The organism is Marivirga sp., assembly GCF_051117495.1.
Lineage (GTDB): Bacteria > Bacteroidota > Bacteroidia > Cytophagales > Cyclobacteriaceae > Marivirga.
Genome location: NZ_JBNPEF010000004.1, coordinates 517,145 through 563,257 on the forward strand (window position 1 = coordinate 517,145; position 46,113 = coordinate 563,257).

The 46,113-nt window shown below is 33.7% G+C and carries 47 protein-coding genes and 1 pseudogene (1 of these 48 running past the window's edge); 23 read left to right on the forward strand and 25 right to left on the reverse strand.

The window, feature by feature from the left end:
• A protein-coding gene (locus tag ACFE0M_RS03360) for a ribonucleoside-diphosphate reductase small subunit (protein WP_434544326.1) crosses the window boundary here: on the reverse strand, positions 1–179 show its start. The gene continues 817 nt to the left of window position 1, outside the view; the window shows 179 of its 996 coding nt (coding positions 1–179); the start codon lies at positions 177–179; its stop codon lies beyond the left edge, outside the window.
• A gap of 369 nt (positions 180–548) precedes the next feature.
• The gene (locus ACFE0M_RS03365; RefSeq protein ID WP_434544327.1) at positions 549–1,055 is read right to left on the reverse strand and encodes a hypothetical protein; all 507 of its coding nucleotides are present in this window, start codon (positions 1,053–1,055) and stop codon (positions 549–551) included.
• A gap of 290 nt (positions 1,056–1,345) precedes the next feature.
• Here ACFE0M_RS03365 and rplU point away from each other — a divergent pair, with 290 nt between their 5' ends.
• The 3 genes from rplU (at position 1,346) to ACFE0M_RS03380 (ending at position 4,370) form a co-directional block, all read left to right on the forward strand.
• Complete coding sequence (gene rplU / locus ACFE0M_RS03370; protein WP_085518802.1) at positions 1,346–1,657, forward strand: 50S ribosomal protein L21; 312 nt, start codon at positions 1,346–1,348, stop codon at positions 1,655–1,657.
• An 8-nt stretch (positions 1,658–1,665) separates the two neighbouring features.
• A complete protein-coding gene (gene rpmA, locus ACFE0M_RS03375) occupies positions 1,666–1,923 on the forward strand; it encodes a 50S ribosomal protein L27 (protein WP_434544328.1) in 258 nt (85 codons plus the stop codon).
• A 299-nt stretch (positions 1,924–2,222) separates the two neighbouring features.
• Positions 2,223–4,370: an ATP-binding protein gene (locus tag ACFE0M_RS03380; protein ID WP_434544329.1), complete on the forward strand. Its 2,148-nt coding sequence runs from the start codon at positions 2,223–2,225 to the stop codon at positions 4,368–4,370.
• Between the two features lie 5 nt (positions 4,371–4,375).
• Here ACFE0M_RS03380 and ACFE0M_RS03385 read toward each other — a convergent pair whose 3' ends face one another.
• The 7 genes from ACFE0M_RS03385 to ACFE0M_RS03415 all read right to left on the reverse strand — a co-directional run bounded on the left by ACFE0M_RS03385 (position 4,376) and on the right by ACFE0M_RS03415 (position 10,842).
• Positions 4,376–7,048 carry a DUF5686 and carboxypeptidase regulatory-like domain-containing protein gene (locus ACFE0M_RS03385; protein WP_434544330.1) on the reverse strand — a complete coding sequence of 891 codons (2,673 nt, stop codon included), beginning with the start codon at positions 7,046–7,048 and terminating at the stop codon, positions 4,376–4,378.
• 69 nt (positions 7,049–7,117) lie between these two features.
• Entirely contained in the window at positions 7,118–7,696 is a 579-nt protein-coding gene (nadD, locus tag ACFE0M_RS03390; RefSeq protein ID WP_434544331.1) for a nicotinate (nicotinamide) nucleotide adenylyltransferase, read from the reverse strand.
• 196 nt (positions 7,697–7,892) lie between these two features.
• Entirely contained in the window at positions 7,893–8,300 is a 408-nt protein-coding gene (locus tag ACFE0M_RS03395; RefSeq protein ID WP_434544332.1) for an endonuclease domain-containing protein, read from the reverse strand.
• A 34-nt stretch (positions 8,301–8,334) separates the two neighbouring features.
• The gene (gene gmk, locus ACFE0M_RS03400) at positions 8,335–8,913 is read right to left on the reverse strand and encodes a guanylate kinase (protein WP_434544333.1); all 579 of its coding nucleotides are present in this window, start codon (positions 8,911–8,913) and stop codon (positions 8,335–8,337) included.
• Positions 8,910–9,170 carry an anti-sigma factor family protein gene (locus ACFE0M_RS03405; protein WP_434544334.1) on the reverse strand — a complete coding sequence of 87 codons (261 nt, stop codon included), beginning with the start codon at positions 9,168–9,170 and terminating at the stop codon, positions 8,910–8,912. The genes gmk and ACFE0M_RS03405 overlap by 4 nt, the downstream gene beginning before the upstream one ends.
• A 73-nt stretch (positions 9,171–9,243) precedes the next feature.
• Positions 9,244–9,816, reverse strand: a complete 573-nt coding sequence (locus tag ACFE0M_RS03410) for a sigma-70 family RNA polymerase sigma factor (protein ID WP_434544335.1) — start codon at positions 9,814–9,816, stop codon at positions 9,244–9,246.
• 84 nt (positions 9,817–9,900) lie between these two features.
• Positions 9,901–10,842: a glycosyltransferase family 2 protein gene (locus ACFE0M_RS03415; RefSeq protein WP_434544336.1), complete on the reverse strand. Its 942-nt coding sequence runs from the start codon at positions 10,840–10,842 to the stop codon at positions 9,901–9,903.
• 226 nt (positions 10,843–11,068) lie between these two features.
• Between ACFE0M_RS03415 and ACFE0M_RS03420 the strand changes: the two genes are divergently transcribed.
• Genes ACFE0M_RS03420 through ACFE0M_RS03435 form a run of 4 tightly spaced genes read left to right on the forward strand, consistent with a single transcriptional unit; the run spans position 11,069 to position 14,551 of the window.
• Positions 11,069–11,884, forward strand: coding sequence for a hypothetical protein (locus ACFE0M_RS03420; RefSeq protein WP_434544337.1), 816 nt, complete (start codon positions 11,069–11,071; stop codon positions 11,882–11,884).
• The gene (locus ACFE0M_RS03425; RefSeq protein ID WP_434544338.1) at positions 11,881–12,645 is read left to right on the forward strand and encodes a glycosyltransferase family 2 protein; all 765 of its coding nucleotides are present in this window, start codon (positions 11,881–11,883) and stop codon (positions 12,643–12,645) included. Before ACFE0M_RS03420 ends, ACFE0M_RS03425 begins: the two co-directional genes overlap by 4 nt.
• Entirely contained in the window at positions 12,642–13,739 is a 1,098-nt protein-coding gene (locus ACFE0M_RS03430) for a glycosyltransferase (protein ID WP_434544339.1), read from the forward strand. Before ACFE0M_RS03425 ends, ACFE0M_RS03430 begins: the two co-directional genes overlap by 4 nt.
• The gene (locus tag ACFE0M_RS03435) at positions 13,736–14,551 is read left to right on the forward strand and encodes a glycosyltransferase (RefSeq protein WP_434544340.1); all 816 of its coding nucleotides are present in this window, start codon (positions 13,736–13,738) and stop codon (positions 14,549–14,551) included. The genes ACFE0M_RS03430 and ACFE0M_RS03435 overlap by 4 nt, the downstream gene beginning before the upstream one ends.
• A gap of 169 nt (positions 14,552–14,720) precedes the next feature.
• Here ACFE0M_RS03435 and ACFE0M_RS03440 read toward each other — a convergent pair whose 3' ends face one another.
• The 9 genes from ACFE0M_RS03440 to ACFE0M_RS03480 all read right to left on the reverse strand — a co-directional run bounded on the left by ACFE0M_RS03440 (position 14,721) and on the right by ACFE0M_RS03480 (position 26,746).
• Positions 14,721–15,221 carry a glycosyltransferase domain-containing protein gene (locus tag ACFE0M_RS03440; protein WP_434544341.1) on the reverse strand — a complete coding sequence of 167 codons (501 nt, stop codon included), beginning with the start codon at positions 15,219–15,221 and terminating at the stop codon, positions 14,721–14,723.
• A 209-nt stretch (positions 15,222–15,430) separates the two neighbouring features.
• The gene (locus tag ACFE0M_RS03445; protein WP_434544342.1) at positions 15,431–17,437 is read right to left on the reverse strand and encodes an OmpA family protein; all 2,007 of its coding nucleotides are present in this window, start codon (positions 17,435–17,437) and stop codon (positions 15,431–15,433) included.
• A gap of 9 nt (positions 17,438–17,446) precedes the next feature.
• Complete coding sequence (locus tag ACFE0M_RS03450; RefSeq protein ID WP_434544343.1) at positions 17,447–18,133, reverse strand: OmpA family protein; 687 nt, start codon at positions 18,131–18,133, stop codon at positions 17,447–17,449.
• Positions 18,134–18,228: 95 nt separating this feature from the next.
• Positions 18,229–20,517, reverse strand: a complete 2,289-nt coding sequence (locus tag ACFE0M_RS03455) for a patatin-like phospholipase family protein (RefSeq protein ID WP_434544344.1) — start codon at positions 20,515–20,517, stop codon at positions 18,229–18,231.
• A gap of 61 nt (positions 20,518–20,578) precedes the next feature.
• Positions 20,579–21,880: a peptidoglycan DD-metalloendopeptidase family protein gene (locus ACFE0M_RS03460; protein WP_434544345.1), complete on the reverse strand. Its 1,302-nt coding sequence runs from the start codon at positions 21,878–21,880 to the stop codon at positions 20,579–20,581.
• A 184-nt stretch (positions 21,881–22,064) separates the two neighbouring features.
• Entirely contained in the window at positions 22,065–24,140 is a 2,076-nt protein-coding gene (locus ACFE0M_RS03465; protein ID WP_434544346.1) for a hypothetical protein, read from the reverse strand.
• Between the two features lie 66 nt (positions 24,141–24,206).
• Positions 24,207–24,914 (reverse strand): 2-phosphosulfolactate phosphatase, encoded by a 708-nt coding sequence (locus ACFE0M_RS03470; RefSeq protein WP_434544347.1) that lies wholly within the window; start codon positions 24,912–24,914, stop codon positions 24,207–24,209.
• Positions 24,915–25,082: 168 nt separating this feature from the next.
• Positions 25,083–26,267 (reverse strand): mechanosensitive ion channel, encoded by a 1,185-nt coding sequence (locus ACFE0M_RS03475; protein ID WP_434544348.1) that lies wholly within the window; start codon positions 26,265–26,267, stop codon positions 25,083–25,085.
• A gap of 35 nt (positions 26,268–26,302) precedes the next feature.
• A complete protein-coding gene (locus ACFE0M_RS03480; protein WP_434544349.1) occupies positions 26,303–26,746 on the reverse strand; it encodes a 3D domain-containing protein in 444 nt (147 codons plus the stop codon).
• 207 nt (positions 26,747–26,953) lie between these two features.
• On the opposite strand from ACFE0M_RS03480, the gene ACFE0M_RS03485 reads away from it, so the two are divergent.
• The 6 genes and pseudogenes from ACFE0M_RS03485 (at position 26,954) to ACFE0M_RS03510 (ending at position 31,154) form a co-directional block, all read left to right on the forward strand.
• On the forward strand, positions 26,954–28,081 hold the full coding sequence (locus ACFE0M_RS03485) for an ABC transporter substrate-binding protein (protein WP_434544350.1): 1,128 nt from the start codon (positions 26,954–26,956) through the stop codon (positions 28,079–28,081).
• Complete coding sequence (locus ACFE0M_RS03490) at positions 28,078–29,100, forward strand: iron chelate uptake ABC transporter family permease subunit (protein ID WP_434544351.1); 1,023 nt, start codon at positions 28,078–28,080, stop codon at positions 29,098–29,100. Before ACFE0M_RS03485 ends, ACFE0M_RS03490 begins: the two co-directional genes overlap by 4 nt.
• A complete protein-coding gene (locus ACFE0M_RS03495) occupies positions 29,093–29,854 on the forward strand; it encodes an ABC transporter ATP-binding protein (RefSeq protein WP_434544352.1) in 762 nt (253 codons plus the stop codon). Before ACFE0M_RS03490 ends, ACFE0M_RS03495 begins: the two co-directional genes overlap by 8 nt.
• A gap of 123 nt (positions 29,855–29,977) precedes the next feature.
• Entirely contained in the window at positions 29,978–30,193 is a 216-nt protein-coding gene (locus tag ACFE0M_RS03500) for a hypothetical protein (RefSeq protein ID WP_434544353.1), read from the forward strand.
• Positions 30,183–30,596 (forward strand): annotated as a pseudogene (locus tag ACFE0M_RS03505) (putative toxin-antitoxin system toxin component, PIN family). Before ACFE0M_RS03500 ends, ACFE0M_RS03505 begins: the two are co-directional and overlap by 11 nt.
• Positions 30,597–30,758: 162 nt before the next feature.
• Complete coding sequence (locus ACFE0M_RS03510; RefSeq protein WP_434544354.1) at positions 30,759–31,154, forward strand: hypothetical protein; 396 nt, start codon at positions 30,759–30,761, stop codon at positions 31,152–31,154.
• Here the strand turns inward: ACFE0M_RS03510 and ACFE0M_RS03515 are convergent.
• Both ACFE0M_RS03515 and ACFE0M_RS03520 read right to left on the reverse strand, forming a co-directional pair.
• The gene (locus ACFE0M_RS03515) at positions 31,151–31,579 is read right to left on the reverse strand and encodes a Fur family transcriptional regulator (RefSeq protein WP_434544355.1); all 429 of its coding nucleotides are present in this window, start codon (positions 31,577–31,579) and stop codon (positions 31,151–31,153) included. The genes ACFE0M_RS03510 and ACFE0M_RS03515 overlap by 4 nt on opposite strands.
• A gap of 80 nt (positions 31,580–31,659) precedes the next feature.
• The gene (locus ACFE0M_RS03520; RefSeq protein WP_434544356.1) at positions 31,660–33,444 is read right to left on the reverse strand and encodes an ABC transporter ATP-binding protein; all 1,785 of its coding nucleotides are present in this window, start codon (positions 33,442–33,444) and stop codon (positions 31,660–31,662) included.
• 382 nt (positions 33,445–33,826) lie between these two features.
• Here ACFE0M_RS03520 and ACFE0M_RS03525 point away from each other — a divergent pair, with 382 nt between their 5' ends.
• From ACFE0M_RS03525 to coaE, 7 genes are all read left to right on the forward strand, one after another.
• A complete protein-coding gene (locus ACFE0M_RS03525; RefSeq protein ID WP_434544357.1) occupies positions 33,827–34,930 on the forward strand; it encodes a Glu/Leu/Phe/Val family dehydrogenase in 1,104 nt (367 codons plus the stop codon).
• Between the two features lie 114 nt (positions 34,931–35,044).
• Positions 35,045–36,193, forward strand: coding sequence for a transcription antitermination factor NusB (nusB, locus tag ACFE0M_RS03530; RefSeq protein ID WP_434544358.1), 1,149 nt, complete (start codon positions 35,045–35,047; stop codon positions 36,191–36,193).
• 96 nt (positions 36,194–36,289) lie between these two features.
• On the forward strand, positions 36,290–36,598 hold the full coding sequence (locus tag ACFE0M_RS03535) for a YtxH domain-containing protein (protein ID WP_434544359.1): 309 nt from the start codon (positions 36,290–36,292) through the stop codon (positions 36,596–36,598).
• Between the two features lie 27 nt (positions 36,599–36,625).
• On the forward strand, positions 36,626–37,192 hold the full coding sequence (locus ACFE0M_RS03540; protein ID WP_434544360.1) for a DUF1573 domain-containing protein: 567 nt from the start codon (positions 36,626–36,628) through the stop codon (positions 37,190–37,192).
• A 3-nt stretch (positions 37,193–37,195) separates the two neighbouring features.
• Positions 37,196–37,513 (forward strand): preprotein translocase subunit YajC, encoded by a 318-nt coding sequence (yajC, locus tag ACFE0M_RS03545; RefSeq protein WP_325120151.1) that lies wholly within the window; start codon positions 37,196–37,198, stop codon positions 37,511–37,513.
• A 4-nt stretch (positions 37,514–37,517) separates the two neighbouring features.
• A complete protein-coding gene (locus ACFE0M_RS03550; RefSeq protein ID WP_434544361.1) occupies positions 37,518–38,495 on the forward strand; it encodes a hypothetical protein in 978 nt (325 codons plus the stop codon).
• Positions 38,492–39,079, forward strand: coding sequence for a dephospho-CoA kinase (coaE, locus tag ACFE0M_RS03555; protein ID WP_434544362.1), 588 nt, complete (start codon positions 38,492–38,494; stop codon positions 39,077–39,079). Before ACFE0M_RS03550 ends, coaE begins: the two co-directional genes overlap by 4 nt.
• Before the next feature lie 65 nt (positions 39,080–39,144).
• Here coaE and ACFE0M_RS03560 read toward each other — a convergent pair whose 3' ends face one another.
• From ACFE0M_RS03560 to ACFE0M_RS03570, 3 genes are all read right to left on the reverse strand, one after another.
• A complete protein-coding gene (locus ACFE0M_RS03560; RefSeq protein ID WP_434544363.1) occupies positions 39,145–39,438 on the reverse strand; it encodes a type II toxin-antitoxin system RelE/ParE family toxin in 294 nt (97 codons plus the stop codon).
• Positions 39,435–39,668 carry a hypothetical protein gene (locus ACFE0M_RS03565; protein WP_434544364.1) on the reverse strand — a complete coding sequence of 78 codons (234 nt, stop codon included), beginning with the start codon at positions 39,666–39,668 and terminating at the stop codon, positions 39,435–39,437. Before ACFE0M_RS03565 ends, ACFE0M_RS03560 begins: the two co-directional genes overlap by 4 nt.
• A gap of 109 nt (positions 39,669–39,777) precedes the next feature.
• Positions 39,778–40,101 (reverse strand): hypothetical protein, encoded by a 324-nt coding sequence (locus ACFE0M_RS03570; protein ID WP_434544365.1) that lies wholly within the window; start codon positions 40,099–40,101, stop codon positions 39,778–39,780.
• Between the two features lie 320 nt (positions 40,102–40,421).
• Between ACFE0M_RS03570 and acs the strand changes: the two genes are divergently transcribed.
• The 3 genes from acs (at position 40,422) to ACFE0M_RS03585 (ending at position 45,751) form a co-directional block, all read left to right on the forward strand.
• Positions 40,422–42,317, forward strand: a complete 1,896-nt coding sequence (gene acs / locus ACFE0M_RS03575) for an acetate--CoA ligase (protein ID WP_434544366.1) — start codon at positions 40,422–40,424, stop codon at positions 42,315–42,317.
• 120 nt (positions 42,318–42,437) lie between these two features.
• Positions 42,438–44,696 (forward strand): tetratricopeptide repeat protein, encoded by a 2,259-nt coding sequence (locus tag ACFE0M_RS03580; protein WP_434544367.1) that lies wholly within the window; start codon positions 42,438–42,440, stop codon positions 44,694–44,696.
• Positions 44,696–45,751 (forward strand): potassium channel family protein, encoded by a 1,056-nt coding sequence (locus ACFE0M_RS03585; protein WP_434544368.1) that lies wholly within the window; start codon positions 44,696–44,698, stop codon positions 45,749–45,751. Before ACFE0M_RS03580 ends, ACFE0M_RS03585 begins: the two co-directional genes overlap by 1 nt.
• Before the next feature lie 8 nt (positions 45,752–45,759).
• Here the strand turns inward: ACFE0M_RS03585 and ACFE0M_RS03590 are convergent, their stop codons facing one another.
• Both ACFE0M_RS03590 and ACFE0M_RS03595 read right to left on the reverse strand, forming a co-directional pair.
• Entirely contained in the window at positions 45,760–45,963 is a 204-nt protein-coding gene (locus ACFE0M_RS03590; RefSeq protein WP_434544369.1) for a hypothetical protein, read from the reverse strand.
• Positions 45,964–46,017: 54 nt separating this feature from the next.
• Entirely contained in the window at positions 46,018–46,113 is a 96-nt protein-coding gene (locus ACFE0M_RS03595; RefSeq protein ID WP_434544372.1) for a hypothetical protein, read from the reverse strand.

The following is a 46,113-nucleotide window of genomic DNA, read 5'->3' on the forward strand; positions in this document are numbered from 1 at the left end:
GTCAGATTTTCCCAGTCTTTTTGATCCTGACTCAAATCAATTTCTTCCGCAGTCCAGAAGCTCGCTTCCGCCATTTTATAGAATTCCCATATATCCTTATGTTGTATTGGGAATAATACAAATCGGTCTTTGTTTTCTTTCAGAATCGGTTCGTCTTGGAATGTGCTTACTTCACTCATCTTTGAAATATTTTTTAGTTTTAATAAATCTTTAACAGAAAACAGGGAGGGTAAAAGCTAAAGAATTATTACTCAAGCAGATCAAAAAAATTACGCAGTCAAAAATCTTTTTTCTAATCCCTATTTTCCTGGCTGTGCTTACAAATATTAGGAAGAAAGCTGAAAAATCAAAGGAGAAAAAGTTACTGACAGAAGGTTGTGGATAAGTACATATTTATCTGTTTTTCAATGTTTTAAGTACTTTTATCTCATCAATACTTAGGGGATTTTTCGCTGTATTCGAACATTAAAAAAAGTTGCGAAAGTTTTCCACAAGTACAAGCATATAAACGACCAAAAATATGGAGGTAAAAGAACTTTATTACATACTTAATTATTATACAACAACCTCTCTTTCAAGTCTTCAGGCATAAATTCAATCTGAGGCTCGTGTTGATTTAGAAAAAATGCTACTGGTCCGTAGTAAGTGTTGCCTGTTACCGGATCTTCGAATTTCCTATATACCCCTTTCTTCATTTTATTGGATAATGCTGCTGAAACTGAGCTCCTTACTTTAGATTTGTTCAGGTCAGGCTCTTTTTCCATTATAAAATCAACCACTTCATTGGTTTTGATTAATTTCCGCTTAAAATCAATAAAATAGGCGATTTTCTTGGTCCAAGCCCATTGATCATGGTAGGTATTGGTTTTCTGATGCAATAAGTTCTGCGCTTCATTTTCCTGAAAAAGAGGAAGGTTAACCAAAGCCGCAAGGTGACTGTCAATTTCTTCTATCTCCGATTTGAATTGATTAATTTTCATTTGTAAAGCCTTCTTTTTGTCTCCTAAAGCTTTTACATATAGGTCGGTATATTTCTCAGGAATGTTTACTTTCATAAAGCTGATATTTATTAGACTAACGAACCATACAAAACAAAGCAATTCAAGCGTTTTAAGCAAGCATATCAAGCATTATATTATTCTATGATGAGTTTATTGGCGTTTTTATTACTTGTACCGCTTGCTTTTATCGATAATTCAAGCGAATAAATTAACGCTTATTAAATGTGTAGAACAGAAAAAGGAGAAAATACACTCCATATTAGATAAGCTTTTGCAACTATAAATAAAATCACTATATTTGCATTCCTTTTGGGAAATAGTATTCTTAATAAACAATTATTTCAATGTACGCAATTGTAAACATAGCCGGAAAGCAGTTCAAAGTAACGCAAGACCAATTCGTTTACGCTCCAAAGATGGAGGGTGAGGATGGCGCTTCCGTAGAGTTCGACAAAGTATTGTTAGTTGACAATGACGGAAAAGTCGAAGTAGGTGCACCTTTAGTAAAGGGCGCTAAGGTATCAGGGAAAATCCTTGGTCATGTTAAAGGCGATAAAGTAGTGGTATTCAAAAAGAAAAGAAGAAAAGGCTACAAGAAAAGAAATGGACATCGTCAAGATTTCACAAAAGTTTTAATCGAAAAAATTTCAAAATAATATAAACCATGGCACACAAAAAAGGAGCGGGTAGTTCCAAAAACGGAAGAGAATCGGAAAGTAAACGATTAGGTGTGAAAATTTATGGTGGCCAAGCTGCAATAGCAGGAAATATTTTGGTTCGTCAGCGTGGTACTTCCCATCACCCAGGAAACAATGTGGGTATGGGAAAAGATCATACTTTATTTGCACTTACTGATGGAGTGGTTCAATTTAAAAGAGGTAAAAAAGACAGATCTTATGTTTCTGTTGAGCCTGTAAGTTAAGAGCAAAAGAAAAATTCATATAAAAAGCCTTTCAATCAAATTGAAAGGCTTTTTTTTATCCAATAAATTATAACTTCCTGTAATAACTCTTATATTTTAAAAATAATAGGTGATTATTCAGGATTTACCAACACTATAAGGCCTCCCTCTATCTTTAAATGATACAAGATAAGCAATGTAATAGCCATAATCATATTACATCTAAAACACCCACACTCCCCCTACAGCTGTAAACAATAACTATTAAATCAGCAATTTATTTATTATATTAAACAGACTTCTTAAATAAAGTTATTGAATTGAAAGTCAGACTTTTATATATAGCCCTAGTTTCACTGATTAATATCCAATTATTAAGTGCAAATAAAACTGATAGCCTTAGACAATTATTGTCAAGTGCAGAAGGCAGAGAGAAAATTGATGTTCTCCACTTATTGATATTTGATAATTGGTTAAACCAGCCTGATTCTGCCCAAAAATATGCTGAACAAGCACTTTTTATCTCCAAGAAATTAAATGATCAAGTCAATATTTCAAAATCCTTAAGACTTTTAGGAGGCACATTTAATTATAAAGGAGAATTTGAAAAAGCATTGGAATACAACATCCGAGCACTGGAAATTGCCAATCAAATTAATGATTCCATATTGATGCACAATGCCTTGAATAATATTGGTTTTGTAAATATCAGCTTAGGAAATTATCAGAATGCATTGGAATACTTGATGCGTTCTTATGAAATGAAGAAAAAATTAGGTGTAAAATATGGCTTAGAACATACATTAAATAATATAGGCCTAGTTTATCAACAAGCGCTAATGTTTGACAGTGCTCATAATTATTTCCAAAAGGGATTGAAAGTAGCTCAAGACAATAAAGAATATGATTTGATTATATATTCACAAAATAACATTGGGAATACGCATTTATTGCAACTTGAAATCGATAAAGCTGAAATGTATTTTAAATCCTCCTTAAAATATACCAAAATGCATGAAAATAGAAATTGGCAAGCTGTAACACTTCATGGAATGGGGCAAGTCATGCTTTTTAAGGAGAAATATGATTCAGCACTCTATTACCTAAACAAGTCTTTTGAGATAAGAGAATCTATTAAGGACCAAAAAGGAATGGGTGAAATTTACTTATGGCTAGCGAAATTATCTTTCATGCAAGAAAAGCCCGAGGAGTCTTTATTATTATTGGGGAAAAGTGATTCAATAGCCAACAAAATCAAGGCACAGGATTTGGTTATTAAAATTCACGAATTGGAAGCCATGATTCATCAAAAGTTAGGAAATTTAGAGAAAGCTAATGAATTACTAGCGATGAATGTAAAACTCAAAGATTCTTTATATGTAAATGTACTAGGTAGAAATTTAAGTCTCATTCACTTGAAATTAAAGGAAAATGAAAATATGAGACTTTTACAAGAAAGTGAAATCGCATTAAAAGAAAAAGGATTTCAAAATCTGGTTTACATTTCTCTACTTATTTTGATCACCCCATTTTCTATTTTATTGATTTTAATCTTCCAGAGAAACAAAAAAATAAATAACACACTCAAAAAGCAAAATGATAAAGTTGAGGCTCAAAAAGAGGAGATAGAATCACAAAAAGAATATCTGGAACTCAATTTAAAGGAGTTAGAAAGAGCCAAAAGTGTAATAAGCCAACAAAAGGATGAGCTGGAAATTTTAAATGAACAGTTGGCAGGTACTGTTGATAAAAGGAATATAGAACTTAAAACTGTCAATGAAAGGCTTAAATCCACAAGTTTGGAACTTGATAATTTTATATATAAATCCTCGCATGACATTAAAGGCCCCATAGTCCGGTTAATGGGAATTTGTGATTTAGCCTTACAAGATGTGGAAGATGCAAAAGCATTGAATTATTTCAGTATGTTGGACAAAGCAGCCATGAGGTTGAATGTTATTATTGAAGAATTAAAATTAATTGGCGAACTACATGATAAAACATTGGAAAACAGTCAAATAGATTTTCGAACCATCGTTCAGGAAGCCTTTAACGAAGTAATTTATATTGAAAACATAAAAATATTTGACCTCAAAATCGATATCAAAAATAACTTTTTATTCTATTCCGATGAATCAATTATAAAGCTAATAGTCTTCAATATTTTACAAAACTCCATACAATTCATGAAAAGTGAGAATCTTAAGGATTACAAAATGGAGTTCTCTGTTACCCATCAGCCTCAAAGCATCAGTATGATCTTTAAATTATATGATCTGAAGCTAATTGATGAAGAAAGCAATAAACTGATGAAGGGTTTTTCAAAAGCTCAGAACGAATTTGAAAATATTAGCATTGGGCTTTATACAGTTAAGCAATGCATTCAAAAACTGAACGGGGATTTCAATATCCAACCCGAAAACCATAAACATACAATTTTTGAAATTGAACTGCCTAAATCCATCTAATTCAATCATTCATCATCCTGGACATTAACGGAAATATTACCTCCTAAACTAGTGGAAATACCTACCCTTACTCCCCAACCTTTATATTGCATATTTTCATATTGAGTAGCCACTTCAATACGGAAAAATTTTAGGATGCCATCTAAAGAATAGCCTAATTCAGTATAATTATTACTATCTGGCGTATAAAGATAATTTAGGAATGCACCTTCTTTTAAGCCTAAGAATCGGGTAGCGGGAATTTGTGTAACCAAAAATTTTCTAAATCGATGAAAAATGAAATTTTGTGCATAAAACTGATCGGTGCTGAATCTATAGTAGTCTAGTAATCTAAAGGATTCCACGGGATCATTTTGGGTAATGAATGCTCTATTGCCCGGAAAATGGGCATAATCCATAAAGCCCAGATTCTTATTATTGAGAAAAGCCCCAATATTAGTATTAAAATAGGTTTTACCTTTCGCTCCAAAATCGAATTCGTCCTTATAGCCCACTACCAATCGGTCAAAATCCACATCACTTCCCGCCAGGTTTTTAAAGCCTTTATAGTATTCTAAAGTAAAGCGAGTTGGCCGTTGAGTCACAGGTCTTTTTATGCCATTTCGAATCACGTACTTTACAAAAGGCTTATAATAAAATTTCACATTGGCTGTAAGTGCAGTCTGTCCATCAAAATCATCAATAGGATTTATATTGACAGGAAAATTAGGCGTAAATTCCCGTTTCCAGTCAATTGTTTTAAAATCTGTATTATTATTGAGTCTCTTTCTTTCTTCATATTCCAATTCGGCAGACATTCCCAATTTAGTAGAGAATCTCCTTTCATAATTTAACTTCATGAAATCCTTTTCATAAAGCTTCATGAAATTCTGTTCCCATATAGTAGAAAAGCTTGTATTTAGAAGCGGTATGACGGCAGGGGCATCATTAAACTGATCCACATAACGCCCTATCCTAAAGGATATATCACCTGTTTTGAATTGATATTTGGCCAATACTTTCCCAATGAATTTATTTCGAGCAACTGAATAACGAACAGTCGGTTTTAACAATGCATAGGAGTTCCGATAAAAATAACTTCTATCAACCTCATCCTTTTTTAGAGTGGTATCAAATTTTATGGGAATAAACTTCTTCAGGCCGATACTATAATCAATATTAAAACCTTCTACTGTATTATAATGAATATTTAAAAAGGGATTATAAATTTTAAAGTAAAGTTTACTTGCACTATCTAATCGATAATTTCCTCCTACTAGAATATCAGTAATTTGAAAGGATGATTTTTTAACCGACTTAACAGAATCTTTCGATAAATCTTCTTCTATCAGAGTATTCAAACTGTCAATCTTGGCATAGCCTCTGGTCTCATCTTTAGATAATGGGATAGGGCGTATTTGCGCCCAAAAATTGGAATCTTGATTAAAGGCGGAGGAGTCAACTTTATAATCATAAATACCAATGATATCTTGTTTGGCCAATGAATCTTGTTGTGATTTTTTATAGTCGTTCATGATGTCTGCCAAATCCTCAGATTTCACCACTACTTTTTCTTTCTTTTCGGTCTTGACCAATTCATTTGCCTCCTCTATAATATCCTCTGTCATTTTCCCTTGTTCAGCATCGTCTTTATCCAAAATTTTGATATTTCTTGGCAATGCAGGATTCAATTCAATATTGTATTTACTCATGGAAGCCAAGTATTTTCCTTCAAAGCCTACTCCCATCAACTTGCCATCAACATCAAATTGATGGGTTATAGGCATCCAAGCTAACTCATTAATATTTTGGTAAACTTGTTGTATTCTTACCTGAATTCCCAATTCAATTTGAGCATCCAAATCTACCCTAAATAATGCCCAATCTTCTTCCACTAACTGAATTTCCCCTTCAAATACATTTGGGGCAGGTACTTTTGGGATGACTTTAATTTTATTGATTAAATATTCACCATCCATAAAAGCACCAAGATGTTTAAATCGATAATATCGAAAGGCCTTGGAAGAAAGCGGGGAAATAACGGAGGCAATTTCATCTTGATAAAAACTTCCCGCTATGAAACGCATAGGGTTGGCATTAAAATCTGTCTTTTTGGAAGCATATACAGATATCACTTTTTCAGAAAACTGATTGGGTCTGCGATAACTCACCTCACTCACAGATTCTGTAATTATCATGGTTTCCGTGTCTATCCCTTCTTTTTTTAACATACTAGTCAAATAGAATGGGATATCGGTCACCCTACCTTTTCCTTTCACATAAACTGTGGCGGAGTAAGCATCAATTTGCTGACGGTGATAACTACTTTTTGCGATGGCCTTTCTCATCATCCAATTTGCAGGATCAGTGGCTTTGGCTGTAGTGGTTACTTCATCCAATAACAGACTTTGTTTTGGTAAAATCACATCCAGTCTGATATTTTCATTCTTAACAGTAATATCTTTTCTTACTGTTTCATAACCCACAAACTTAAACTGTAGTGTGTAGTTTCCTTCTTTTAACTGTAATTCGTAATAAGCTTCTTGATTGGTAGATGTGCCTGAGCCCGTTTCTTCCACATAGATGGTAGCAAAAGGCAATATTTCCCCATCATCTCCATAAACGACTCCCCTAACCCCTTGTGCTTTGATTTGAAATATTAATCCTAATAAAAGAAAGGTAGTAAATAGTTTTTTCATATAGTGGGTTCAAATGAAGGTTCAAGATATTAAAGTAAAGATTTATAATAGAAGCTTAAATGAAAAAAATCACATATAAAGCTTTTTGCCTTTTATCCTATCTAAAACCTCTTCGGGCACTAAATATTTCACCGAACGATTATTTTTTATGGATTTTCTGATAAAGGTCGCAGATATATCCATCATCGGTGCTTCCACAAAACGTACATTTTCATGATTTTCCAATGATGATTTTTTAGCATTTGGCCTAGGGTAAACCAACAAGCCGTAATCCCTTAAGATTACATCACTATTTTTCCATTTTGGGAAACTCTTCAAATTATCTTCCCCAATAATTAATCTAAAATGATGATTGGGGTTTTGATCGGTCAGATAGGCTAAGGTATCGCAAGTATAACTTGGTTTGGGCATATTGAATTCAATATCCGTTACCTTCATATGAAAATTATCGGCAATAGCCGATTGTACCAGATCATAACGATCAAATTCATGAGCTAAGGAATTCTGTTTTTTGAATGGACTTTGCGGAGACACTACAAACCAAACTTCATCTACATCCGGCTCCTCCAACATGGTATTGGCAATAATCAAATGCCCCACATGAATGGGGTTAAAAGAACCAAAAAATAGGCCTATGTCTTTATTCATTTAGGTTTGATTTAATTTTCAAAATTTCCATAAGAAGCTATGATAAATTACACCTCTATTAACTCAAGTAACACCCCTATAATCCCCTCAAGGGGATAGTCTCACAGATTTAAATTTGCATATATTACATTTTAATATTTCTCCACCACCAAATAAAATATTTGCAGTGATTTTTAATCAAGCATATCCTTTTTGATCATTGCGACTCCCCCCTTGAGGGGGGCGAAGGGGGGTGTCCCAATTCGTTAATATAATCCAAAATTGAATTTATGACATATTCTATGCTGTGCTTAACATCCAAATCATCAAACCTTAAAAAATTTACCCCGAAACTCTCAAGCCTTTTCTGTCTTTCAAAATCAAGTTGAATTGCCTCTTCGTAATCATGTGAAGAACCATCTATTTCAATTGCTAACATTAATTCATGACAATAGAAATCCACAATATAACAATCCATCGGAACCTGCCTATGAAACTGATAACCCAATCTCCTACCTTTAATTTGCTCCCACAGCAATATTTCGGACAAAGTGCTATTTTTTCTTAATCTTCTAGCCAAATCCTTAAGATATGGTTGATAGGGTATGATTTTATTTTTGGTCAAAACAATACGAATTTTACTTAAAATATACAGCTATTTAAGATTTTTCAATAAAATCAGCCACCATGTCCTCTGCTTTTTTGAGGGATGTCTCCAAATCCTCGTTGACTAAGGTAACATCAAACTCTTTTTCAAAAGTCATTTCAAATTTGGCTTTATAGAGTCTTTGGGATAAACTGGATGAAGACTCAGAATTTCGGTTTTTCAATCTTTCTTCTAATACCTCAAGTGATGGGACTTTCACAAAAACAGCCAAGGCATCATCACCAAAGTACTTTTTAAGTTTGAGTCCTCCTTTGACGTCCACATCGAAAATAACCGCTTTACCAGCATCCCAAATTCTTTGGACTTCTTCTTTTAGCGTACCATAAAAATTGCCTTCATAAACCTCCTCCCACTCCACAAACTCATCTTTATCAATACGCTTTTTGAATTCTTCCACGGTCAGGAAATAATAATCAACCCCATCTACTTCAGTTCTTCCTCTTTTATCTCGCGTGCAGGCAGAAATAGAGAATCCTAGCTCGGGATGTTTATCTAATAAATGTTGTACGATAGTAGTTTTACCAGCCCCTGATGGAGCCGAAAAGATAATGGCTTTACCGTTTTTTTTCATTTTAAGGAAGCGGTTTCGGAAATTTTACTTTGAATAGAGTTGGCTAAGCCTGTAGGGGAATTATTGGGTTTGATGTGATTTTTGAGACTGTCTTTGATAGTCTTACTTAATAGATATTCTTCTCTGCAATCCTCACATTTTTCTAAATGTTGCATTAATGTTTGATGTTGTTCTGGCGTTGCTTGTCCATCAATTACTAATTGTAATAATTCAGTACACGCTTGTTTTTGCTCAACTTCCATGGTTTGCTTGTTCATTAAAAAATTATGGCGGTTACCCTTTTCTTTGCAAATATGCCTAATGTTTTCTTCTACTAAAAATCTCTTTCAATTATTTTCGTTTATCCTTATAGCCTAAGGAACTAGCATATTGTTTTAATTTCTCTTTTAATAAATTCCTTGCCCTGTGCAATCTACTTCTTACGGTTCCAATGGGAATATCTAAAATTTTGGCCATTTCCTCATAAGTGAAGCCTTCCAAATCACACAAAATAATAACTGTTCTGAAATCTACATCCAATGAATTGAGTGCATTGGTGATTTCATCTCCAATTAAATGCTGAACAGTTTCCACCCTTAGGTCAGTGGTAATATTTTCATTCACAGAATCAGAATTGTAGAAAGTCTCTACTTCTTGGTAATCAACCTTATTAGGCTGTTTACTTTTCTTTCTGTAATTGTTAATAAAACTATTCTTCAAGATTCGAAACAGCCAAGCTTTGGCATTGGTTCCCGTTTCAAAAGAATTGATAAATCTATAGGCTTTCATAAAGGTTTCTTGCACCAAATCTTTGGCATCGTCCTCATCTAAAGTAAGCCTAAAGGCGAAATTATACATCGCATCAATATGAGGCATAAATTCCTCATTGAATACTCTTTTTTTATCTTTGCTTTCGTATGACATGCGCTCTCCCACAGAATAGTTTAATTATTGTATATAACCAAAAAATAGAGAGAAGGTTATGTTTTTCAGCACACAGTTAAGAAGCTATTTTATTAATTTATAATTTTTTGTTGTAAATAATTTCTTCCCTCCTAAAATATTATTCTCCACCCAAGTCAATAATTGCTTTTTCAACTTTTTAGTATTGGAAACGTCATGATCCAGTTTTGTTTTGGTAGTAAAATTTAATTCATCCTGCCAATCCATTGTTTTTATCCAGTCTTGTAGAACTTGAGGATGTGTACCTTTGAACTCTGGAAATCTTAACATGAAGCCATAATCAAAACTTTTTGGCTTTTGAAAATCATTTTCATCCACTTTATTGGAATGAATCTTACTTAAGGAAGCGGATTTTTTGGTCATCAATTTGGGAGGACGAACCCAACCATAATGATAGATATAGGCATCTAATTTTTTCACTCCCAATTTATAAGTGCCTTCTTTCACTCTATAATTAATTCCATCAAAATTCGGAATCCTTCTAAATGATTGTGCCGATTTCCAACTATGAATATCTTTTTTATTTCTGACAATTCTTATCTCCCAAGGATACCATCCATGTTCATGCTGGAAATGATTATAGTCGCCCCAGAAATGAATGTATTTGAACAAAAATCCTTCTACACGTTCATCCTCAAGGTACATTTTGCATTTCTCCACAATTTCAGCATGGTATTTTTCATGCACTAGTTCGTCTGCTTGTAGGTAAAACAGCCAATCACCTGTGCAGGCTTCTTTTGCAATATCGGTTTGATGGGCATTTTCCATGCCTCTTGGATATTTTTCAGTATCCCAAACCGTATCAATTATCTTGATTTTGGGACTCCCCAATGATAAAATCAGTTCCCTGGTATTATCGTCAGGATCACAATCGCCCAATGCCACCACAAATTCATCCACTATGTCCAATATTGAAGCGATAGACTCCTTAATTGGGTAATACAGCTTACCTGCATTCTTTACCATGGTAAAGCCACTAATTTTCATCTAGCTTATATTTTAAATTTTACTTACTTTTTGACATCAGCACAATGATCAAAATCTGTCAGGTTATTGACCGCTATTAATAAAAAACATTACAATCGATAATACTGTAATTTTTTAAAACCTGACAGCTTTCATCTATATTTTAAACTTGCCAAAATAGAATTACTCAATTTCTTAAATTTTAAGTAATTTCGTATTTCACTTTTCTTACAAATCTTGGAAATATATGAATTCCCGTAATCAAGAACTCTATTTTCATGTTGGTCTTGGTAAAACCGCATCTACTTTTTTGCAATCTCGATTTTTCCCAAAATTAAGAGGTATCCACTATACCCCCTCGAACATCTACAGATTTTTTCCAAAAATAGTGAAAAAAGGGCAGTATGACAGATACTTGTTCTCTAGGGAATTTGACAGACAATTTTATACCGAAACCCAGAAAATAGCTGATCTTTCTAAAGACACAAATATAATTATCATTCTAAGAAGGCATGACAACTGGATTGCTTCCCAATACAGGAGGTATGTTAAAAACGGAGGCAAACAAGATTTTAAAGAATTTATAGATTTGGATAATGATAATGGGGCTTGGAAACAAAAGGACTTGTATTTTTATCCTATGCTCGAGTTTATAAAAGAAAGTTTTACTAAAAAGCCTTTGGTTTTATTTCATGAGGATTTAAGGAAAGATCCCGAAGAATTTCTAAATAAAATCGCACATTATTTAAAGGCCGAATTTTCACTCCATGATATTAACCTGAAACCTAAACATTCCGCTTATAGTGATCACCAGTTGAGATTAGTCAAGAAATACAGCCCAATTAATAAAGATCAGGAAACTCATTATGCCAATAGAGTGATAACATTTATCGTTTATCGTTCAAAATGGCTCATAAATCATTTGGTGCTTTATGGTGCTCAATTAATTCCCAGATCTAAATCAGCAACTTTAGTCAATTCAAACCATCAAAAAAAGGTGGCGGAATTTTATCAGGATGATTGGCGAAAATGCATTGAATTTGCTAAAATATATTCGGCATGAAGATAAGTGCTACCATTATAACCTTTAACGAGGAAGAAAATATCAAAAGATGCATAGATTCTGTGCTTGAAGTCGCTGATGAAATCGTGGTGGTGGATAGCTATTCCACTGATCAAACAGAGAAAATATGTAGTTCATTTGATCAGGTCAGATTTATTAAAAATGAATTTAAAGGGCATATTGAACAGAAAAACTTTGCCATTCAGCAAGCAGAGCATGAATGGATACTTTCTTTGGATGCTGACGAATGCTTAAGCGATAATTTGAAAACTGAAATAGAGAATATAAAATCTAAGACGGAAGATAAATTTCAAGCCTATTCAATGCCTCGATTAAACAATTATTGTGGACAATGGATCAGGCATAGTGGTTGGTATCCTGATAGGAAGGTGAGGTTATGGAACAGGAAAATGGGCAAATGGGGAGGTCATAACCCACATGATAGAGTCATTTTGGATAATGGCATTCAATCAGGCAAGCTCAATTCAAATTTATTACACTATACCATTGCTAGCTTAAGCGCACATATTAATCAAGTCAATAAATTTTCTGAAATTGCAGCTCTTCAATTATTTAATTCCAAGAAAAAACCTTCAGCCACTTTCAAAATGATATTTGATCCTCCTTTTATTTTTATCAAAAGATATATTTTACAACTAGGATTTTTGGATGGTTTTTATGGTTTAACCATTGCGGTAATTTCAGCGCAGGCAAAATTTTTAAAATACGCTAAATACAAACAGTTTAAATCTAAAAAATGAATATCCTTCATCTAAGTTCTGAATCAAGTTGGCGGGGAGGGGAGCAACAAATTGCTTACCTAATTGAAGAATTAGATAAAATGGGGATTAAACCGATTGTGGCCTGCAAGCCCGACTCAAGATTCGAAGCGCTTTGTATTGATAAAGGCTGGGAGCATTATACTTTGAAGATGAAAAATTCAACTGATGTAAAATCAGGCATTGGTCTTAAAAAATTATGTAAAAATTTATCAATTGATATTGTACATGCTCATAGTTCTCATTCCCATGGAACGGCCTATTTATCTTATTTATTGGGCAATAAAACACCTGTCGTTTTAACCAGAAGAGTAGATTTTGAATTAAAAAACAACTTTATTTCCAAGCACAAATACACCTTTCCTAAAATTAAAAAAATCGTTTGTGTTTCAGATGCCATAAAAGAAATCGTACTAAAGACCACAAAGCAAAGGGAAAAATGCATGACCATATACAGTGCAATCAATCATAAAAAGTTTGAGCCTTATATTGGAAATGATTTTCTGCGAAAGAAGTATAATATTGCTGATGAGATCACTTTAATCGGGAATACAAGTGCCATTGCTCCCCATAAAGATTATTATACTTTTGTGGATAGTGCCCAATATTATGTGCAGAATTTCGATCAAAAAGTGAAGTTTTTTGTCATTGGAAAGGGTGAATTAGAAAAAGAAATCAAGGATTATGTTAAAAACCGAAAGCTTGAAGAATATTTCATTTTCACAGGCTTTCAAAAAAATATCGAAGAGGTATTACCATCATTGGATATTTTCTTTATTAGTTCAAAAACAGAAGGATTGGGCACCAGTGTTATAGATGCTTTTGCTTCTAAAGTACCGGTGGTAGCTACAAAGGCCGGAGGCATTCCTGAATTGGTAAGGAATCTGGAAACAGGCCTAACCTCCAATATTAAGGATTTCAAAAATTTGGCTGAAGATTTGTTTCAGTTGAAAAAAGATAAAAAATTACAAAAGCAACTTATCAAAAATGCATATACATATTCCTTGCAGTTTAACACAAAATCAATGGCTGAAAAGTATTTGAATTTGTATCAAGAAATAAAATCAGAAAAGTGAAAAAAGCTTCCATCATTATATCCTTTTATAACCGAGTTGATCAATTACAATTGATACTTGCGGCATTAGAAAGACAGACTTTTCCTGATTTTGAAGTGATTATTTCTGATGACGGTTCAAATGAAGAGGCAGTAAATGAATTAGAAGAAATCATAAAGCAGTCTGATCTTAGCATCAAACATGTATGGCACCCTGATAATGGGTTTAATAAAACGAAAATTCTCAATAAATCTATTCTCAAAGCTGATTCAGACTATATAATCTTTATTGATGGAGACTGCGTTCCTGCCATTCATTTTATAGAAGACCATATTAAATACGCGAAAGAAAACAGGGTTGTGGTAGGAAGGCGAGTTGAATTATCAGATCAATTGAGCAAAAAAATATCTGAAAATTATATCCAATCAAGCGCTTTTGAAAACTTATGGCTACAGGCTTTAATCAATAGTTTTGATGGTGATACCCGAAAAGCGGAAGCTGGATTTAGAATTTCAAACAGATGGTTGAATGAAAAATTAGGCTCAAATAAAAAAGGAATTTTAGGTTGTAATTTTTCGCTTTCTAAAGCAATACTAATGAATATCAATGGATTCGATGAGCGCTATATTCATCCTGGTGTTGGTGAAGATACAGAAATAAGGGCTCGTCTTCAAAACGGTGGATACGAAATTTTCAAACCTAAATATGCCTTAATTCAATTTCATTTATGGCATAAGAAACAAAGCCGCGGTGGAGAAAAAGAAAATTTAAAACTACTTCAAGAAACCGTTGACAACCAATACATTAAGACTCCTTACGGGATAAAATCCTGACCAGAGGGCTATTTTTTTATACCAAAAAAATTTTTCAGCCTATATCTAAAATACTTTCCCCTATAGCTTTTCCTGTGTTTACCTAAAAACAAGAAATTCTCATTATCTCTCAAATTATCTGTGATGTAATGTGGTTTAAAATTCAGCTTCCAAGCAGTATAGTTAAAGCTCAATTGGTCTCTCTTGCTTCCTTTTTCCAATTCCAACCACCATTTTCCATTATTTTAACGACTTCAGGATCATGATGCCTTCGAATTAAAACAGCAGAAAAAATCAATCCATTATTTTTCGGGTAGTTTTCTGATTTATAGCGTTCGATTTGAGCTTTCATTATTTCGGGATCATCTCTAAAAAAACCTTTTTTTTTCCCTAACTTTAATAAAGATTCATACTCCTCATAAATACAGTCCCTAGCATCAGAACTTTGATTGTGGTCATAAATCATCATTTTATGTTCTTTCAACCCTGACAAAACAAAATCTGTAATATCTATTTTAGCAAGATAATTACCATCCATAAAAACAGAATATTCATAATCCTGAAGAAATAAATGAGGCAAGATTTTAAATCTTCTACTATTTCTAGGCGTATCCTCGAACTCAGGCTCAACATGAACCACTTTCCATATTTTAGATCTAAAAGGATGATCAGTAAAACAGATGTAATCCACACCGGAAATTTTTCTTTGAGGTATTAAATCATCGTAGGGGCCAAAAATGGCAGTATAAATTACTGAACTTATTTATGATAAACTTTAAATTAGCATTATTATAAATGGTTGAGAACCGCAGTAAGAGCGCCCATGAAAATCGCAATAAAAAAAGCCAAGCATTGCCTGGCTTTCTAAAACTTATATTGGATACTTTAGATAGCTATAGTTTATCTTTCTACTTTAAAGTTGACTCTTCTATTTTTAGCTCTATTTTCTCTAGTATCATTAGGATACGCAGGTTCCGTTTCTCCTTTACCCACATATTCTAAACGATCTTTATTAATTCCATTATCCGTTAAGTAATTAACCACGGATTGAGCTCTTTTCTCGGACAATACCTGATTGTATTCCTCAGGACCAGTACTATCAGTATGGCCGATTATAATCACCTCAATTTTGCTGTTATCTTCCAATACCTCTACCATTCTGTTTAATTCCGAAATACTGCTTGGTAAGAACTTATAACTATCAAATGCAAAGAATACATTATTTAACACGATTTCAGCCTTTTCTTTGATAGGAGCCATTATCATATCATTATTGAAGCTTTTGGATTCTTTTTGATTCGTTAAATCCACATTTTCACTAATTGGCAAATAGCCTTTTACTTTTGCAATGTATTGATATTCCTGACCAGCCGGCAAAGCAATTTTATATTCACCTGTAGTAGGGTCTGTTTGAACTTTCCCTACTTCTTTGCCATCTAATGTTTCATAAGATACAATTGCATCCAACGGTTCCTGAGTTTCGGCATCTACTACCCTTCCTGATATGGTGATTACCGGATTTAATTCATTGAATAATGGCATTGGTAGTCTGTAAATGTCCATATCTCCCAGAGAATCTTCTTTGGTATAATAAGCATAATTACCTTCAGCTGGCATACTAAAGAATAAATCATCTCCATTTGAATTTACTTGAGGACCCATGTTATAAGGTTCGCTCCAATTTTGCCAAGTATCATCCAATCTTTGAGTCATATATATATCACTCTTTCCAAAACCTATATATCCAGAAGAAGAAAAGAATAGCGTTTTGTCATCGGCCGCAAGAAATGGAGAGGTTTCATCCGTGGCAGTATTCACATTAGCTCCCAAGTTCATAGGGGCAGTCCAAGTTCCATCTCTTTTCTCGAAACTAACATACAAATCTCTGTCGCCATAAGAATCATCTCTCTTTAAGGACATGATCAATGTTTTCCTACTATTCGCTAGATAAAAATTAGCTTTTTCAGACATATTATAAAAATCATCTATTTTCAGACTTTCAGGTTTTGACCAGCTTTCTCCTTCTTTAGATGAAACAGATACACCTGAAAACATTTTACCTTTCTTTTCATCGTATTCGTTTCCGATAAGTAACACTAAAGTATTGCCATCAGGTGTAATGGAGCTTACCCAGTTGGGTCCATCACTATTCAATGGTTCTCCTAAATTTTTAGCTTCTTTCCATTCATTGGTTAACGTATCCAAATCACTTACCCATATATCTTCATAATCTTCAATTCCGCCAATATTATCAGGATGAAATTTTCTTCCAAAGAACAACTGTCTCCCATCAGGACTCAATATCGGTTTTAATTCTTCATAAGGGCTATTGACTTTTTCATCCAAACGCTCCGATACCAACTCCTCTTTAACATTTGGCACCAATTCCAACTGTAAATCAATAGGGGTTTCAGAATCAGTAATTCCAATTGCATCAATACTATAGTAGCCGGGTACTGCACCGCCATCAAATTCTAATTTCACTGCCGCAACATTAAATTCCGTAAGCTCTGTAAACAATCTCAAAAATCTACCGGGTTGATTTACAATTACAGGTTCTCTTTCAATCATGAGATATTCATTTCCAGCTTCATCATAAAAGAATATCTTAGTTAGAGCACTTGGGTTATATGACTCCGCAATGGCAATTTGTCTAATCGGCTTAGGGTTATCGAAACCTACTTTTACAAACTCCTGTCTTCCAGGTCTGTTAGGAGTCCAAGCACTTGGGCTTCCTTCACCCCAAGGATATACATTAGGTTTTCCGAGTAATTGCTTTACTGAATATTGAGTCTCTTCCAATTCAGATGAAAACTCAATTACCCTATCTGCCCAATTAGTGTCTTGAGCTTTAGAATAAAAAAATGTTGAAAAAGATGCTAGTAGTACTAATAATAGTTTTTTCATTTTAATATATTATTCTGTCTTCAATATTCGAGCTTCCACTCTTCTATTGTTTAGTTTTGCCTCTGCTGTATTTTCCTTACTTAATGGTTGGGTGCCTCCAAATGCTTTGGTTTTGATTCTATCTGGACTTACGGATTTAGAGGTTAAATAAGATTTCACAGCTTTAACTCTTCTCTCGCTTAATCTCATATTGGCAGATGAACTACCTCTAAAATCTGTATGCCCTTCTAACTGAATTTCCATATTAGGATATTCATTTAACATATTTAATAATTTATCCAGTTCTGAATAAGAACCTTCCAAAATTTCTGCTTTGCTTTGCTTAAAGTTTATATCTAACCTTAAAATTGAACCTGCACCAGAAGGCATCAGGCTAAATATTAATGGTTCGTTTTCAGGTCTGACCTCAATTTCTTCCTCAACTGCAATGTAACCTTTAGCTTCTACTTTTACTTTATACGCTTTATTTTCTTTAACTTTAAATGAAAAATCACCTGTCTCAGCATCAGAATGGAACACTCTGATATCTGCTCCATAAGGTAAACTTTCCAATGTTAAAGTAGCCTCAATTGGCCCTTCCAATGCTTTATTAATTACTTTTCCTTCCAAATCCACCCAGTTCATACCTGGCTGTGCGATAACCAATTGAATGGAAAACGTAAAGATAATATTTAATATAAAGAACAAACCTTTCATATAGTAATTTCTTTTGATTTTTTATGAAAATAATTGTGCAAAACTAAGTTTTAATATCGGAATGCATAAAATTATTCGATGAAAATGACAGAATTCTATTCGAGTGGCTTCTTATTATACATCAAATAGCCAATATTGAAAAGAAGTAAAAAAGGGGAATTATCTTCATAATAATGAGCTGATAAACTAATAGGCCCAATTGGAGATTTATAAAATAAGGCTCCCATGGCTGAAAGATGGTAATCAGGAATAAGCCCTGTCATATTTGTTACATCTGCATTTTCTTCCCACTTGAAAAAGGGTTTGAATGCATGGCCTTCTATTCTAAAATTGAAATTTTTATAAAGCTCAATTTGATATTTTAGCCCGCCAGCAAGGAAAACCGGGGCTCTGAAATTTTCTAAGTAAAGCCCCTGACTTTCAAAGGTAGGTAAATAAGTAGGTGTGTTTAAAAGGGTGGCTCTATAATTACTAAAAGCCTTAATTGAACTTGCCTTTGTTGTAATTGAAAAACCGATATCCCCATATTTCAACGGAAAATATCGCTCCAATTCTGCCTCCAATTGAAACCAGTTATGTAATTGCTCATTTTGATCAATTTCAGTTGTTGATCCTGGCTCAAATAATTCATTGCCATAATTATGAGACAAGCTAAATCCATATTTTATGCCTTCTGATGGAAATAATTTTCGATTTAAATCGGCATAATTCAAAGAAATTTGATGATGTAACCCATAAAATCTGTTGAAATCCAATGTATCGGAAGAAATATAATTTTCTCGATTAGTATATTCATTGACCTTTCGTAATAAACTACTCTTCAATTCTATTTTCATTTTATCAAAAATGGGCGCCCCAATATTGATCCCATAATTTCTATCAAATTGATTGATGGGAGACACTCTTCTATTATCTAAAAAATTGCCCGTATTTAAATAATCCCATCCATTATAATGAAAAAAAGGCGTCACATAAAATTGATATCCGAAAGGAAGATGAAGCTTCAAATTATATTGAAAGGATTTATAAAATTGACCGATATTTAATGAGGTGCTATGATTAAACAATAAATAATTCAGATGGTCATAGCCAGCACCTAAATAAAAATTGCTCAAACCAGAAGTAGCTACGTTCCCTCCAATTTGAAGCCTGATATTTTGTTCGCCTTCGGATGACAAATTAAAGGAATATGCTTCTTTTTTCTTGTTATAAGCTATTTTAGGGAATACTGTGTTGAAATAGGGGTCCGCAATCAACTTATAGTAATTTCGTCTTACTTCTGAAATATCTAATTCAGATTTATTTTCAGGATTGATGATTTTATTAATATATTTCTTTTCTCCAGGCCTGAAATTCGTATAATTAAAATCTGAGAATTTAAGTGGCTTTATCTCTTTTTTAAATTCTTGCCTTAAATTTTCAAATTCTTGATGACTCCTTCTTTTCGTGATTTTCTCCAGAATTTCAGGCATTTTTCTCATCGCTTCTGCATACCCGCTGTCAATTATGGCTCCTGCCCTATTAAAATCAAAACCAGTAATGTTATCTGTATTTGGCTCAAGGAATATACCGGAATCACCCAAATCATTCGGATTTACTTTATCCATAATCATAAAAAGCAATGAATTGGATATCAACTTTTTATCATCTTCAGGATAATCCTCAAATATTTTAGTAGCTACATTTACCCCTATTGAAATATCAGGATCAAATTTTTCATTTAATCTTTTTGCAGGGAAATTATCATAAATGCCTCCATCAAAAATATATTCTCCATTAATTTTGACTGGTCTATAGACAAAAGGTACGGACATGGTAGCCCTTAAAGCCTGTCCCAAATTACCTTTATCCATATATACTGATTTTTGAGTAAAAATCTCGGCTCCTACAGCTGTGAAAGGATAAAGAAGATTTGAGAAATTTTCATCGGCTATTTGATTGGCTTGCGCTGTATATTCACCTAGAGCAAAATTTAAGATTAAATCATTTGCCAACGAAGGACGCAGATTAGCTTCAAAAGTGGAATCAACTCCTAAATTGATCTCCAGCCATTCCGGGCTTGGATTACCTCTATAATAATAAGTATTGAAATCATATGGAAATTTCCCGTCTATCCAATTTTGAAAATTTTTGGATCGTGCTATAGAATCAATTTCCTTAGGGCTATAACCAGCAGCATAAAAAGCACCTACAACCCCACCCATTGAGGTGCCCATTACATAATCAATTGGGATTCCATTTTCTTCCAAGGCTTTTAATACCCCAACATGAGCTAACCCTTTTGCTCCGCCACCACTTAAAACCAATCCAACTTTCTGCGAATAAATATTTTGCTGAAATATTAAAAATAGGAATAAAAGCAATAGCTTTTTATAGAAATACATTTCAGTTGGGTTTATCTGTTTGTTGAATTTTCATTCAAAAGATAAAGAACCAAAATTGATTTTATTGCATGCCGGCCATTAAAACTTCTTCTTCACTTTCAGGATAAGAAATCTCATCTAGCTTAGATTTGATATAACCCTTATATCGATTAAAATTAGATAGGTATTCTTCTTTTATTGGTTCGGATGGAGGCAAATCAACTTTCATAGCATCTACTTGCTTTCCATTTTTCCAGAATCGATAACATAAATGAGGCCCTGTGGCTAAACCTGTTTTCCCAACATAACCAATCAATTGACCTTGTTTTACTTTCACACCCGGTCTAATTCCTTTGGCAATCCTATTCATGTGCAAATACTGCGTGGAATAGGTTGCATTATGGCGAATTTTCACATTTCTCCCGTTATATTTTTCATATAATGATTTAGTGATAACACCATCTCCTGCCGCATATATTGGGGTTCCCGTTGGTGCGGCATAGTCAGTGCCCAAATGAGCCTTATATCTTTTTTGTACAGGATGAAATCTTTTGGCTGTATATCTTGAACTAATTCGGGTAAACTTTACAGGATATCTTAAAAACGCTTTCCTTAAACTTTTACCTTCTTCATCAAAATAATCAACCCCATCCCCTTGATCGAATGCAACTGATAAAAATGGGTTATTGTAATGAATTAATTCAGCTCCAAGTATTTCTTCAACCCCAACTGATTTTCCCTCGATTGTTCTTTCCGTAAATAAAACTTTGAATTGATCACCAGGATAAATTTTAGTAAAATCAATCTGCCAACCGTACATATCGGCAACCAAATCGACCAATTCAGGTGTACCTCCATTTTTTAGAATCTCCTCATAAAGTGAGGATTGTATAGTACCACTAATGGCTTTCTCTTTTATTTCAACTGGTCTTTTCTCAACATAAACATTAATAGAGTCCTTTAGATTGAAGACAACATATTCTTCGGGATTAGGCTCATATACCAAAGCCGCTGCTGATGCCAATGAATCTTCTTCTTGGTATATTACTGTGTATTTTTTGTTAGGGGCTATTTTTCTAACATCAAAAACATTTTTGGCCACATTAGCTAATTGAAATATTGTTTGATGTGATACATTATAGGCTAAAAGTATATCCGAAATACTTTGATTGCGCTTTACAGCATGTTCTTGAACTTGAAATGAATCTACCACCATACCATAAAGGATGGTAGGATCGGGCTTTAATACTTCAGATGGTATTGAATCATATTCAACCTTGGCTTTTTCCTCCAGATTTGTGGTGGCGTAATACTCAAAAACAAAAAAATAGGTTAGTAAACCTAAAACCAATAAAATGAGTGCGCTAAAAATTTTTCTATTCATTTCTGTTTAAACTATGAAGTTTGTATTGCAATATTATTATATTTTTCTAAAAACCAATGAATTAGATACTTTATTTTAAAGTAATTGTTTAATTTTTTATGTAGTAATTCCTTTTTGAATACATAAAAAGCCATTAAAAACATTTGGAATAAGCCGAAACTAATACAAAAAAGCCGATTTCCAATCAGTATGAGCCAAAAAATCTTCTAATGAACCACTCACTAAACAATAATAACAGTATCATTATATAAGGAAGAAAATTTTGATGAAATGGAATAACCTCAGATTTTCCACTTAACGCTTTAGGGTAATCTTTTGAATACAAATAAGTTTTTAATGATTCTAATTGATTTTTTTGATAAAAATCGCCTTCATTTTTCTTGGCCAATCTTCTCATTAAATTGAAATCAGCCTGCAAGTTTTGGCTTTCAATGTCAAATTCATCCACCACAAATTGTCCAGCGACCTCAAATTTTTTGCCTTGGATATTTGTTTTGGCAATGTATTCATATACTCCTCCTTGCAAATTCCCAACTTCAAAATCGGGCTTCAATCTATTAGGAGTGAATTCATAATTTACAGCGCTATCATTTTCATTCTTTATAGTCAAGCTAACAGGTACACCATAAATTCTATCAAACACCTCATTATACATTTCTATTTGAAATTTCACGATTTCATTATCGGCAAAAGCTTCTTTTATTGGAAATGTCTTAAATCTGTCTTTTTGATTATCGGCCGTTAAATAGCGAATAGTTTTCATCACCCAATCATCAAAAAGCTTAAAATCCTGGGTGTTTAAAAACTCTACCATTCTCCAAATTCTAAAGTTTTGAATTAACAAAGTAGCTTGCCTTATTTCATCATCATTGTAAAATACAAATACCGGTTGTTGTGTTTTCACATTACCCACTTGCTTCATCATAAGCGTTTTTGACAAGGGGTGAAATTGATGATCCACGAAAGGCATATAAACGGGAGGAAGTTTCTCTTGTATTTCCATTTGCTCAGAATTCAATTCAAAAAGGTCAAATTTGGAATTAAAATAGGCAAAAGCCTCGTCTTTTTCATTTGAAGGCCTTAAATCAACTGATTTATTGAGCTCGTTATGCAATTGATAATTTAAATTTGAGCCATTAATAAACCAGAGCGGAGTGCCTGCATTTTTCAGTTTATTGATTTCCGATATAAATGCATTGGAGTTACTAGGCAAATGAAATAAAATGGCTAAATCGTAGTCCTCTATATTTTCAAGCTGTTCGTTATCAATTCCATTAATGACCATTTTAAATTCATAATTATCATTTTGAGTGATGGAAGCAGACAAAGCTTTTATATCAGGATGTGGGTAAGGAGCCAACAGCAAAATACTTTTTTTACCTTCCACTATGTTGATATAAGCATTTTTCTCATTATTATTGGGATTAAACTCATTTTCTAAGGATTCTATTTCAATTTTATAATCTTGAAAGCCAGTGCTCTTTGCCTCCACCAGAAATTGTACTGTTTTCAGCTCATCATTTCTCTCAAATAGAATGGTTTTTTGAGCGATTTGCTTACCCCTTTTACTCAATTTTAGAATTGAACTCTCTCCTGAAAAACCATTTTGCATAACATCCACTTCAATTGGAAATTGGTTTCCTTCATAGGCTACTTTATTATACCTTACTTGCTGTAAAGCGATATCTTTCTTTTGAGTAGTATCTCCTAATCCAACAGTTGACAATTGAAAGGGAAAAGCATAATAGTCGGGTGATATTCCTTTATTGTAAATACCATCCGAAAAAAGTACAACCTCAGCAATCAGCTTATTACCAGTCTTTTCCGACACATTTTTTATGGCATTATTTAAAGGGCTTTCATTTCTGCTATTATCAATACTGTCCAGATCAGATAGCGTATTGCCCGAAAGCCCAATTATAGGAACGTCAACACCTTTTTCATTTTCCAAATCTTGTTTTAATTCCTTAATGGATTGAAAATAAGCTTGTAAATTCTCTTCGCTTTTTTCTAAAGATTCAGAATCATCCCATAAAAAAACAATATTCAGGTTTTCGCTTTCCGTTTTTTGAACATTAATAAATGGCTCCAAAAATAAATAGGCAATAATGCTTACAGCTAATGTACGTAGCACAAACAACACCTTATTCCAAGTAGGACTCCATGGGCTTTTCTTTTTACTGTAAAGCAAATAAGCATAACCCAGGCCCATTAATATAAAAATAATCAGCCAATAAGGTGAGTAGGTAGTGTTTAGCATATCAGAAAGCCAATTTTATCATTATTAGTCATTAATAAAAGGGATTTTTAAAAGCATTTATAATTATTAGCGCTTTGCAACCAATGCTTTTCCTGATAAATAAGGTATTACATCATAAATACTTTCTTGAATACAAAATTCAATATCCTTCACCACATCCAATTTTGCGAGTCTTTTCGCATGTGAAGAGTCCTGCATATAAGCCATCATATCTTTTTTAGCCGTTAGATACATGGCTTCTGCTGCTAAAGGAGCATCACAAGCAAATTCAAAATAATTTTTTAATCGATGGCACAATGCCCCAGCAAACAAAGTATCCTCCAAATTGAACTTCCCTTTCCAACCCGCACATAATACTATAATATCTTCTTCTTTGTTTTGAAGATAAGCTGTTAATACGCCTAAATTCAAAAATGCCCCTATTAATATTTCTTTAGCGGCCAAACTTTTATTAATGGCTAAAGTCCCATTAGTGGTAGTCACAGCTATTTTTTCTCCCTTCACTTTCTCCTCCAAATATTCAAATGGAGAATTGCCCATGTCAAAACCCGTTGCTTTACTGCCGTTTCTTTCGGCTGCAGCCAAATACCCCTGGTTTTGCAAGTCCTTGCACTCCTCTAAAGTGGATACTGGCACAATTTCTTTCACTCCATTTGCAAAGCCACTTACCATGCAGGAAGAAGCCCGTAAAATATCTATCACTACTACAATTTTCTCTTTCAGATCATATTGCTGTAAAAGCTCAGGGGTTAAGCAAACGTCTATATTTTTCATATTCAAAAAATTTCAAGCGAAAATCTAAACTTTCTATTAACTGTAATAACAAATTTCAAAATATTATTAAAAGATAAGGCTTGAATTTTAGCTGAAATAAAAAAACACTGTCATAAAAGTTGACAGTGTTTCAATCGAATATATCGAGCGAATTTAAACTCCGCTACTTCATTTTGATTTCTTTTTATTGATTAAGTTATCAAGAAATTTACCGGCTGCTTCTCTTCCACCTAATCCAAAGGCAAGTGCAAAGGCAACTGATGCCGCACCAAGTGTTAGTGCAAAGGCAAGATTTACAACATCTTCACCAAGTCCCATAGTGTTCAATGCAATGGAAATAAATAAACCCCACACCGCAAATCTTGCAATATTTGCAACCCATTTACCATTATCTGAGCTAGATACGGTTTTGTAAGCAAATTGAGCAAGGGCATTACCAATAGCTAAAATAACCAGCCCTAAGAATATATTTCCAGACAAAACCAATAGCCCGTCAAGTGCCTCAGACAAGACACTCATCTCGAGTTTCTCGACTGCTGATATCACACCTGCAAAAATGATGAAAAAGTAAATAAGGTTTCCCATCAATTTAGCAAGCGATTTATCTTCTCCTAATACCTTGTTCAGGTACATCTTCTTAGACAAACCATCCAAGTTTACATTTTTCATTAACTCTACTATTGCGTCAACAACAAATCGACCTCCTATAAAAAAAACAAGTAAAATCACTACCGCACCTAAAATATTAGGGATGGCAGCCAACAACTCATCAAGCATTGCTGTTGCTGGTTCAGATATTACTTTCATATTCAGTGTATCAAGCGCAACGATTATGATAGGTACAAAAACAAGTAGAAACACCAATTGCTTGATAATTGCCTCAATATTTATTGAACTTTTTACACCTGCTTTTTCGGTGATTTTCAAAATCTGACCAGAGAAAAAAGCTATGGCTTGCGAACAGAGGTTGGCAATTGCATAACCTGCATAAATGATAATGGCTGCTGCAAAGATGTTAGGCAAGTACAATAATACTTTATCCAACATATCAGAAAGCGGGATTAATACGCCCTCCAGCCCCATATAGTCCAAGACCATTAACAATGCATAAATGATCAAAATATAATAGATGATGCTGGCAACAAACTTGTCTATCCTAAAATCTAAACCAAACTTGCTCCCCACTTTTTCGTCAAATGAAGCTTTTTTAAATAGATATAAGATAAACCTTTTTATAGCACCTGCTATGATAAAACCCAAAACAAGAACCAAAACAGCTGCTATAATATTTGGAATAGCAAGTCCCGTCTCTTGCATTAAGGAATCAAAAAAACTTTGTACAGAATCAATCATAGTATTTGAATTTGTTTTTTAAATATTTAATGAAATTAATTTTCTACTTCCTCTTCAGGATTAAAAGTTATGGTTACTTTCTTTTTACCCCAATTGATTGCGGCTTCTTCATCAAGCCCCATGTAAATATCAATCTTTTTCTCCCATCTTTTATTCATTTTATCCTTTACTACATATACGCCTTCAAGACCTTCAATTTCCACTTTTTTGTTGTGATCAAGCCCCATTTTTATTAAATCACGTGAAACAGCAATCGCTTTCATCCCGGGTTTTAAGCGATCACCCCAAGCTGCCAATGTAGGATCACCCTTTTTCGTTTGGCTCTCAACAGAATTATAAGCTGTGGCGGTTACCTCCATCGTTACATCGGACTCGGACGCTTGTCGTTTTTCAGTACAACCGGAAAACAATAGCAACATAGATATGCTAATGGTTAAAAATAATGACAGATTTATGTTGATTTTTTGTAAATATTTCATAGTCAAATGTATATATAATCCTAAGGAAAACAAAAAAAATAGTGTTTTGTTCTAAAAATCACATCCCGTAGTGGACATATGCATTGTTAATTGCATATAAATCTTAACTAATAGTGAGATGTATTTCGTAAAACTCTAAGTAGGCAAGGCAAAATTTCATCCTTCCTTTTAACGTTTCAACAAGCATTTTTTAATAACTTTACCTCTATGAAACTAAACTTAAAACTATTACTTTTTCCCCTGATTATAATCGCTTGTAATCCACCAGAAGAGTCTAAAAATTCTAAGTCTGGGGAGTCTTTAATTTCTTACAGTAAGATTCTGGAAATAGAAAAATTCAATGACTATTATGAAGTCCACGTTCTAAAACCCAACTCAACTGACAGTAGTTTCTTTAAATACATTTTATACAAGAATAAAAAATACAAACCCCAAATTAAGGCCGATGCCTTTATCAAAATACCCATAAATATTGCTGTTTGTTTATCTACTACCCATCTTTCACCTTATACAGCCCTCGGCAAAAGTGAAACTTTAATTGGCTTTCCTAACACCAAGTTAATCTACAGTGAGAAACTTTTGAAATCAGCGACAGAAGGAACACTTCATGATATTGGCAGAAAAAATGGGGTAAATATCGAACAATTAATGGCCTTGCAACCTGATTTTATTATGGCTTATGCTATGGGAAGCAATATGGAACAATTAAAGCCATTGCAGAAATCAGGAATTCCTGTTTTGCTCAATTCAGATTATTTGGAAAACTCACCTTTAGGAAGGGCAGAATGGTTGAAATTAACCGCTGTTTTATTGGATAAACAACAAGCAGGGGATAGTTTATTTAGAGTTATCAAAAAAAATTATCAGGAAATTAAAAATCAAGTAGCTGGAATTGAACCAAAACCAAGTGTAATGACAGGTTTGATGTATGGGGATGTTTGGTATGTACCGGGTGGCGAAAGTTATGCGGCAAAGTTTATTGAAGATGCTGGCGGACATTATTTATGGTCTTCCAATCAAAAAACAGGAAGTTTAGAGTTAAGCTTTGAATCTGTTTTAACTGTTGCAAAAGAGGCAGATTTTTGGATTGGAGCCGCTTCCTTTTCTTCTTTGGAAAATTTGAAAAACACCAATGAAAAATATGCCTTGTTCGATGCCTACAATAATCATAACGTATTTTCTTACACTAAAAGGGTAAATGAAAATGGCGCCAATGACTATCTGGAAACCGGTTATATGCGACCTGATTGGATTTTGAAAGATTATGTGAATCTATTGCACCCAAATTTACTGGAAGATTCTAGTTTAACTTATTTTCAGCCACTAAAACATTGAAAAAGCGATCAAAATATCAAAGCATAGCTTTACTAATACCACTCCTGTTGGTATTATTTATTTTATCCATCAGTTTAGGCTCAGTATATATTCCTTTTACAGATATTATGGATGTTTTGATGGGAAGTGCAAATCAGGATAATGCTCATTATCATATCATCTTCTCCTACCGATTACCAAAAGCTTTAACAGTAGTTTTTGCAGGAGCTGCTCTAGGATTTTCTGGCTTGCAAATGCAAACACTTTTCCGTAACCCATTAGCTGGCCCTTTTGTATTGGGAATAAGTTCTGGCGCTAGTTTAGGAGTTGCTTTATTAGTCTTATTGGGTATTGGAGTAAGCGGTACCTTTGCCTATTGGGGAATGGCAATTGCTTCTATCATAGGTTCTTCCATAGTGCTTTTATTAGTGGTTTTGGTCTCCATAAGGCTGAAAGACAGTATGTCATTGCTTTTGGTAGGTTTGATGTTTGGTGCATTTACTTCCGCAATTGTTAGCATAATGCAATATTTCAGCACAGCTGATGATATTCAAAATTTTCTATTCTGGACATTTGGTGCCACAGGCAACCTGAGTTGGGAAGAACTAAGGATTTTTATACCTGTCATTATAGTCGGTATTATTTTAGGTTATTGGCAAGCCAAACCTCTAAATGCTTTATTGATGGGCGAAAATTATGCACACAGCATGGGGTTGAGGATACAATTTGTAAGATTATTTTTAGTGATTTCCACTAGTATAATGGCAGGAATAGTCACCGCTTTTTGTGGCCCAATTGCCTTTTTGGGATTAGCAGTACCACACATCAGCAGGATTTTATTCAAAACCTCCAATCACTTTATTTTAATTCCTGCTACTTTATTATTAGGAGCTTGTTTGCTCTTAATTTGTGATTTGATCGCCCAAGTACCTAATTATGATTTAATATTGCCAATCAATGCCGTCACTTCACTTTTTGGTGCTCCTGTGGTGATTTGGTTAATTTTAAGAAGAAGAAATATCAGTAAAAACTTTGGATAATTCAGCCCAGATATTGACCACTACAGATTTATCTATAGGCTACAAAAGTGGTAAATCTGAAAATAGATTGTTGGAAAAGCTCAATCTGTCCATCCCAAAAGGAAAGTATATCGCTTTATTGGGGGCAAATGGCGTGGGAAAAAGTACGCTTATTAGAAGCTTGGCCAATCTTCAGCCTGCCCTGAGCGGAAAAGTATTTTTGAAAGGGAAAGAAATCAAAACCTATAGCCCAAAAGAATTTGCACGGCAAGTTAGTTTGGTTTTAACCGATCCTGTTCAAAGCGGAAATTTGAATGTTCAGGAATTAGTAGAAATGGGGCGTTATCCCTTCACTAATTGGACCGGAAAATTACAGTCAATCGATCATGAAAAAGTAGATAATGCCATTCAGTTATGTGCGATAGGCTATTTGAAAAATGCTAATATCACTGAAATAAGTGATGGTCAACTGCAAAAAGCCATGATTGCAAGAGCTTTGGCTCAAGACGGTGAATTGATGCTTTTGGATGAACCGACCGTTCATTTAGATGCCAATAATCGTTATATGGTTTTAGAACTCTTGAGAAAATTAGTAGATGAAACTCAAAAATCAATGCTTATCAGCACTCATCAAGTTGAAGTAGCTTTAAAGATGGCTGATGAAGTTTGGCTTGCAAATTGTGGGGAGAACATTATTTGCGGAACGCCAGAGGAATTAATAGCAAAAGGTGAAATAGAAAGATCGTTTCCGTATTTGCGTCATTCATTTTCCTAAAGTCTGTAAATCAACCTTCATTAATATATTAAAATCGTGTTACCAAGTTGAGTATTCCAATGAACTGATTAGATTAATTAAACGTTTTTAAATTAAATTTTTATATTTGAATAAAGCGATTAAATGAAAACTATACAAATCGACATATTAAATCCTCAAGCAAAAGCTCTTTTGAAAAACTTAGCAAAGCTTAAACTAATAAAAATAAGAAAAGAAGAGAAAATAACTGATTTTAACAGTTTACTTGAAAAATTCAGAGCACAATCAGAATCTGCTCCAAGTCTAGAAGAAATTACTCATGAAGTTGAGCAAGTCCGCAAGGCTCGATATGAAAAGTAAGAGGGTAATTATAGACACAAATCTTTGGATTAGTTTTTTAATATCTAAAAAGCATCTTGAGCTAGATAAATTAATTACTAGCAAGAAAATTAAACTGCTTTTTTCTTCAGAATTAATCGAAGAATTTCTTGAAGTTGCAAATCGAAAAAAAAAATTTAGAAAATAATTCAAAAAGCAGGATGTTCAAAATCTTATTGAATTACTTAATGTGATAGGAGTTTTAATTGAAGTAAAATCAAAAGTATCTTTATGCCGAGATTATAAAGATAATTTCCTATTGAATTTAGCAATTGATAGTAATGCAGAATACCTAATAACCGGAGACTCCGATTTATTAATATTAGGTGAAATTGAGAACACAAAAATTGTTACTTTGACTGAATTTTTAAAAATCAACTCATAAGCAGTTTTTTTTATTATTCAGATCCTGAAATCAGAATTTGTTAAATTCCCATCCATATTTTTTATCTTTCAAAAAGTTACATCTGTCATATTATAGACACTCCATCTAAAAAAAATCCAAAAAATATCTTTAATTTCGCACTTCAATACTATCAACTAACCTGTGAAGAATTTTTTTAACAAAGCCATTAAAATAAGTGAGGAAAAATATTACCTAAAAGTAGTGAGTCAAGGTGAGCGGACTCAGTTTGGTGTTGTATTGCAAAATGCTGAGAAAATTCATAAAGCCATTCAAGCATCTAACAAAAAACTGATTTTCTTGGATTACAGACTAACTATTTTTAAAATGCCTCACAATGAGGCCTTTAATTTATTAAAGGTATTCGAACTTAAACTCACTGAATTCAAGGAAGTTAAAATGGCGGTTATAATCAATCCAAGAACTCAAGAAATTGGAAGTTTTTGGGCCTCAATTTGCAGAAAAAGAGGTTTTGATTACCAAATCTTTCAAGATGAAAAGGAAGCTGAAGACTGGCTACTGGCTAAGAATCAAGATTAAGCCTGTTGACATTCCTTGCAGATGCCGTTCATAGTGTAACTGATACTATTAAGCTGATACCCATTTTCTAATTCCACATCGGGAATTTTAACGTCCTCCAAACAAAATGTCTGATTACACTCCTCACAAATAAAGTGGGCATGCTTATCTTGATGAACATGTTCCGGACAACTATCAGAACACATTGCATAACGCATATTTCCGTTCGGGTCAGGGGTTTGATGCAAAATCCCGTTTTCCTCAAAGGAATTTAATGCTCTATAAATGGTCACCCTATCATGACTGGCTTTTAGGTTTTTTTCCAAATCATTAACAGATAAAGCATGCTTAGTATCCATAAAAATTTGGAGCATCTCCAACCTAATATGCGTTTTCCGCAAACCGTTGGATTTTAATATGCTTTCTGCTTTAACTGCTGTTTCCATTGCTCTAATTTCTCTTTCAAATATGAGGAAATTTTAAGAGAATTCAAATTAACGCAATCTTATTGCCTTAATAATTTTTATTACTCAACTACTTCTCCTTGAAGCTGTTTCTGATACAATTCTTTATAAGGCCCATTCTGTGCTAAAAGTCCCTTTTCTGTTCCTTGTTCTACAATCTCTCCATCATCAAGCACTATGATATAATTTGCCAATTTTGCAGAACTCACCCTATGTGAAATAATTACACTCGTCCTATCTTCCATTATTTTCTTTAGTGCATTCAGAATGGCATTTTCTGTTTTGGTATCTACGGCTGATAAAGCATCATCCAAAATCATGATTTTCGGATCTCTGGCTATAGCCCTGGCAATAGAAACCCTTTGTTTCTGACCTCCAGAAAGGGTGATTCCCCTTTCGCCCAATTCAGTATCGTAACCTTTAGGGAATTCAATTATATTACTATGCAAATCAGCATCTTTGGAGGCTTTCAACATTTGTTCTTCACTTAATCCCGTACTTCCAAAAGTGATATTATTTCTTATTGAATCAGAAAACAAAAATACATCTTGCGGTACATAGCCAATCTGACTTCTTAAATTTTCAACTTTATAATCTGCAATCGGAACATCATCAATGGTGATTTTCCCAGCAGTAGGGTCATACATTCTGGTAATCAAATTTGCAATAGTGCTTTTACCAGAACCAGTAGTGCCTATCACTGCTAAAGTCTCTCCTTTTTTGACCGAGAAACTCACTTCCTTTAATGCTTTTATTCCACTATCGGGGTAAGTGAAGCTGACCTTTTCAAATTCAATCTCGCCCGTGATTTCTTTTTCCAGATTTTTATCAGAAACAATTTCTGTTTTAGTTTCCAAAAATTCATTGATTCGTTTTTGAGATGCTGCAGCCCTTTGAATAATGCTTGTCACCCAACCCACTGAAGTAACTGGCCAAGTTAAAAGGTTTACATATATGATGAACTCAGCAATATTTCCTGCGCTTATTGCACCATTCATCACCTCCACTCCACCAATATAAACCACTAAAATCACACTCAATCCCACCATCCCCATAATCAGCGGAAAAAATAAAGCCTGGATAAAGGTTAATTTTAGTGCCCTGAATTTATAATTATTGGTTTCTTTAGTGAAATTTTGCAAGGAATCCTCTTCACGAACAAATGATTTTAATACTCTAATCCCCGAAAAAGCCTCTTGCACCAAAGTGGAAAGCTGTGATTGGCTTTGCTGAATTTCTTCCGAACGTTTATTTATTAAATTATTGACAAAATAAATACTAATAGAAAGAAAAGGAAGTGGAATCAATGAATACCAAGTTAAAGTGGCATTTACCGAAAACATAATTGGAATCACAATACAAAAAAGAGTGACCAGATTTACCGAATACATGATGGCAGGGCCTAAATACATCCTAACCTTACTTACATCCTCGGATATCCTGTTCATGATATCTCCAGTATTATTTCTTCTGTAAAAACTTAAAGGCAATTTTTGATAATGATTGTAGATTTCATTTTTTAAGTCATACTCAATATGACGTGACATCACGATAATGGTCTGCCTGACTAAAAACAAAAATAAGCCTCGACCTAAGGCCAACAGGATAATGATCCCACCATAAATTAATATTGCGGCAGCAAAAATTTCATAATAATTTTCCTGCAATTCGAAGTTTTCAAACATGCGGTACATTTCAATATTTTCCTTCACCAAATTGAAAGCATAGCGCACTACTTGAGCGGGAAATACTGCAAAAAAATTAGACACAATCATAAAGAGAATGCCCAAAAGCAGTAAATATTTATATTTAAATAGGTATTTATTGAGGTGCTTTAATTCTATCACGAAATTAACAACGTTTGATGAAGTAGATGGTTCAAAGCAATCTTTTAATCCACAAAAATTAATAGTTTTGAATCACAAATATACTATTAGCTAATGGATTGAATTCATTTTAAAGCCAATTTATATAAAATTCTAAAATAATTAATTGACTTTGATAATTGAATAAATATTGCGAAACATCCAAATACAGAATTATATTTTAAAAATACGTATATTATAAAATAATCATTTTACATTATAAGAAGATCCCTCCAGTACTATTGGATTTATACAATTTGAATCATAATTGATTTGCAGCAATAATTAAGTTAATTTTGCAGTAATATTTCCCGAAAGTTAGGGAAACAGGAAACGACTTTTAGACATCAAAATTAATTCCAAGATGGTTGAATTAAATGAAAAAGAAGCCCAAAAAACATTTTCGGCATTCAATACAATCGCTGAAATGGGGCACGAACAAGTAGTTTATTGTTATGATAAACCCACAGGCCTTAAAGCCATAATTGCCATTCACAATACCATTTTAGGCCCTGCCTTAGGAGGAACAAGAATGTGGACTTACCAAAATGACCAAGAAGCATTGATTGATGTACTCCGATTATCAAGAGGAATGACCTACAAGGCTGCAATTTCCGGTTTAAATTTAGGAGGCGGAAAAGCAGTCATCATGGGTGATCCGAAAAAATTAAAAAATGAAGCATTCTTGAGAAGATTCGGAAGATTTGTAGATAGCCTTAGTGGAAGATATATCACCGCTGAGGATATGAACATGAACACATCCGACATGGTACATATCTCCTATGAAACCGATTATGTGATGGGATTGCCAGAATCAATGAACGGTAGTGGAGATCCTTCTCCAGTTACGGCCTTTGGTGTTTATATGGGCATGAAAGCAACTACAAAAAAAGCTTATGGTAATGATAATCTGCAAGGAAAGAAAATAGCAGTGCAAGGGGTAGGACAAGTTGGCCATTATTTGATTGATCATTTGATAGAAGATGGAGCAGAGGTTACCATTACTGATATTAATGAAAGTAATATCAAAAGAGTAACTGACAAGCATAAAGTGAAAGTGGTAAAGCCAGAGGAAATTTACGATGTGGATGCCGATATTTATGCTCCATGTGCCATGGGTGCTACCATCAATGATGATTCTATTGCTAGATTAAAAGCTAATGTTATTGTAGGCGCAGCCAATAACCAGTTAGCTGAAGAAGTCAGACATGGGGAAATGCTGAAAGATAAAGGCATTTTCTATGCACCTGATTTTTTGGTGAATGCAGGTGGGATTATCAATATTTTCCCAGAATTAATGAGAAACTACAATAAACCATTGGCATTAGAGCAAACTGAGAAGATTTATGACAAATGCCTTGAAATTTTAAATAAAGCGGAAGCTGAAGGAAAAACATCTCACCAAGCCGCTATTGAAATTGCTGACAAACGGATGGCTGATATGGGAAAAGTGAAATTAGCTTACTAAGTTTTGAATTATTAATTTTGCGAGGAAGGCGAACAACTGCCTTCCTTATTTATTTTATTATCGTTCTTTTTATTACTGATTATGCTGAACAGAAGGTCCTTAAGAATTAAAGTTATGCAAGCGCTTTATGCGGTTCAAAAATGCGAAGATGCAAATTTTGAATTAGCGCTAGACCATATTGAAGATATCTTTACCCCTGATTTGAATTCCATGGAAGTGCAGGACAGAGCACTTTTGAAACAAAATGCCAAAATTGCCAAGAAAGTATTCAAATCAAATTTCCAATCCAGACAAATAAAAGAAGAACAGGACAGTAATCCTGAAATTCGTTCAGCTGTTAGTAATGCCCTCGATTTCTTCCACACAAATGTAAAAAAAGACCTTTCCTTTATTAAAAAAGACATGTTGGAAGCGGTGAACACGCTCCTTGAAAACTATTATCTTTCTTTAAAGCTCTTAGAGGAGTTTGCTGAATTGGCGAAGGAAGATGTTGAAAAAAGACAAAAGAGATTATCCGATAGTGGCAAACAGGTTTTTGAAAGCGAGTTAAATCTGTATAAAAACAAAGCCATCAAGATTATTAGGGAAAACGATGCCTTGCAAAATGAATTTACCCGCTTTGGCACCAGCTGGGAAGATGACAAGCTAGATGTTCAAGAATGGTACAGAGACATTTTGAAAAAGGCTGATTTCTATAAAGAATACATGCTTAAAAATGATCCTTCCTTCGAAGAGGATGTTGAGGTATTGGATCAAATTACCCGTCAATTAATATTGAAAAGTGAGGCAATTACCAATTTTATGGCCGAAAGGGACTTGTATTGGGAAGAAAATAAATCCGCCTTAAAATCGATGCTAAAGAAAAGCATCAAATCATTGGATGACATGACCCAACATATTGAATTAATAGAGTTATCCGCCAATTGGGAAGAAGATAGTGAATTCTTTAAGAATTTGTTTCAAGAAACCGTAGTTCATAATGAGGAGTATGAGAAAATTATATCTGATTTTGCCAAAAACTGGGCAACGGACAGAATTGCCATAGTCGATATGATTATTTTAAAAATGGCAGTGGCCGAAATGCTTAATTTCCCAAGTATCCCTGTTAAAGTGACAATAAATGAGTATATTGAGCTTTCCAAAAATTACAGTACGCAAAAAAGTAAGCAATTTGTAAATGGTTTATTGGACAAAATCTCCATAAGTCTAGAGAAAGAAGATAGAATTAAGAAAAGTGGTAGAGGTTTGATTGATAACAAATAACTTCACCATCCTATTTGCGTAAAAACCAAAAAACTTTAAATGTGCATTTGAATCATTTTTTATGTGCAGTATATTTGACAGCTAAAGGAAAAAATTATGAGTAAAGGAAGTAACTTGTTTGCATTTTTAGCAGGAGCCACTGCGGGAGCAATTGTAGGAATTTTATACGCACCAGATACTGGTGTAAATACCAGAGATAAGTTGACTTATCGTTTGGGTAAATATAAAGAAATGTTGGAGGATTTATTAAACGACATTTCTGAAGGTGAAGACTTAGGGTTGAGCACTGCCAGAAGCGATGGGGAAAAAGTCGTGAACTCTGCCAAAGAAAAAGCAGAGCAATTATTGACTGATGTAGATGCATTGTTGGGTCAAATCAAAACCAAAGAAGAGAAAACAAAATAAATTTCAATTAAATAATATAACTCAATTATGAAAAGTGTAATATATGCAGTTTTTGCGATAGGATTATTGTCATTCACCGCATGCAATGGTGATTTAGAAAAAAGAGTGACTGATTTAGAAAGAAGAGTGGCCGCTTTGGAAGGAAATGGTGGAAGCACTGCTAATAACACATCACTACAGGCTACTAATCAAAACAAGCCTCAAGTGCAAAACAACACTCCAAAAGAAAAACCTGAGGGGCCTTTACCAAAAATGGAGTTTTCAGAAAAAGTTCATGACTTCGGAAGGATTAAAGAAGGTGACGTTGTAACAAAAGTTTTCACGTTTAAAAATACAGGAGAAGCCCCTTTGATCATTTCAAATGCTACCTCTTCATGTGGATGTACAGTTCCTTCTTATCCTAAAGATAAGCCAATTGCTCCTGGGGAAGAAGGAGAAATTGAAGTGAAATATAATTCTAGAGGTAAAAAGAATCAGGACAATAAAGTAGTAAGAATTACGGCTAATACTTGGCCAGCTACCAATAATTTAACAATTAAAGCATTTGTGGAGCCAAAAGCTAACAACACAAATGCCGGACCAGTAAAACAATAATTAATGATACAATTTATTTTAGCACAAGCCACTACAGGAGATGATAGCGCTTGGATGAGCCAATTACTTTTATTTGGCGGTATTATTTTAGTATTTTATTTCTTTATGATTCGTCCACAACAAAAAAAACAGAAGGATCAAAAGAAATTTATTGCTGAAATTAAAAAAGGCGACAGTGTGGTGACTATTGGTGGGCTTCATGGTAAAGTTTATCAAGTAGAGGAAGATAAAATCATTTTGGAAGTTGATAAAGGAACAAAAATGATTTTTGAGAAATCAGCGGTTTCTCTAGAGCAAAGTAAAAAACTTCAAGAGAAATAAATTATTGAAGCGATTTGAAAAAATAGGAGATTGGCTGAGCAATATATTTTTGCCTCATTCAAATGACACTATAAAAGTGGTAGTTCTGTGCATAGTTACAGCTACCACTTTTTGGTTTTTCAATGCGTTAAATGATAATTACTCTACCAGAATCAGCTACCCGATAAAATTCACCTATCCCGATTCTTCCTTAGTTGTAGTGGAAGAATTACCAAAAAAAGTCAGTATCAACGTAAGTGGTGGCGGATGGAATTTACTTAGAAAAACTTTCTGGTTTACGATTACCCCAGTTGAAGTTCCATTGGAAGAGCCAGTAAACACTAAATATATATTAGGCAATTCCTTATACAGCTTAATAGCTGATCAAATGAATGAAATTCAATTGAATTATGTAGAGAATGATACCCTAAGAATTGAAATTGATTCAATAAGAACTGCGAATTCTAAATTATCAATAGATAGCACTAAAATCAGCTTAGCTGAAGGCTACGGAATCATATCCACAATCAAAAAATCACATGATTCAGCTTCGTTTTCAGGGCCTGAGAGATTTATAAAAAATATACCTGAGGAAGTATTTATTGATATTGAGGAAGAAAATATATCAAGCAATTATTCCGAAGATATATACCTGCCTACTTTTGGGTCAAGCTTGGTAAACCGAAATCCTGTAGAGGTAAATGTGAGTTTTGAAGTAGCCAAATTTATCCAGCAAGAATTGATGCTGCCATTTGAAAAAATTAATTTACCTGCAGATTCCAATGCTTATATCTTCAGCGATAGTTTGGCAAGGATATCTTTTAAAATCCAAGAAAAATTAGCTGGGAATTTTAACTTAGACAGCATTCAGTTAGTAGTTGATTTTGAAGGAATCAATGCTCAAGACAGTATAGCAAGCCCAGTTTTAACTTTAGTACCAAGTCAGCTAAAAGATTTGGATATTAAAATAGATTCCATTCAATATCAGTATATTAGGGAATGAAGAAAATTGGGATTACCGGAGGAATAGGTGCTGGCAAGAGTTTAGTCTGTAAAATCTTTGAGCTTTTAGATATCCCCAACTACCCTGCTGATTATAGGGCGAAATGGCTTCAATCAAACGATCCGGAACTTAAGGCAAAAATCGCCTTCCATTTTGGAAAAGAAGCCTATTTTGAAAATGGCGAACTTAATAGAAATTATTTGAGTAAAGAAGTCTTTGGTGATGATGAAAAATTAAAACTACTCAATAATCTGGTACACCCAGCCGTTGCAGAAGATTTCAAAAATTGGTGTAAAAAGTATTCAAACAAACCTTATGTATTAAAAGAAGCGGCACTTCTATTTGAAACGGGTTCTTACAAACAATTAGATGCCATTATAAACGTCCACGCCCATCAAGCATTACGTCTCAAAAGAACATTGGAAAGAGATCCGCACAGAACTGAAGAAAGTATTTTGGCTATTATGAAAAAACAATTTTCGGATGAGAAGAGATTAGACCTAGCGGATTATGTGATTCATAATGATGAGAGTAAGTCAGTTATTAAACAGGTGATGGCTTTGCATGAGGAGTTGGTTGGGTGATTTGTATGTTCTTGCGTTATTTAGCACAGGTGGACGCTTGTCAATACGAGGGTTAATTTGGAAATCTACAATTTTAGCTTCTCCGGATCCTGACGATTATCCCAAAATATCAAGAGCTCAATCTCAGTAGATTGAATTTTATAATACAAACTAACATGTTTTGTGACTACTGCTCGATATGAATTTTTCTTTTTTAAATAGAAATACTGTTCTGGGTTCTGACTTATAAAGTTTATCACTTCATCAGTTCGGTCAATAAATTTTTCAATTTCCTTTGTTGTCCAATTTTCATCCAAATACTCTAGTACCAAAGCATAAGTTAATTCAGCCTCAGGTAACCATTTAACTGTATAACTCACTTAAGGTATTTTGATTTGATTTCACTCATGACTTCTTTGTGTGGGCGTCCTTCACCTCTTTTTGATTGTTCTAAAGCCCGATCTAAAGAATCTTTCAGATTCGGATGCAATTCATCCCACCAATCACTGCTTTTGTCTGCTTCTATCATGCCAGTGATTAATGTCAAAAATCTATCATCAGCTTGATCTACATATTCATGAATTTTTTTTCTCAGTTGTATTATATCCATAACAATTCATTTTCCCCAAATTAACAATTTTAAAGGATTATTTGGTTCAGCTTTCTTGAATACTAAATAAGTTTGTACAAAGAACACAAATCATATATATTAATAGAACTTAATTTATTAAGATTAACTCAAGAGTCATAAGATCAAATGTAAGATTTGTAATGTTTTGATTTTGAAAATAAGATTTATCAAAATAAGCCTTCTCATTGTAAATAAACTCGTTTAATTCTTTTCTAATCTCATTTGACTTTTCAGTTTCATCAAGTTGATTATACAATATTTCTATCTTATTAACTTTATAATTATCAAAGACGGATTTTAAATTATCGATCTTTGCGCAACTATTGAAAAGTTCTTTGCCATTTCCTTTTACTCCTCCAGTCTTTCCAATTAAATCTCTGGCAAGCTGATCAATTGTATCAATTAATTTCAAATGTAAATCCTTCTGGTTTATATCACCACTAGTCTTAGCGTCTCGCTAAGAATAAAGCCAATGCATTACACCATCTATAAACTAAATCTATAATATCTCTTTTTGCCTTTTAATTTTAGCCTTGAAAGTCTTAGCGAGACGCTAAGACTAGCAGAGTAAATCGCTCCCTAAAATCTTTACTGTTTCATGCACGAAACTAATGAAATAAAAATAATATTTAAACCCACAATCCACCGAAACCACCACTACCATTTCATTTTAGTTTAAATCTTGCTAAATTAAGTTCAAAATAATTTAAAGAAACAGCTAATTGATATATTATGAGTGATAGAATCCATACCCTAAGTGGGTACATACACGAATACCAGCGAAGTGTACATCAACCTGAAAAGTTTTGGTCCAGAATTGCTGATTCATTTCACTGGAAAAAAAGATGGGAAAAGATAGTGGAATGGAATTTTGAGGAACCAAAAATTGAATGGTTTAAAGGAGCAAAATTAAACATTACAGAAAATATTCTTGAAAAACATCTCTTTACGATGGGTGATAAACCCGCCATCATTTGGGAGCCCAACGAACCAGGAGATGAAAATCAAACCATTACTTTCCGACAGCTCTATGAAAAAGTAAATCAATTTGCCAATGCCATGAAGGCAAAAGGCATTAAAAAAGGTGATAGAGTCATTATCTATATGCCCATGGTGCCCGAAGCAGCCGTAGCCATGTTGGCCTGCGCTAGAATTGGGGCTGTACATTCCGTAGTTTTTGCAGGATTTTCTTCCAATGCTTTGGCGGACAGAATTAATGATTGTGAAGCCAAAATGGTGTTGACTTCAGATGGTAATTTCAGAGGAGCAAAATCAATTCCTGTAAAAGCAGTAGTGGATGAAGCTTTAGAAAAAACCAAAACCATTGAAAATGTTATAGTTTTTAAAAGAACTGGAGAAGAGGTTGAAATGAAATCAGGTAGAGATATTTGGTGGCATGAAGCCATAAAAGGACAATCTACCGAATGCCCTGCTGAAGAAATGGACGCTGAAGATATGTTGTTCATCCTTTACACTTCAGGCTCCACCGGCAAACCAAAGGGAGTTGTGCATACTTGTGGTGGATATATGGTTTATAGCAAATATTCTTTTGAAAACGTATTCCAATATGACCAAGGGGATGTTTATTGGTGTACGGCCGATATAGGTTGGATCACAGGCCACTCATATATTGTTTATGGACCATTATTGGCCGGAGCTACTACTGTGATGTTCGAAGGAGTTCCTACCTACCCTGATGCGGGACGTTTTTGGGATGTGGTGGATAAATATAAAGTCAATCAATTTTATACCGCCCCAACTGCTATTCGCGCACTTCAAGCATTTGGAACAGAGCCTGTGGATAAAAGAGATTTAAGTTCTTTAAAAGTGCTAGGGACAGTGGGCGAGCCTATTAATGAGGAGGCATGGCACTGGTATCATTCGCATGTGGGGAAAGGAAAATGCCCTGTAGTAGATACCTGGTGGCAAACTGAAACAGGTGGTATCATGATTTCTCCTTTAGCAGGAATTACTCCTACAAAACCTTCTTATGCAACTTTACCATTGCCTGGGGTACAGCCGGTAATTGTTGATCCTGAAGGCAATGAGTTAAAAGGAAATTCAGTAGAAGGAAATCTCTGTATAAAATTTCCGTGGCCAGGCATGTTAAGAACGACTTATGGCGACCATGAAAGATGTAAAAACACTTATTTCTCTACTTATAAAAATATGTACTTTACAGGCGATGGCGTAAAAAGAGATGAGGATGGATATTACCGAATTTTAGGTAGAGTGGATGATGTCATCAATGTATCCGGGCATAGAATGGGAACTGCTGAAGTGGAAAATGCCATTAACGAACACCCTAAAGTGATAGAATCTGCTGTGGTGGGTTATCCGCATGAAGTAAAAGGACAAGGCATTTATGCTTATGTGATTTGTGATTTGGAAAACAGAACTGAGGAGAATTTAATCAACGAAATCAGTGAAACAGTTCGAAATATCATAGGAGCCATTGCTAAACCCGATAAAATTCAAGTCGTATCAGGTTTACCCAAAACGCGTTCGGGTAAAATCATGAGAAGGATTTTAAGGAAGATTGCTGAAGGAGATACTTCCAATCTTGGTGATACCTCTACTTTATTAAACCCAGAAATTGTGGAAGAAATTAAAGCAGGCGCAAAATAAATACAGAAAGACTTCAAGTGGGTGATTTTATCAATATCCACTTGAAGTTTATAAATTTAACAGATCCTTCTCTACCTATTTTATACAAATAAAAATAATTATTGTTATATTGTGTTTTCTATGAAAGTATTTCTCAGTATAGCAATTTTTATCATTTCCTTTCATCCATTATCAGCCCAAAACACTGATAGCTTAGAAAATTTGTTAGATTCTGAAATTAGTGATTCTCAGAAAAAGGATATCCTCATACAATTATGTGAGGAATATCGGGAATCCAACCCTAATGCCATGCGGTTGTATGCAGAAGAGCTTATTACCCTATCTCAGGAAGACACTGTTAGCAACAACTATGCTTGGGCTCAATACTATTTAGGAGATTACTATTATTTAGTGGAAGATTTTGATAAAACGGAGCAATATTTTCTAAGCTCCTATGAAATTTTTCAAAAGCGAGAAAATTCAATTGGTGCCTTAAAATCCGCTTCCTCTTTAGCTAATGTTTATTTCTTCAGAGACCGATATAAAACTGCCCTAAATTTTGCAGAATTAGGTTTGGATTTAGCCTATGAAATGAATGATAAGGCTCAGCAATCAAACCTCTTAGCCTTAATATGTGATATTTACACCTACATGGAGCGCTACAATTTGGCTATTCAAAATTGCATCCAATCACTTAAAATCAAAGAGGAATTAGAAATTCAAAAAGGTAAAGAAATTACTTTAAATACAATCGGTCTGATTTATCAAGAACTAGGAACGTATGAAAAAGCCAAAGAATACTTATTTAATGCCCTAACCTTAGCAAGAGAAAATGGTGAGCCTTATAATATTGCCACAACTCACAGTAATATTGGCAATTATTATTTGGCTATCGGTAACATTGAAGGAGCACTTGAAAGTTTTCAAAAAGCCATGGAAATAGATTCCGCCAGTCAGGACAAGACAGGTCTAGCTTATTCCTTTTATGATGTAGGGAAGGTATATCAATTAAAAAATGAATTAAATAAAGCGATGGAAAGCTTTAAAAAAGCAAAGACATTGGCTGATGAACAAAATATGCAAGAATTGAAAGCAAGAATTGGACTTGAAATGGGTGAAGTTCATATTACGAACTCTGATTATCAGAAAGCTATTCAAGAACTTAAAAACAGTGTAACAATTGCCCAGAAAATCAACTCATCAGGTATTTTAAAAGATACCTATCAAAAGCTCTCAAAGCTGTATGATAAAATGGGTGACAAAAACAACGCATTAATTTACATGAAGCTTTTCATGCTTGAATCAGAACGAAAGTTTAAAGAAGAAAATATTCGTTCGATTGCTGAAATTGAGGCTCTATATAATATAGACAAGAAGGAAAAAGAAATTGATTTACTAAAAAAAGATAATGCCATTAAAGAATTGCAGGCCGAGCAAAGAAGTTTTTTTATAATCGCATTAAGCATTGGTCTTTTTCTACTAATAATATTGCTCATAATACTATACAATAGATTTAAACTCAAAAACAGAGCCAATCAAGCTTTAAATGAGCAAAACATAGCCATACAGGAACAGAAGGAGGAAATCGAAAACCAAAAAGAGGAATTAGCTGAAACCAGTAGCAAACTGGTTGATAAAAATCAGGAAGTAACTGACAGTATCATTTATGCTAAACAAATCCAAGATTCTTTACTTCCTCAATTACAAACCATTAAAGAAATATTGCCAGAATCATTTATATTTTTTAAACCAAGAGATATTGTTAGTGGTGATTTTTATTGGTTTAGTCAAATTGAAAATAAAACCGCTATCGCACTGGTAGATTGCACTGGACATGGTGTACCGGGAGCTTTTATGACCGTTTTGGCGAATTCATTATTAAACCAAATAGTTTTAGAAACGGGAATCACGTCCCCTGACTTGATCGTCTCGCTTTTGGATCAAAAAATTCAGCAAAACCTCCATCAACAACAATTAGAAAATGCCAATACTGACGGAATGGACATCAGTCTTATTTTAATCGACCGTAAAAATGCAGTAATAGAATACACGGGTGCTAAAATTCCTCTTTATATTTATCAGGATAATGAATTAAAAGTTATTAATCCAGATAGAAACAGTGTTGGGAGCACACAACAACTGGATAAATCCTTTGCTAAAAAAGAAATAAGTTACAAGCCCGGTAATATGATTTACATGAGCTCTGATGGTTTTCAAGACCAATTTGGCGGTCAAAAAAATAAAAAATATATGAAAGGTAATTTTCGTAAATTTCTTGCTAGGATTGCCGAAAAACCAATCCAAGAACAGCAAAATGATATTGAAGAAGAATTTATAAAGTGGAGAGGAAGCAATACCCAAACCGATGATATCCTCATAGTAGGATTTAAATTAAACTAATGGACATCAAAAGTTATAAAAAATTATTTTATTACCTTTTAGCCTTTTTGGGAATATTTTTATTCCTGGTATTTAATTTACTGGAATTTGAACTTCTTTCAGAGGAAGGAAAAATTGATAATTTGTCAGATGCTATATGGTATTCAATTGTAACACTCACAACAGTAGGTTATGGAGATATGGTACCTACTTCTGCAGGTGGTAGAGCCATTGGCTACATTCTGATATTATTGAGTTTAGGAGTATATGGTTTGTTAATTGGCCAAATCTCCTCAATAATGGCTAACATAAAAGAAAATAAAAAAATGGGAATGTACGGAACAGATTTTCAAGATCATATTGTGGTTATTGGTTGGACACAATTTGGAAAAACAGTTATTGACCAACTAATAAAAGCAGGAAGAAAAGTGGCAATTGTCACAAAAAACAGAGAAACCATTGATTTATTAAAGGAGCTTTATCAAGACAAAAACCTTTTCATTCTCTACAGTGATTATGAGAATTTTGAACTTCTAGAAAAAGTCAATATTAAAAAATCCTCAACAGTGTTCATTAATCTCAATGATGATACAGAAAAATTGGTTTATATTTTAAATCTTAAAAAGGAATATGAGGGATTGAATTTTACTGTTACTCTAGAGAATTCAAATTTAAAGCAAACCTTTTTAAGCGCAGGTGTGACTCATGCCATTTCACAAAATGAAATTGCCAGCAGATTATTAGCCAGCTATATGTTTGAGCCAGATGTAGCCTTATTTTCCGAGGAAATATTAACCTATCCCACCAATGATGAGGAATATGACATGAAGGAATTTAAAGTACTTGAAGGAAATCCTTATAACGGGCAAGAATATGATAAAGCATTCTTCGATCTTAAAAAAAATGAAAATGTTATTTTATTAGGTTTGGTAAGAATTGATGAGGGAAATAGAATAGTTTATAAAAATCCATCTAATAATTATAAAATTAAGACGGATGATTATTTAATTATGTTAATGAACCAAAAAACTCAAAAGAAAATAAAAAAAATATTTGAACTTGAAGAAGGAATATAATGAAATAGCTACTCGATTTCATAAAATTCAAAATCTTTACCCATACCGTAAGCTGTTAATTCACTAAGGTCATACTCTTCCAATGTATTGATATCTTGACATTTAAAATCCTTATAACCAATTGCTTTGGTCACTTTAAATTCATGGACTTCACCATAGTTTACCAAATAATAATCCTTTCCGACTCTTACAGTTTCTATAGATATTGACATTACTAGTATAATAATAAAAATTTCTGGACTTGCAACAAAAAACTGGACAAATAATTAAGCGCATTTTGAATAATTATTTTCATTAAATTGTTCAGGTGATAAATATCCTAAATAGCTGTGTTTTCTTCTTCTGTTATACCATATTTCGAT

Coding starts and splice junctions, on each gene's coding strand:
- coaE (WP_434544362.1), top strand. CDS start 38,492: ATGAAGAAAATTGGGATTACCGGAGGAATAGGTGCTGGCAAGAGTTTA.
- ACFE0M_RS03585 (WP_434544368.1), top strand. CDS start 44,696: ATGGACATCAAAAGTTATAAAAAATTATTTTATTACCTTTTAGCCTTT.
- nadD (WP_434544331.1), bottom strand. CDS start 7,696: ATGAATAAAGACATAGGCCTATTTTTTGGTTCTTTTAACCCCATTCAT.
- ACFE0M_RS03480 (WP_434544349.1), bottom strand. CDS start 26,746: ATGAAATATTTACAAAAAATCAACATAAATCTGTCATTATTTTTAACC.
- ACFE0M_RS03385 (WP_434544330.1), bottom strand. CDS start 7,048: ATGAAAAAACTATTTACTACCTTTCTTTTATTAGGATTAATATTTCAA.
- ACFE0M_RS03410 (WP_434544335.1), bottom strand. CDS start 9,816: ATGTCATACGAAAGCAAAGATAAAAAAAGAGTATTCAATGAGGAATTT.
- ACFE0M_RS03415 (WP_434544336.1), bottom strand. CDS start 10,842: ATGAAAATTAGTGGCTTTACCATGGTAAAGAATGCAGGTAAGCTGTAT.
- nusB (WP_434544358.1), top strand. CDS start 35,045: ATGCAAGCGCTTTATGCGGTTCAAAAATGCGAAGATGCAAATTTTGAA.
- yajC (WP_325120151.1), top strand. CDS start 37,196: ATGATACAATTTATTTTAGCACAAGCCACTACAGGAGATGATAGCGCT.
- gmk (WP_434544333.1), bottom strand. CDS start 8,913: ATGAAAAAAAACGGTAAAGCCATTATCTTTTCGGCTCCATCAGGGGCT.
- ACFE0M_RS03460 (WP_434544345.1), bottom strand. CDS start 21,880: ATGAATAGAAAAATTTTTAGCGCACTCATTTTATTGGTTTTAGGTTTA.
- ACFE0M_RS03500 (WP_434544353.1), top strand. CDS start 29,978: ATGAAAACTATACAAATCGACATATTAAATCCTCAAGCAAAAGCTCTT.
- ACFE0M_RS03445 (WP_434544342.1), bottom strand. CDS start 17,437: ATGAAAAAACTATTATTAGTACTACTAGCATCTTTTTCAACATTTTTT.
- ACFE0M_RS03365 (WP_434544327.1), bottom strand. CDS start 1,055: ATGAAAGTAAACATTCCTGAGAAATATACCGACCTATATGTAAAAGCT.
- ACFE0M_RS03420 (WP_434544337.1), top strand. CDS start 11,069: ATGAATTCCCGTAATCAAGAACTCTATTTTCATGTTGGTCTTGGTAAA.
- rplU (WP_085518802.1), top strand. CDS start 1,346: ATGTACGCAATTGTAAACATAGCCGGAAAGCAGTTCAAAGTAACGCAA.
- ACFE0M_RS03455 (WP_434544344.1), bottom strand. CDS start 20,517: ATGTATTTCTATAAAAAGCTATTGCTTTTATTCCTATTTTTAATATTT.
- ACFE0M_RS03425 (WP_434544338.1), top strand. CDS start 11,881: ATGAAGATAAGTGCTACCATTATAACCTTTAACGAGGAAGAAAATATC.
- rpmA (WP_434544328.1), top strand. CDS start 1,666: ATGGCACACAAAAAAGGAGCGGGTAGTTCCAAAAACGGAAGAGAATCG.
- ACFE0M_RS03540 (WP_434544360.1), top strand. CDS start 36,626: ATGAAAAGTGTAATATATGCAGTTTTTGCGATAGGATTATTGTCATTC.
- ACFE0M_RS03535 (WP_434544359.1), top strand. CDS start 36,290: ATGAGTAAAGGAAGTAACTTGTTTGCATTTTTAGCAGGAGCCACTGCG.
- ACFE0M_RS03430 (WP_434544339.1), top strand. CDS start 12,642: ATGAATATCCTTCATCTAAGTTCTGAATCAAGTTGGCGGGGAGGGGAG.
- ACFE0M_RS03405 (WP_434544334.1), bottom strand. CDS start 9,170: ATGAACAAGCAAACCATGGAAGTTGAGCAAAAACAAGCGTGTACTGAA.
- ACFE0M_RS03525 (WP_434544357.1), top strand. CDS start 33,827: ATGGTTGAATTAAATGAAAAAGAAGCCCAAAAAACATTTTCGGCATTC.
- ACFE0M_RS03515 (WP_434544355.1), bottom strand. CDS start 31,579: ATGGAAACAGCAGTTAAAGCAGAAAGCATATTAAAATCCAACGGTTTG.
- ACFE0M_RS03485 (WP_434544350.1), top strand. CDS start 26,954: ATGAAACTAAACTTAAAACTATTACTTTTTCCCCTGATTATAATCGCT.
- ACFE0M_RS03475 (WP_434544348.1), bottom strand. CDS start 26,267: ATGATTGATTCTGTACAAAGTTTTTTTGATTCCTTAATGCAAGAGACG.
- acs (WP_434544366.1), top strand. CDS start 40,422: ATGAGTGATAGAATCCATACCCTAAGTGGGTACATACACGAATACCAG.
- ACFE0M_RS03565 (WP_434544364.1), bottom strand. CDS start 39,668: ATGGATATAATACAACTGAGAAAAAAAATTCATGAATATGTAGATCAA.
- ACFE0M_RS03470 (WP_434544347.1), bottom strand. CDS start 24,914: ATGAAAAATATAGACGTTTGCTTAACCCCTGAGCTTTTACAGCAATAT.
- ACFE0M_RS03465 (WP_434544346.1), bottom strand. CDS start 24,140: ATGCTAAACACTACCTACTCACCTTATTGGCTGATTATTTTTATATTA.
- ACFE0M_RS03590 (WP_434544369.1), bottom strand. CDS start 45,963: ATGTCAATATCTATAGAAACTGTAAGAGTCGGAAAGGATTATTATTTG.
- ACFE0M_RS03450 (WP_434544343.1), bottom strand. CDS start 18,133: ATGAAAGGTTTGTTCTTTATATTAAATATTATCTTTACGTTTTCCATT.
- ACFE0M_RS03580 (WP_434544367.1), top strand. CDS start 42,438: ATGAAAGTATTTCTCAGTATAGCAATTTTTATCATTTCCTTTCATCCA.